Origin of the sequence: Streptosporangium sp. NPDC049046 (genome assembly GCF_040649155.1) — a bacterium.
In the GTDB taxonomy this organism is placed as follows: Bacteria; Actinomycetota; Actinomycetes; order Streptosporangiales; family Streptosporangiaceae; genus Streptosporangium.
In genome coordinates this window covers 1-57,298 of the sequence record NZ_JBEZEZ010000027.1, presented here as the reverse complement: position 1 = coordinate 57,298, position 57,298 = coordinate 1, and the positions used below count along the sequence as shown (strand labels likewise).

General features: G+C 70.8%; 51 protein-coding genes. 36 read left to right on the top strand and 15 right to left on the bottom strand.

Translation table 11 applies throughout. From position 1 onward, the window contains the following. Nucleotides 1-20 precede the first annotated feature (20 nt). The 16 genes from AB0B96_RS31320 (at nt 21) to AB0B96_RS31245 (ending at nt 18,313) form a co-directional block, all read left to right on the top strand. A complete protein-coding gene (locus AB0B96_RS31320; protein ID WP_362904474.1) occupies nt 21-1,775 on the top strand; it encodes an ABC transporter ATP-binding protein in 1,755 nt (584 codons plus the stop codon). Then, nucleotides 1,768-3,546, top strand: a complete 1,779-nt coding sequence (locus AB0B96_RS31315; RefSeq protein ID WP_362904472.1) for an ABC transporter ATP-binding protein — start codon at nt 1,768-1,770, stop codon at nt 3,544-3,546. Before AB0B96_RS31320 ends, AB0B96_RS31315 begins: the two co-directional genes overlap by 8 nt. After that, entirely contained in the window at nt 3,543-4,076 is a 534-nt protein-coding gene (locus AB0B96_RS31310) for an NUDIX domain-containing protein (RefSeq protein WP_350949630.1), read from the top strand. The genes AB0B96_RS31315 and AB0B96_RS31310 overlap by 4 nt, the downstream gene beginning before the upstream one ends. 4 nt (nt 4,077-4,080) lie before the next feature. Then, the gene (gene hisG, locus AB0B96_RS31305) at nt 4,081-4,968 is read left to right on the top strand and encodes an ATP phosphoribosyltransferase (RefSeq protein WP_362904469.1); all 888 of its coding nucleotides are present in this window, start codon (nt 4,081-4,083) and stop codon (nt 4,966-4,968) included. A gap of 14 nt (nt 4,969-4,982) precedes the next feature. Then, a complete protein-coding gene (locus AB0B96_RS31300; RefSeq protein ID WP_362904467.1) occupies nt 4,983-5,837 on the top strand; it encodes an HAD family hydrolase in 855 nt (284 codons plus the stop codon). A gap of 53 nt (nt 5,838-5,890) precedes the next feature. Continuing rightward, nucleotides 5,891-6,940 (top strand): BMP family ABC transporter substrate-binding protein, encoded by a 1,050-nt coding sequence (locus tag AB0B96_RS31295; protein ID WP_362904465.1) that lies wholly within the window; start codon nt 5,891-5,893, stop codon nt 6,938-6,940. Beyond that, nucleotides 6,937-8,448, top strand: coding sequence for an ABC transporter ATP-binding protein (locus AB0B96_RS31290; protein WP_362904463.1), 1,512 nt, complete (start codon nt 6,937-6,939; stop codon nt 8,446-8,448). Before AB0B96_RS31295 ends, AB0B96_RS31290 begins: the two co-directional genes overlap by 4 nt. Continuing rightward, the gene (locus tag AB0B96_RS31285; protein WP_362904461.1) at nt 8,445-9,581 is read left to right on the top strand and encodes an ABC transporter permease; all 1,137 of its coding nucleotides are present in this window, start codon (nt 8,445-8,447) and stop codon (nt 9,579-9,581) included. Before AB0B96_RS31290 ends, AB0B96_RS31285 begins: the two co-directional genes overlap by 4 nt. Further along, on the top strand, nt 9,578-10,795 hold the full coding sequence (locus tag AB0B96_RS31280) for an ABC transporter permease (RefSeq protein ID WP_362904459.1): 1,218 nt from the start codon (nt 9,578-9,580) through the stop codon (nt 10,793-10,795). Before AB0B96_RS31285 ends, AB0B96_RS31280 begins: the two co-directional genes overlap by 4 nt. An 11-nt stretch (nt 10,796-10,806) precedes the next feature. After that, nucleotides 10,807-12,927 (top strand): N,N-dimethylformamidase beta subunit family domain-containing protein, encoded by a 2,121-nt coding sequence (locus tag AB0B96_RS31275; protein WP_362904457.1) that lies wholly within the window; start codon nt 10,807-10,809, stop codon nt 12,925-12,927. Beyond that, the gene (locus AB0B96_RS31270) at nt 12,924-13,835 is read left to right on the top strand and encodes a hypothetical protein (protein WP_362904455.1); all 912 of its coding nucleotides are present in this window, start codon (nt 12,924-12,926) and stop codon (nt 13,833-13,835) included. The genes AB0B96_RS31275 and AB0B96_RS31270 overlap by 4 nt, the downstream gene beginning before the upstream one ends. A 61-nt stretch (nt 13,836-13,896) precedes the next feature. After that, entirely contained in the window at nt 13,897-14,829 is a 933-nt protein-coding gene (locus tag AB0B96_RS31265; protein WP_362904453.1) for a PfkB family carbohydrate kinase, read from the top strand. Next, nucleotides 14,826-15,551: a GntR family transcriptional regulator gene (locus tag AB0B96_RS31260; protein WP_350949620.1), complete on the top strand. Its 726-nt coding sequence runs from the start codon at nt 14,826-14,828 to the stop codon at nt 15,549-15,551. The genes AB0B96_RS31265 and AB0B96_RS31260 overlap by 4 nt, the downstream gene beginning before the upstream one ends. Then, nucleotides 15,544-16,530: a nucleoside hydrolase gene (locus tag AB0B96_RS31255; protein WP_362904450.1), complete on the top strand. Its 987-nt coding sequence runs from the start codon at nt 15,544-15,546 to the stop codon at nt 16,528-16,530. The genes AB0B96_RS31260 and AB0B96_RS31255 overlap by 8 nt, the downstream gene beginning before the upstream one ends. 25 nt (nt 16,531-16,555) lie before the next feature. After that, nucleotides 16,556-17,296 (top strand): LuxR C-terminal-related transcriptional regulator, encoded by a 741-nt coding sequence (locus AB0B96_RS31250; RefSeq protein WP_362904448.1) that lies wholly within the window; start codon nt 16,556-16,558, stop codon nt 17,294-17,296. Between the two features lie 75 nt (nt 17,297-17,371). Continuing rightward, entirely contained in the window at nt 17,372-18,313 is a 942-nt protein-coding gene (locus tag AB0B96_RS31245) for a hypothetical protein (RefSeq protein WP_350949617.1), read from the top strand. Nucleotides 18,314-18,460: 147 nt separating this feature from the next. On the opposite strand, the gene AB0B96_RS31240 is transcribed toward AB0B96_RS31245, so the two are convergent. After that, the gene (locus AB0B96_RS31240) at nt 18,461-19,114 is read right to left on the bottom strand and encodes a TetR/AcrR family transcriptional regulator (RefSeq protein ID WP_362904446.1); all 654 of its coding nucleotides are present in this window, start codon (nt 19,112-19,114) and stop codon (nt 18,461-18,463) included. A 103-nt stretch (nt 19,115-19,217) separates the two neighbouring features. Here AB0B96_RS31240 and AB0B96_RS31235 point away from each other — a divergent pair, with 103 nt between their 5' ends. Beyond that, the gene (locus AB0B96_RS31235) at nt 19,218-20,780 is read left to right on the top strand and encodes an FAD-dependent oxidoreductase (RefSeq protein ID WP_362904444.1); all 1,563 of its coding nucleotides are present in this window, start codon (nt 19,218-19,220) and stop codon (nt 20,778-20,780) included. Between the two features lie 236 nt (nt 20,781-21,016). Here AB0B96_RS31235 and AB0B96_RS31230 read toward each other — a convergent pair whose 3' ends face one another. Beyond that, on the bottom strand, nt 21,017-22,138 hold the full coding sequence (locus tag AB0B96_RS31230) for an epoxide hydrolase family protein (RefSeq protein ID WP_362904442.1): 1,122 nt from the start codon (nt 22,136-22,138) through the stop codon (nt 21,017-21,019). A gap of 259 nt (nt 22,139-22,397) precedes the next feature. On the opposite strand from AB0B96_RS31230, the gene AB0B96_RS31225 reads away from it, so the two are divergent. Both AB0B96_RS31225 and AB0B96_RS31220 read left to right on the top strand, forming a co-directional pair. After that, the gene (locus AB0B96_RS31225; protein ID WP_362904440.1) at nt 22,398-22,838 is read left to right on the top strand and encodes a MarR family transcriptional regulator; all 441 of its coding nucleotides are present in this window, start codon (nt 22,398-22,400) and stop codon (nt 22,836-22,838) included. A 117-nt stretch (nt 22,839-22,955) separates the two neighbouring features. Beyond that, entirely contained in the window at nt 22,956-23,687 is a 732-nt protein-coding gene (locus AB0B96_RS31220) for a sulfite exporter TauE/SafE family protein (protein ID WP_362904438.1), read from the top strand. A gap of 134 nt (nt 23,688-23,821) precedes the next feature. Here the strand turns inward: AB0B96_RS31220 and AB0B96_RS31215 are convergent, their stop codons facing one another. Then, complete coding sequence (locus AB0B96_RS31215) at nt 23,822-24,478, bottom strand: DUF998 domain-containing protein (protein WP_362904436.1); 657 nt, start codon at nt 24,476-24,478, stop codon at nt 23,822-23,824. A gap of 320 nt (nt 24,479-24,798) precedes the next feature. On the opposite strand from AB0B96_RS31215, the gene AB0B96_RS31210 reads away from it, so the two are divergent. After that, entirely contained in the window at nt 24,799-25,389 is a 591-nt protein-coding gene (locus tag AB0B96_RS31210) for a helix-turn-helix domain-containing protein (protein WP_362904434.1), read from the top strand. A 170-nt stretch (nt 25,390-25,559) separates the two neighbouring features. On the opposite strand, the gene AB0B96_RS31205 is transcribed toward AB0B96_RS31210, so the two are convergent. From AB0B96_RS31205 to AB0B96_RS31195, 3 genes are all read right to left on the bottom strand, one after another. Further along, entirely contained in the window at nt 25,560-27,029 is a 1,470-nt protein-coding gene (locus tag AB0B96_RS31205) for a long-chain fatty acid--CoA ligase (protein WP_362904432.1), read from the bottom strand. A gap of 37 nt (nt 27,030-27,066) precedes the next feature. After that, nucleotides 27,067-28,398: an MFS transporter gene (locus AB0B96_RS31200; protein ID WP_362904430.1), complete on the bottom strand. Its 1,332-nt coding sequence runs from the start codon at nt 28,396-28,398 to the stop codon at nt 27,067-27,069. A 91-nt stretch (nt 28,399-28,489) separates the two neighbouring features. Beyond that, a complete protein-coding gene (locus AB0B96_RS31195; RefSeq protein WP_350949607.1) occupies nt 28,490-29,356 on the bottom strand; it encodes an amidohydrolase family protein in 867 nt (288 codons plus the stop codon). Nucleotides 29,357-29,428: 72 nt separating this feature from the next. On the opposite strand from AB0B96_RS31195, the gene AB0B96_RS31190 reads away from it, so the two are divergent. After that, nucleotides 29,429-30,262, top strand: a complete 834-nt coding sequence (locus AB0B96_RS31190) for a PaaX family transcriptional regulator C-terminal domain-containing protein (RefSeq protein WP_350949606.1) — start codon at nt 29,429-29,431, stop codon at nt 30,260-30,262. On the opposite strand, the gene AB0B96_RS31185 is transcribed toward AB0B96_RS31190, so the two are convergent. Beyond that, nucleotides 30,252-30,758, bottom strand: coding sequence for a cellulose-binding domain-containing protein (locus AB0B96_RS31185; RefSeq protein WP_362904427.1), 507 nt, complete (start codon nt 30,756-30,758; stop codon nt 30,252-30,254). The genes AB0B96_RS31190 and AB0B96_RS31185 overlap by 11 nt on opposite strands. A gap of 256 nt (nt 30,759-31,014) precedes the next feature. On the opposite strand from AB0B96_RS31185, the gene AB0B96_RS31180 reads away from it, so the two are divergent. From AB0B96_RS31180 to AB0B96_RS31170, 3 genes are read left to right on the top strand one after another with little or no spacing between them, the layout of a single operon-like run. After that, entirely contained in the window at nt 31,015-31,530 is a 516-nt protein-coding gene (locus AB0B96_RS31180) for a MarR family transcriptional regulator (RefSeq protein WP_350949604.1), read from the top strand. A 57-nt stretch (nt 31,531-31,587) separates the two neighbouring features. Further along, nucleotides 31,588-32,256, top strand: coding sequence for a HEAT repeat domain-containing protein (locus AB0B96_RS31175; protein WP_362904425.1), 669 nt, complete (start codon nt 31,588-31,590; stop codon nt 32,254-32,256). Nucleotides 32,257-32,263: 7 nt separating this feature from the next. Next, on the top strand, nt 32,264-33,271 hold the full coding sequence (locus AB0B96_RS31170) for a HEAT repeat domain-containing protein (protein ID WP_362904423.1): 1,008 nt from the start codon (nt 32,264-32,266) through the stop codon (nt 33,269-33,271). Nucleotides 33,272-33,420: 149 nt separating this feature from the next. Here AB0B96_RS31170 and ligA read toward each other — a convergent pair whose 3' ends face one another. Then, the gene (gene ligA / locus AB0B96_RS31165) at nt 33,421-35,523 is read right to left on the bottom strand and encodes an NAD-dependent DNA ligase LigA (RefSeq protein WP_362904421.1); all 2,103 of its coding nucleotides are present in this window, start codon (nt 35,521-35,523) and stop codon (nt 33,421-33,423) included. Between the two features lie 299 nt (nt 35,524-35,822). Between ligA and AB0B96_RS31160 the strand changes: the two genes are divergently transcribed. Together AB0B96_RS31160 and AB0B96_RS31155 are read left to right on the top strand one after the other, a co-directional pair. After that, nucleotides 35,823-36,335, top strand: a complete 513-nt coding sequence (locus AB0B96_RS31160; protein WP_362904419.1) for an RNA polymerase sigma factor — start codon at nt 35,823-35,825, stop codon at nt 36,333-36,335. Next, nucleotides 36,332-37,408 carry a CU044_5270 family protein gene (locus tag AB0B96_RS31155; protein WP_362904417.1) on the top strand — a complete coding sequence of 359 codons (1,077 nt, stop codon included), beginning with the start codon at nt 36,332-36,334 and terminating at the stop codon, nt 37,406-37,408. The genes AB0B96_RS31160 and AB0B96_RS31155 overlap by 4 nt, the downstream gene beginning before the upstream one ends. A gap of 46 nt (nt 37,409-37,454) precedes the next feature. Here the strand turns inward: AB0B96_RS31155 and AB0B96_RS31150 are convergent, their stop codons facing one another. After that, nucleotides 37,455-37,724, bottom strand: coding sequence for a MarR family transcriptional regulator (locus AB0B96_RS31150; RefSeq protein ID WP_362904415.1), 270 nt, complete (start codon nt 37,722-37,724; stop codon nt 37,455-37,457). A 121-nt stretch (nt 37,725-37,845) separates the two neighbouring features. Here AB0B96_RS31150 and AB0B96_RS31145 point away from each other — a divergent pair, with 121 nt between their 5' ends. Continuing rightward, complete coding sequence (locus AB0B96_RS31145) at nt 37,846-38,052, top strand: hypothetical protein (RefSeq protein ID WP_362904413.1); 207 nt, start codon at nt 37,846-37,848, stop codon at nt 38,050-38,052. 476 nt (nt 38,053-38,528) lie between these two features. Continuing rightward, complete coding sequence (locus AB0B96_RS31140; RefSeq protein ID WP_362904411.1) at nt 38,529-39,545, top strand: LacI family DNA-binding transcriptional regulator; 1,017 nt, start codon at nt 38,529-38,531, stop codon at nt 39,543-39,545. 107 nt (nt 39,546-39,652) lie between these two features. On the opposite strand, the gene AB0B96_RS31135 is transcribed toward AB0B96_RS31140, so the two are convergent. Next, nucleotides 39,653-40,126: a MarR family transcriptional regulator gene (locus AB0B96_RS31135; protein ID WP_362904409.1), complete on the bottom strand. Its 474-nt coding sequence runs from the start codon at nt 40,124-40,126 to the stop codon at nt 39,653-39,655. Nucleotides 40,127-40,183: 57 nt separating this feature from the next. Here AB0B96_RS31135 and AB0B96_RS31130 point away from each other — a divergent pair, with 57 nt between their 5' ends. Next, nucleotides 40,184-40,960: an alpha/beta hydrolase gene (locus AB0B96_RS31130; protein WP_362904407.1), complete on the top strand. Its 777-nt coding sequence runs from the start codon at nt 40,184-40,186 to the stop codon at nt 40,958-40,960. A gap of 60 nt (nt 40,961-41,020) precedes the next feature. Here the strand turns inward: AB0B96_RS31130 and AB0B96_RS31125 are convergent, their stop codons facing one another. From AB0B96_RS31125 to AB0B96_RS31110, 4 genes are all read right to left on the bottom strand, one after another. Then, on the bottom strand, nt 41,021-42,778 hold the full coding sequence (locus tag AB0B96_RS31125) for a trehalase family glycosidase (RefSeq protein ID WP_362904405.1): 1,758 nt from the start codon (nt 42,776-42,778) through the stop codon (nt 41,021-41,023). Between the two features lie 105 nt (nt 42,779-42,883). After that, entirely contained in the window at nt 42,884-43,702 is an 819-nt protein-coding gene (locus tag AB0B96_RS31120) for a carbohydrate ABC transporter permease (RefSeq protein WP_362904403.1), read from the bottom strand. Continuing rightward, complete coding sequence (locus AB0B96_RS31115; protein ID WP_362904401.1) at nt 43,699-44,676, bottom strand: sugar ABC transporter permease; 978 nt, start codon at nt 44,674-44,676, stop codon at nt 43,699-43,701. Before AB0B96_RS31115 ends, AB0B96_RS31120 begins: the two co-directional genes overlap by 4 nt. A gap of 28 nt (nt 44,677-44,704) precedes the next feature. After that, nucleotides 44,705-45,970, bottom strand: coding sequence for an extracellular solute-binding protein (locus AB0B96_RS31110; protein WP_362904399.1), 1,266 nt, complete (start codon nt 45,968-45,970; stop codon nt 44,705-44,707). A gap of 291 nt (nt 45,971-46,261) precedes the next feature. Here AB0B96_RS31110 and AB0B96_RS31105 point away from each other — a divergent pair, with 291 nt between their 5' ends. The 3 genes from AB0B96_RS31105 (at nt 46,262) to AB0B96_RS31095 (ending at nt 50,293) form a co-directional block, all read left to right on the top strand. Further along, complete coding sequence (locus tag AB0B96_RS31105) at nt 46,262-47,296, top strand: LacI family DNA-binding transcriptional regulator (protein WP_362904397.1); 1,035 nt, start codon at nt 46,262-46,264, stop codon at nt 47,294-47,296. 522 nt (nt 47,297-47,818) lie between these two features. Continuing rightward, the gene (gene rox, locus AB0B96_RS31100; protein ID WP_362904395.1) at nt 47,819-49,243 is read left to right on the top strand and encodes a rifampin monooxygenase; all 1,425 of its coding nucleotides are present in this window, start codon (nt 47,819-47,821) and stop codon (nt 49,241-49,243) included. A gap of 291 nt (nt 49,244-49,534) precedes the next feature. Then, nucleotides 49,535-50,293 carry an AfsR/SARP family transcriptional regulator gene (locus AB0B96_RS31095; RefSeq protein WP_350950117.1) on the top strand — a complete coding sequence of 253 codons (759 nt, stop codon included), beginning with the start codon at nt 49,535-49,537 and terminating at the stop codon, nt 50,291-50,293. 51 nt (nt 50,294-50,344) lie between these two features. Here AB0B96_RS31095 and AB0B96_RS31090 read toward each other — a convergent pair whose 3' ends face one another. Then, nucleotides 50,345-51,769: an MFS transporter gene (locus AB0B96_RS31090; protein WP_362904392.1), complete on the bottom strand. Its 1,425-nt coding sequence runs from the start codon at nt 51,767-51,769 to the stop codon at nt 50,345-50,347. Nucleotides 51,770-51,905: 136 nt separating this feature from the next. On the opposite strand from AB0B96_RS31090, the gene AB0B96_RS31085 reads away from it, so the two are divergent. The 4 genes from AB0B96_RS31085 (at nt 51,906) to AB0B96_RS31070 (ending at nt 57,187) form a co-directional block, all read left to right on the top strand. Next, on the top strand, nt 51,906-52,502 hold the full coding sequence (locus tag AB0B96_RS31085) for a TetR/AcrR family transcriptional regulator (protein WP_362904390.1): 597 nt from the start codon (nt 51,906-51,908) through the stop codon (nt 52,500-52,502). 249 nt (nt 52,503-52,751) lie between these two features. Continuing rightward, nucleotides 52,752-55,535, top strand: a complete 2,784-nt coding sequence (locus AB0B96_RS31080; protein ID WP_362904388.1) for a LuxR C-terminal-related transcriptional regulator — start codon at nt 52,752-52,754, stop codon at nt 55,533-55,535. 87 nt (nt 55,536-55,622) lie between these two features. Continuing rightward, entirely contained in the window at nt 55,623-56,171 is a 549-nt protein-coding gene (locus AB0B96_RS31075; protein ID WP_350950121.1) for a hypothetical protein, read from the top strand. Between the two features lie 17 nt (nt 56,172-56,188). Continuing rightward, complete coding sequence (locus AB0B96_RS31070) at nt 56,189-57,187, top strand: aldo/keto reductase (RefSeq protein WP_362904385.1); 999 nt, start codon at nt 56,189-56,191, stop codon at nt 57,185-57,187. Nucleotides 57,188-57,298 lie beyond the last annotated feature (111 nt).

Below are 57,298 nucleotides of genomic sequence, written 5' to 3'. Positions count from 1 at the left end.
CGTTGACCAGGGAGGGGGCCATGGACCGGACGCGACCGGCGGGCCGGGCCGGGCGAGCACGGCAGGTCGCGTCGCCGGCCGTGCTCGGGTGGATCGCCACCCGGCTGCGCGTGCACCGGCCGCTGCTGGTGGTGTTCACCGTGGCGGCGGTGGCGGCGAACGTGTGCACGACGCTGGTGCCGGTCCAGATCGGCACGGCGTTCGCCGAGGCGACCGGCGAGCGTGCCGACCCCGGCGTGCTGGCCGCCGCGGCGGTCGCCACCGCGCTGCTGGCGGCCGGCCGGTTCGCCGCCGACCTGCTCTCGCACGGCTCGATGGAGGTTCTCGCCCAGCGGGTCAAACGCGACGTGCGCGACGAGCTGTACCGCAGTCTGCTGGCCAAGCGCATGTCCTTTCACGACCAGCAGCGCATCGGCGACATCCTGGCCCGCGCCATCAACGACGCGCGGCTCGTCGACTACATGTTCAGCCCAGGGGTGTCCACCGCGTTCAACGCGCTGCTCGCCCTGGTGGTGCCGATCGTGTTCATCGCCTCGCTGAATCCCCAGCTCCTGCTCGCCCCCGGCGCGCTGGTCGTGGTGTTCGCGGTCGCGCTGCGCCGGCACCTGCGGCGGCTGCAACCGCTGACGATGCGCATCCGGGAGACGTTCGCCGACCTGAACGAGCGTTTCTCCACCACGTTGACCGGCATCGCCACCGTGAAGGCGGCCACCCAGGAGGAGCACGAGCGGCTCGCGTTCCGGCGGGCCGCCGCCGCCTACCGGGACGCCTTCGTGCGGCGCGGCCGGGCGCAGGCCGTCTACCTGCCCGCGCTCAGCTTCGCCGTCGCGATGGCCGTCGGCGCCCTGCACTCCCTGTACCTGTACGGCCAGGGCGAGCTGGCGCTCGCGCAGGTCGTCACCTACCTGGGCTGGCTGGTGGCGCTGGCGCAGCCGGTCACGTTGTCGGAGCAGGCCGTGCCGGTCGTCCAGGAGGGGCTGGCCGCCGCCGCCCGGATGCGGCAGATCATCGACGGGCCCGGCGACCTCGAGGAGACCACCGGCGTCACGACGGCCGTCGAGGGTGCGATCACCTTCGACCGGGTGACCCTGCGCCACGACGGCAAGGACGTCCTGAGCGAGGTGTCCTTCCACCTGCCCGCCGGGCGCACGCTCGCCGTCGTCGGCCCCACCGGCAGCGGCAAGAGCATGCTGCTGAAACTCGTCGCGCGCATGTACGACGCCGACGAGGGGCGGGTGCTGATCGACGGCCGGGACGTACGCGACTGGGAGCCGGGCGCGCTGCGCCGTCAGATCGGCCACGTGGACCAGGAGATCTTCCTGTTCTCCAAGAGCGTGCTGGACAACGTCGCCTTCGGCGCACCCGCGGGGGCCGCGGAAGAGGACGTCAAGCGCGTCGCCAAACTGGCCTGCGCCGACGACTTCGTCCAGGAGATGGAGCACGGCTACGCCACCGTCCTGAACGAGGGCGGCACGACGCTGTCCGGTGGTCAGCGGCAAAGGCTGGCCATCGCCCGGGCGCTGCTCACCGACCCGCGTGTCCTCACCCTGGACGACGCGACGAGCGCGATCGACGCGCGTACGGAGGCGACCATCACCGAGGCGATCGAGCGGGCGACCGCCGGCCGCACCACCGTGCTGGTCTCGCACCGTCCGGGCCAGATCCGGCGCGCGGACCTCATCGTGCTGCTGGACGCCGGGCGCGTCGTCGACCTCGGCGGGCACGACGAGCTGATGGCACGCTGCGCGCTCTACCGGGAGACCTACAGTGACTGACCTGTTCGCGGGCCTGCACGCCGACACCTACGACCGCGTGTACGGCAACCGCCGGCTCCTGGTGCGTATCCTGGCCTATCTGCGCGCCCGGCGCGGCACGATGCTGGGCTGCGCGGTCCTTGTCGTGGGGTCGGCCCTGCTGACCGCCTCGGTGCCCGTCGTCATCGCGCGGCTGATCGACGAGGTCGGCGGCGGGGCGGGGCTGGGCCTGTGGCTGGGCCTGTTCGTCGTCGCCGCCGCGGTGCTGGCGTGGGCGATGAACTGGGCGCGCCAGGCCGTCACCGCCCGGCTGGTCGGCGACGTGGTCTACCGGCTGCAGTGCGAGGCCGCCGACGCCGCGCTGGACAAGGACGTCGTCTTCCACGACGACAACTCCGTCGGGCGGGTGCTCAGCCGGGTCACCGGCGACACCGAGGGCTTCGGCTCGGTGATGACCCTCACCTTGAACCTGCTCAGCCAGTCGCTGCTGGTCCTGCTGCTCGGCGGCGTGGTGTTCTGGACCGACCCGGGCCTGGGTCTGATCATCGTGGCCGCGTTGCCGTTCCTGCTGGGGGCGGCGCTGGCCTTCCGCCGGATCGCCCGCACGGCGGCGGCCGCCACCCGGCGGGTGATGGCGAAGGTCAACGCCAACGTCCACGAGTCGATGATGGGCATCGCCGTCGCCAAGAGCTTCGGCCGCGAACAGACCGTCTACGACGACTTCGACGACGTCAACCGGCTGTCGTACCGGGTGTACGTGCGCCAGGGGCTCATCTACGCGGTCATCCTGCCGGTGCTGACCCTGCTGGCGGGACTGGCGACGGCCGTCGTGCTCTACCAGGGCGGGCGTTTCGCGATGCTCGGCCGGCTCTCGCCCGGCGAGTGGTACTTCGCGCTGCAGGCGCTCGGCATGCTGTGGCAGCCGGTCACCCAGGCGGCGGCGTTCTGGAGCCTGTTCCAGCAGGGGCTGGCCGCCGCGGAACGGGTGTTCGCGCTGATCGACGAGCGGGGATCGGTCGTGCGGGGAGGGAGCGAGCCGGTGTCGCGCCTGAACGGTGAGATCGAGGCGCGCGGCCTGCGTTTCGGCTACGGCTCCGGCGGCCCCGTCTTCGACGGGCTGGACCTGCGGATCGCCGCGCGCGAGACGGTGGCGATCGTCGGGCGCACCGGGGGCGGCAAGTCCACCCTCGTCAAGATCATCGCCCGTGCGTACGACTTCCAGGGCGGCGAGCTGCTCGTCGACGGCCGCGACGTCCGCGCCCTGGACCTGACGGCCTACCGGCGGCGCGTCGGCGTCGTCCCGCAGCACCCGTTCGTGTTCGCCGGCACGCTGGCGGAGAACATCGCCTACGGCCGTCCCGGAGCCGGTCCGGCCGACGTCGAGCGCGCCGTCGACCGGATCGGGCGCCGGGTGTGGAGGCGCAGCATGCCGATGGCGCCGCACGAGCGGCTCGCCGACGGCGGCCGGGGGGTGTCGGTCGGGCAGCGGCAGCTCATCGCCGTGGCGCGGATGTTCGTGCGCGAGCCCGACATCGTGCTCCTGGACGAGCCGACCGCCAGTGTCGACCCCCTCACCGAGAGGGACATCCAGAACGCGCTGGCGCGGCTGTTCGCCGGCCGGACCGTCCTGGTCATCGCGCACCGGCTGTCGACCATCCGGCGGGCCGACCGGATCCTCGTCCTGGACGAGGGCAGGATCGTCGAGGACGGCTCCTTCGACGAGCTGCTGCGCCGTGACGGGCCGTTCGCCGCCTTGTACGCCACCTACTACGCCCACCAGGAGACGGCATGAGCAGCCCGCCGCCGGAGCGCTGCGCGCCGCACCCGCGGGAGTTCGACACGATCCAGCGGCGGGCCTCGGCCGAGGGCGTGCGCTGTGTGGTGGGAGCCGTCCTGGTCAACCCGCGCGGCGAGGTGTTCCTGCAGCGCCGCGCCCCGCATGTGCGGCTGTTCCCCGGCTGCTGGGACATCGTCGGCGGGCACGTGGAGGCCGGCGAGACGCTGTGCGCGGCGCTCGCCCGCGAGATCGCCGAGGAGACCGGCTGGCATCTTGAGCGGGTCGGCGACCTGGTCAAGGTGTTCGACTGGGAGGGCGGCGACGGCACCCGGCGGCGCGAGATCGACGTGCTCGCCACCGTCACCGGAGACCTGGAACGGCCCCGCGTCGAACACGACAAATTCGTCGAGGCCGGCTGGCTGGACGCGGCGCGGCTGCGCGTCCTGGCCGCCGGCGGCGAGGAGACCGGCATGGTCGATCTGGCTCTGCGCGCCCTCGCCATGCGCTCCCCCGCCGGCAACACCCCGCCTACCTGGAGACGCTGATCACATGATCTCGCTCGCGCTGCCCAAGGGGTCCGCTCTGGAGCGGCCGGTCCTGGACCTGTTCACCGCGGCCGGGCTCGGCGTGCGCCGGACGTCTGGACGCAGCTATCGGGCGAGCATCGAGTACGGCGGCCCGATCCAGGTCGTCTTCTTCAAGCCGCGGGAGATCCCGCTGGTCCTGCAGGACGGAGCCTTCGACGTCGGCGTCACCGGCACCGACTGGATCGAGGAGACCGGCGCCAAGGTCGAGGTCGTCGAGGCGGTGGCGGCGGGCCGTCCGTGGCGCATGGTGCTGGCCGTACCGGCCGAGGGGCCCGCGGGCCTGTCCCCCGGCGCCCGGGTGGCCACCGAGTTCCCCGGCATCGGCCGGCGCTATCTGCGCGGCCGGGGGTCGGCGGCCGAGGTGGTGCACTCCTACGGCGCCAGCCAGGCCAAGATCCCCGAGCTCGCGGACGCCGTCATCGAGGTGCTCGAACCGGGCGCGTCCCTCGCGCCGGGCCTGCGGGTCCTCGACACGGTGCGCACCTGCGCGCCGCGGCTCATCGCCGGGCCGCACGCGTGGCGGGACGCCGGCAAACGCGCCCGGATCGAGAAGGTGGCGCTGCTGCTGGCCTCGGTGCGGGCGGGGGCGGCGCACGTGCTGCTGACGGTGCGCACGTCGGCGCGCGAGTTGCCGCGCGTCGCGCCCGCGCTGCCGCCGCGCTCATGGCGCGTCGGTGACCTGTCCGAGGAGGGGGCGGTGGTGGTGCAGGGGCTGGCGGCACGGCGTGGCGTGGCCGAGACCATCGACGCCATCCTGGCCGCGGGCGCGGCCGACGTCGTGGTGTCCGCGGTCGGCCGGGTCGTGACCCATCGGCAGCGGTCTTCGTCGCGGGAGCCGTGCCGGCCGTGAGCAGCGTGCCGCCCGTGGAACGCCGAATGATCGTCTGTGACCTGGACGGCACGCTGCTCGACTCGCGCGGCGAGCTGTCCGAGCGCACCCGGGCGGCCGTGCGCCGCGTCCGGGCGGCCGGGCATGTGTTCGTCATCGCGACGGCGCGACCGGTCCGAGACACCCGGCACGTGGCCGCGGCCCTCAACGACACCGGCAACGCAGGCAACGCAGGCAACGCAGGCAACGCAGGCAACGCAGGCGACGCAGCCGACGCGAACAGCGCGGTCTGCGGCAACGGCTCCGTCGTCTACGACTTCGCCCGGGACGAGGTGGTCGATCACCACCCGTTCGCCGAGGCGGACGTGGTGAGGGCGCTGACGGCGCTGCGCGACCGCTTTCCCGGCATCCGGCTGGGCGCCGAGTGTCATCTGGAGCTGTTGCTGGAGGACGCCTTCGAGCTGGCCCCCGCGCTGGCCCGCGACGCCCGCCGGGTGGCGAGGCTGGAGGAGGCGATCGACTGGCACGGCGTCGGCAAGATCGTGGTCCAGCTGGAGGGGGCGGCCCGCGGATACTACGAGAGCGTGGGCACGCTGCTGCCCGGGTGCGAGGTCACCGTGTCGGCGGACGTGTTCTGCGAGGTGACCCGCGCCGGAGTGACGAAGGCGGCCGCCCTGGAGGCGATGGCCGACCGGCTCGGCTTCGGCCGCGCGGGGGTGATCGCCTTTGGCGACATGCCCAACGACCTGCCGATGCTGACCTGGTCGGGGACGGCGGTCGCGGTCGCCAACGCCCATCCGGCGGTGCTCGCCGCGGCCCATGAGATGACCGCGTCCAACGACGAGGACGGCGTCGCCGTATGGCTGGAGCAGTTATCAGAGAAGCATTGACACTTGTCTGATGAGTACTCATTCTGGTCAAAGCCCCGGTTTGGGAGGTACTTGTGTCCCGCCTGTTCACCCGGTCGTCAATCGCCCTTTGCTTCCTGTTCGCCCTCGTCGCCTGCGGAGGCTCGCAGGGCACCGCCCAGAACGCGGGGGCGAACGAGGCCGCCTCGGCTGCAGGTGCCGCCGGTCTGCGTGTGGGGGTCGCCTACAGCCGAGGCGGGCGCGGCGACAAGTCCTTCAACGACTCCGCAGGGGCGGGCGTCGATCAGGCCAAGGCCTCGTTGGGCATCGAGGTCAAGGAGCTGAGCCCGAACGCGGCCGGCTCCGACCTGGAGGAGATCCTGCGCCTCCTCGCCGAGACGGGCCACAACCCCGTCCTGGCCGTCGGCTTCTTCTACGCCCAGCCGCTCACGAAGGTCGCGCCCGCCTACCCGGGAACGCACTTCGTCATCATCGACGACGCGACGGTGAAGCTGCCCAACGTCACCAACGTGGTGTTCCGCGAGGAGCAGGCCAGCTACCTGGTCGGGGCCGCGGCGGCGCTGAAGTCCGCCACCGGGCGGATCGGTTTCGTCGGCGGCGTGCAGACGCCGCCCCAGGAGAAGTTCCTGGCCGGGTACGCGGCCGGCGCCCGCGCGATCGACCCGAAGATCCGGCTGTCGAGCGTCTTCATGACGCAGCCGCCCGACTTCAGCGGATTCTCCTCCCCCGACAAGGCGCGGGAGGCCGCCCGCGGCATGTACGACGGCGGCGCCGACATCGTCTACCACGCGGCCGGCGCCTCAGGGCTCGGCGTCTTCCAGGCGGCCAAGGCGGCACACAAGTGGGCCATCGGCGTCGACGTCGACCAGCGCCGCACCGTCGCCCCCGACCTGTCGGAGGTGATCCTCACCAGCGCCACCAAGCAGATCGACGTCGCGGTGCGGCGCGTCATCGAGGAGCAGGCGGCGGGCAAGGCGGTCTACGGGCTGCGCGAGTTCGGCCTGGACGAGGACGGTGTCGGCTACGCCACCACCGGCTCCGACCTCGCCGACATCCGCCCCCGGCTGGACGAGATCAGAAAGCGGATCATCGCCGGCGAGATCGACGTGCCGGTCACCCCGTGAGGCGGCCTTCGACGACCTCCCCGGGGGTGCCGCTCGTCGAGCTTCGCCGCATCACCAAGCGCTACCCCGGCGTCACCGCCAACCGCGACATGAACCTCCTGGTGCGGCCGGGCCAGGTGCACGCCGTGGTCGGCGAGAACGGCGCCGGCAAGTCGACCCTCATGCGCGTCCTGTACGGCGAGGAGCGCCCCGACTCCGGCGACCTGCTGCTCGACGGTGTCCCCGTGCGGTTCCGGTCGCCCGCCGACGCCATCGCGGCCGGCATCGGCATGGTGCACCAGCACTTCCTGCTCGCCGAGAACCTGACCGTGCTGGAGAACGTGATCCTGGGCGCCGAGACCTCGCGCCGCGGGCTGCTCGACCGCCGCACGAGCGCCCGCGCGCTGCGCGACCTCGGCGAGCGCTACGGCCTGGCCGTTGACCCCGGCGCCCGGATCGAGCACCTGGGCCTGGGCGAACGGCAGCGGGTGGAGATCCTCAAGGCCCTGTACCGGGGCGCGCGCCTCCTCATCCTTGACGAGCCCACCACGGTGCTGGCGCCCGGCGAGGTGGGGCGCCTGTTCACCAGCCTCGCCGAACTGCGCGCCCAGGGCCTGGCCGTGCTGTTCATCTCGCACAAGCTCGACGAGGTGCTCAGCGTCTCCGATCACATCACCGTCATCCGCGCCGGAACCGCGGTGGGCGAGTTCGCCGCCGGCGACGCCGACCCGGGCGTCCTCACCCGGCTCATCGCCGGCGGCGACCTGCCGCCCACCGTCCGCGGCGGGCGCACGGAAAAGGGCCCCGTCGTGCTGCGTCTGGACGGCGTGCGCACCGACGCCGTCCAGGCGGCCACCCTGGAGCTGGCCGAGGGCGAGATCCTGGGCATCGCCGGCGTCCAGGGCAACGGGCAGTCCGAGCTGATCGACGCGCTGGTGGGCACCCGCCAGATCACGGCCGGCACCGTGCGCCTCGGCGACCGTGACGTCACCCGGCTGGGCGTGCGCGGGCGCCGCCGCCTGGGACTGGCGTGCATCCCCGAGGACCGCCACCGCCACGCGCTGGCGCTGCCCGCCACGCTGTGGGAGAACGTCATGCTGGGCAGCGAGGACCTGCGCCGCCGCAGCCGGTGGCGCCTGGACCGCGCGGCCGCCCGGGAGGCCGCCGGGCAGATCGGCGCCCGCCTCGGCGTCGGCGCACCCTCCCCCGACGTCCCCGCCGCCGCGCTGTCGGGCGGCAACCAGCAAAAACTCGTCGTCGGCCGGGTGCTGCGCGGCCGTCCCCAGGTGCTGCTCGCCGCCCACCCCACCCTCGGCGTGGACGTCGGCGCCCAGGCCGTCATCTGGGATCTGCTGCGCGAGGCCCGCGACGCCGGCCTGGCCGTCCTGCTGGTCAGCGCCGACCTCGACGAGGTGCTCGGCCTGAGCGACCGCGTACAGGTGATGTTGCGCGGCCGGCTGACGCCCGCCCTGCCGGTCGCGGAACTCACCCGGCCGCGCCTGGTCCGGCTGATGACGGGCACCGGATGAACGCGATCATCACCCGGGCCGGGAAGGTGCCGCGCGTGCTCGCCGCGCCGGCGCTCGCGCTGCTGCTGGCCCTCGTCGTGGCCACGGCACTGCTGACCGCGGCGGGCGCGTCGCCGGGCAGGACATATGTGACGATGCTGGAGTTCGGCGCGCGGCCGGACTCGCTCGTCTCGGCCGTGAACCGCTCGGTCGTCTACTTCCTCGCGGGCCTCGCGGTGGCCGTCACGTTCCGCATGAACCTGTTCAACATCGGCGTGGAGGGCCAGTACCGCCTCGCCGCGCTGCTGGCCGCGGCCACCGGCGCGCACCTGGACCTGCCGGCGCCCCTGCACGTGGCCGTCATGTGCGCGGTCGCCATGCTCGCCGGGGCCGCGTGGGCCGCGCTCGCCGCGCTGCTCAAGGTCTGGCGCGGTGTGTCGGAGGTGTTGTCGACGCTGCTGCTGAACTATGTCGCCACCGGGGTCGTGGCGTACCTGCTGGCCGAGGTGTTCGCCGCCGGCAGCACGACGGGGTCGACCGCGGACCTGCCGCCCTCGGCCCGCCTGCCCGAGCTGAACGGCCTGCTCGCCGCGGCCGGGGTAACGCTCCCGGGCGGTGCGAGCCTGGGCGGGGCCGTGCTCGGTGCCGCGCTCCTGGGGGTGGCCCTGCACCTGCTGCTCACCCGGACGCTGTTCGGGCACGACCTGCGGATGAGCGGGCTGAACGCCGCGGCGACCCGCGTCCACGGCGTCGACCCCCGCCGCATGATCATCGTGACGATGCTCGTCTCGGGCGCGATCGCCGGACTGGCCGGGCTGCCCCACCTGCTGGGCACCGCCTACCACTTCGGCCTGGACTTTCCCGCCGGGGCGGGCTTCACCGGCATCGCGGTGGCCCTGCTCGGCCGCAACAGCCCGCTCGGCATCGCGCTCGCCGCCCTGCTCTTCGGCTTCCTGGAGCGCTCGGCGCTCATCCTCGACATCGAGGGCGTGCCCAAGGAGATCGTCACGATCATGCAGGGCGTCATCGTGATCAGTGTCGTGGTCGCGCACGAGGTGGTGCGTCGTGCCGAACGCCGGCGCGCCGCACGGCTGGTGCGGGAACGCACCGAGCCCGAGGCCACCCCGGCCCCGGCGCCGGGCGGGGTCTCGTGAACGCGCTGACGCGGCGGCCGCTGCTGATCGTCCTGCTCGTGCTGCTCGCGGTGGCGGGCGTCCGCGCCCTCACCGGCGAGGCGCTCACCGACTCCGGCATGGTCGGCGCCGCACTGCGCCTCGCGGTGCCGATCGGGCTGGCCGCCCTGAGCGGACTGTGGAGCGAACGCGCGGGCGTCGCCAACCTCGGCATCGAGGGCATGATGATCATCGGGACGGTGTGCGGGGCGTGGGCGGGCCACTTCCACGGCGTCTGGGCCGGGGTGGTGGCCGGAGTGCTGGGCGGCGCCGCCGCCGGACTGCTGCACGCCGTCGTCACCGTCACCTTCGGCGTCGACCAGGTGGTGTGCGGCATCGCCGTCAACATCCTGGCGGCGGGGGTGGCGCGTTTTCTGTGCGTCGTCGTGTTCGCCGGCCTGCCCGGCGCCGGGGCCACCCAGTCGCCCCCCGTCACGGGCGAGGTCGGCACCGTGAGCGTGCCGCTGCTGGCGGGCGGCGCGGGCGGCGGCGACCTGCTGGGCGACCTGGAACGCGGCGGCGTCTTCCTCCTCGCGGACGCCGCCGGCCTGCTGCGAGGGCTGCTGCACGAGGTGTCGTGGCTCACCGTGGCCGCCGTCGTGCTCGTCCCGGTCAGCGTCGTGCTCCTGTGGCACACCGCGTTCGGGCTGCGGCTGCGCTCGGCCGGGGAGCACCCGGCCGCGGCCGACTCGCTCGGCGTGCCGGTCCAGCGGATGCGCTACTGCGGCGTGCTGGTCTCCGGCGCTCTGGCCGGTCTGTCCGGCGCCTACCTCGTCACCGTCTCCTCCGGCCTCTACCAGGAGGGCCAGACCGGCGGGCGCGGCTTCATCGGCCTCGCCGCAATGATCTTCGGTAACTGGCGGCCGGTCGGCACGGCGGGCGGGGCGCTGCTGTTCGGCTACGCCGACGCCGTGCAGCTGCGCCAGGCGAGCGCGGTGCACACCCTGCTGCTTTTGGGCGCGATGCTGGCGTGGGCGACGGCGATCGTCGTCGCGCGACGGCGGCCCCGCCTGGCGGCGGGCGCGGCCCTGCTCGGCGCGGCCGCCTTCGCGCTCTTCCAGAGCACCGGCTCGGTGCCCACCCAGCTCATCTACGTCACGCCGTACCTGACCACGCTGCTGGTGCTGGCCACGGTCGCCCAGCGGCTGCGCATGCCCGCCTACGTCGGCCTGCCCTACCGGCGGGGAGATGCCTGACCATGACACACGTGCCGCGACCCCGGATGCTGGCCTACCTGGACCGCTGGTCCGCCTCCCCCGGACAGCGCGTGAACGTGCACGCGAGCGGGCCCGCCGGAGCCGCGCGGGTCGAGGTGGTCGACCTGGTGAGCCAGACCGTGCTCGGCCAGGCGATGCCGGTCGTCGTCGAGCCGCGGCGCCTGCTGACCGGCTCCCACCTGGAGGCCACCGGCGTGCCGGCCCCCGCCCGGGGCAGCGTCGCGCTGTGGCTGCGCCCGCACGGGGCCGTCGCCCGGCAGGTCGTGGCGGAGCTGGACACCGGCGACCGGCGGCTGCTGATCACCCTGGACGAGGCCGGACGTCCCGAGACCGTCATCGAGACCGGATCCGGCGTCCTGCGCGCGGGAGCGGGTTCGGCCCTCCCGCAGGGGGCGTGGTCGTTGCTGGTGGCCGCCTGGACGGCGGAGCCGTCCGGCACCCGGCTGCGTCTCACCGTCCGAGGGGCGATGCGCGACGACGCCACCGCGCACCGGGCGGACCTGCCGCTGGAGCCGGCGACCGCGACCCTGCGCTTCGGCGCGGGCTCCGGCCACCGCGACCCGTACGCCGGGCGCCTGGCGCTGCCCCTGCTGACCGGCGACGCGCTCACCTCCGGCGACTGCGACACCATGACGGGCCTGACCGGCGGCCCGGCCCTGGCCGGGCACCTGGGCGCCGGCCTTCTCGCCCTGTGGGACCCGGCCGCCGATCCGGGCGGCCCCGTCGTCCTCGACATCAGCGGAAACGCCCGGCACGCCCGCGCCGTCAACCGGCCGCTCGCCGGGCTCGTCGGCCCCGGCGAGGACGGCACCCGCACCGCCCTGCAGCTCAGCCCCGAAGACCTGGACGACGCCCGCTGGCCGCGAACCTGCTCGGTGACCGTACCCGTCGACGCCGGCTCGACCGTGCTCGGCGTGCGAGTGCGCGCCGGCGGTGACTCCCATGGTGACTGCCACGTTGTCCCGCTCGTCGTCCCCCCGGCCGGCCCGGCGCGCCCGATCGCGGTCGTCCTGCCGACGTTCACCTACCTGGCCTACGCCAACCACCGCCAGTCCAGCGAGGCCGAGTACTTCGGCGACTACTCGCACGTGACCGACCGGCGCATCGAGCTGTCGGACACCGACGTCCACCTCAACGCCCACCGCGACCTGGGCCTGTCCCTGTACGACCAGCGACGCGAGGGCGGCCCCGTCTACCACTCCTGCGGTCGGCGCCCGGTGCTCAACCACACGCCGGACTACCGGTGGTGGATGACCGGGGCGCCCCGGCACTTCGCCGCCGACCTGCTGCTGCTGCGCTGGCTGCACGCCGAGGGCTTCGCCTTCGACGTCCTGGCCGACGAGGACGTGCACACCGGCGGGGCCGCCCTGCTGGCGCGCTACCGCGTCGTGCTGACCGGCAGCCACCCCGAGTACGTCAGCGCACCGGAGCGCGAGGCCGTCGCGGCGTACGTGTCCGGCGGCGGACGGCTCATGTACCTGGGCGGCAACGGCTTCTACTGGGTGACCGGCGTCGATTCGCGCCACCCGAACGCGATCGAGGTGCGCCGCGGCCACACCGGCGCCTGGTGGGACAACGAGCCTGGAGAGGACGTCCTCACCTCGACCGGGGAGCCCGGCGGACTGTGGCGCGAGCGCGGCCTGGCGCCCCAGGAGTTGCTGGGCGTCGGCTTCACCGCCCAGGGCTGGGGCCCGGCGCCCGGCTTCACCCGCCTGCCCGACGGTTACCGTGCCGAGGCGGCCTGGGTGTTCGCCGGGATCTCCGATCCGGTCATCGGCCGCCACGGGCTCGCTCTCGGCGGCGCCGCCGGAGACGAGATCGACCGCGCCGACCCCGGCCTCGGCACCCCGCCGGGCACCTTGTTGCTCGCCACGTCCGCGGGCGGGCACAGCGGCCACTACCAGAACGCGCCGGAGGAGGCCCGTCTCGGCGCGGACGCCGTCCGCGCCGACATGACGCTGCGCCTGACCGGGGCGGGCGGCGCCGTCTTCGCCACCGGATCCGTCAACTGGGTGGCCAGCCTCGCCTGCTGCGACGGCGACGTCCGGCGCGTCACTCGAAACGTCCTGTCCCGGTTCCTTATCCCGAAACCCTTCAAAGGAGTGACGTGACCTTCGTCAGGACAAAGGCGCACGCCTACCCCTATCCCCGCACCTCCGGCGAGCTCACCGAGGAGCACCTGAGTATGCCCACCGCGACGCTCACGGCGATCGCGCGGCACCCGGTGACCGTGTATCCCGACACAGGCGCCCTCTACCACCGGCTGGCCCGTGAGATGGCCGACGAGCTGCGCGACAACAACCTGCGTGGCGAGCCCACCCGCTGGATCCTGCCCGTGGGCCCCAAGGCGCATTATCCGCTGCTGGCGCGCATCTGCAACCAGGAGCGCATCAGCTGGGCCGAGGTGCACGCCTTCCACATGGACGAGTTCCTCGACTGGCAGGGCCGCCCCGTCGAGCCGTCACACCCGTTCAGCTTCCGCGGCTACTGCGACCGCAACCTCTACCAGCTGCTGGACCCCGCGCTGCGCCCTCACCCCGGCAACGTCGTCTACCCCGACGTCCTCGATCCCGACGCCTACGGCGCCCGCCTGCGCGAGGTCGGCGGGGCCGACACGTGTTTCGCGGGCTTCGGCTACCGGGGGCACCTCGCCTTCAACGAGCCGCCCTCGAGCCGCTGGCACCGGTACACCGTCGAGGAGTTCGCCGCCTCCACCACGCGGATCGTCACCCTGCTCGACGACACGCTCGTGGCCCTTTCGCACCGGCTGACCGGCGGCTACACCCAGCCCATCCCGCCGATGGCCATCACGCTGGGCATGGCGGAGATCCTTTCCGCCCGGCGGCTGCACCTCATCACCGACGGCGGCGCGTGGAAGCGGTACATCGTCCGCGTGCTGCTGCTGACGACCGAACCGGAGGTGTCGCTCCCGGTCACGCTGGCGTACCGGCACCCCGACGTGCGCGTCTCGGTGGACGCCGACAGCATCGCCCCGTGCGCGGTGGGGCTGGGCGCATGACCCCGCCTTTGGCCCGCTCCCCTCACCAAGCACCGGCGCCCCCGAGAAAGGCGGTGCCCCGGTGACCGTGCTCGCGCTCGGCGCCTACACCCTGGACCTCTACATGTTCGGCGGCCGCCTGCCGTCCGCCGGCGAGAGCGTCAACGCCGCCGAGTACGCCACCGCGCACGGCGGCAAGGCGGCGAACGTGGCGGTCGCGGCGGCCAGGCTCGGCGCGCCCGCGCGTTTCGCCGGCTGCCTGGGCGAGGACGCCGACCGTTCGGCGGCGCTGGCGGCGTTGCGGGCCGACGGCGTCGAGGTGGGCGACTGCGCGATCGCCAAGGGCGTGGCCACCGGGCGCAGCTTCGTCTACGTCGACGACCAGGGGCGGCAGATCGTGATGACCTGGCCGGGGGCGGCCGGCCTTCTGGCCCCGGAGCGGGCGGCCGCGGCGGCCGCGCGTCTGCCGGCCGGGTCGGTTCTCGTCCTGCAGGGCGAGATCCCGGTGGCCACCTCGTGCGCGGCCGCGGCGGCCGTCTCGCCGGGAGTGCGCCTCCTGGTCAACCCCAGCCCGGCCGAGGCGTTCCTGGGGGCCGACGGGGCGGACCTGCTGAGCAGGGCCGACGTGGTGGTGCTCAACGAGGCAGAACTGAGCGTGCTGACCGGTGGCCGCACCGCGGACTCCTCGCGGTCTCTAGGCCTTCGTACCAAAGGAGGGGCCGTGGTCGTCACCCGGGGCGAGCGGGGGGCCGAGGTGAGCGACGATCACGGCACTATGCTGGTCGACGCACCCCGCGTGGACGCTGTCGACACGACCGGAGCGGGCGACGCCTTCACCGGTACGCTGGCCGCCACCCTGCGCGCCGGGCTGAGCCTGGCGGCCGGGGTCCGACTCGCCTGCAGGGTGGCCGCAGTCTCGGTCACGCGCCGTTTCTGCGTGCCCAGTTACCCGTCCGCCGGAGAGCTCGGTCTCGCCCCTCTCCACGGTCCACCGGCGCAGGAGATATCCGCATGACACCACGACCGCACACCCTGGCCGTCAGGATCCGCGACCGGCTCCGCCTCCTCATCGTCGAGCAGGGCCTGCGCCCGGGCGACAAGCTGCCGTCGGAGAACGAGCTGATGAACCTCTTCGACGCGGGCCGCACCAGCATCCGCGAGGCGTTCAAGCTCCTGGAGCAGGAGGGCGTCATCCAGGCGCGCCACGGTGACGGCCGCTACCTCACCGCGCAGCCGAGCCTGGATCGTCCGCTCACCCGCCTCGAAGGCGTGACGGAGATGCTCGCCAGCCGCGGTTTCACCGCCGATGACACCGTCTTGGACGTCGCCTCGGTCGAGCCGGACCGCCACCAGCGCGAGGTGTTGCGGCTGGCGCCCGGTGAGACGATCGTGCGCCTGGAGCGGCTGCGCCGGCACCGGGACGACGCGCTGCTCTACTCGATCGACCTGTTCCCGCGCCGGCTCGTCCGTCTCCCGCTGGACGAGGTCGACTGGTCCGGGTCGCTGTTTCAGCTCCTCACCGAGCACGGTCACACGATCGCGTACGCGGTCACCCAGGTCCGTGCCGTCACCCTGGATTCGGCGCAGGCCGAGCGCATCGGCGGCGCCGAGGCCGGCGGCGCGTGGCTGCTGCTCATCCAGACCCACCACGACAGCGCGGGGCGGCCCCTGCTGTTCTCGCAGGACTACCACCGCGGCACCGACTTCTCCTTCCACCTGGTGAGGCGCCGTGACTGACCCCCCGACAACCGGCACCGCGACCGGCACCGCCCCCGGTGCGCGCCGCCGCCACGTCGTGTTCGACCACGACGGCGCGCCCGACGACCTGCTGGCGCTGCTGCTGCTGACCCGCTACGAGAACGTCGATCTGCGCGGTGTCGCCGTCACCCCGGCCGACTGCCTGCCCGCGCCCGGCCTGTCGGCCACCCGCAAGATCCTCGCCTTGGTGGGCCGGGACGTACCGACGGCGCTGGGCGTGCTGCCCGGCCGCAACCCTTTTCCGCTCGCCTGGCGGATCGACGCCCTGCGGGCGGACGCGCTGCCCGTGCTCAACCAGCGCGGCCGCACCGTCCCCGCCGCTCAGGCGCCCCCGGCGCACGAGCAGCTCGCCACCTGGCTGGCGCAGGCGCCGGGACCGGTCACCGTGCTGGCCACCGGCCCGCTGACCAACATCGCCTGGTGCCTGAAGCACCATCCTCGGCTCGCGGCACGCATCGAGGAGATCGTGTTCATGGGCGGCGCCCTGGATGTGGCGGGCAACGTCCACCAGCCGGGCCACGACGGCACCGGCGAGTGGAACGTCTACTGGGATCCCGACGCCGTCAAGTGCGTGTTCGACTCCGATGTGCCGATCACCATGTTCCCGCTGGATGTGACCAACCGGGTGCCGGTGACCGCCGACTTCGTGGAGATCTTCGGCCGTGCGTACGGCGAGCACGTGAGCGACCTGGCCGGGTCGCTGCTCGCGCTCACCTTCGGCACGCTGGAGACCACCGGGCTGCCCTACTGCTGCTGGGACAGCCTCACCACCTCCTACCTCGCCGACCAGGACATCTGCACCTTCGAGACGGTGCGCTGCGATGTCGTGACCCGGAGCGCGAGCCAGGGACGAATCGTGCGAAGTGCCGGCGGGCGCGCGGTCCGCTGTGCCCGGTCGGTCGACGCCGACCGGTTCTACCGGCACTTCGTCACCACCCTCGCCCCGCGCGGGCGATGACCTCAACGACAGAAAGGATCATGCGATGAGCACGAGAACGATGGATGCGGGCGAGCGGATCGCCGCGCCTCTTTTCGGCCGCCGCCGGATCCTGTCCGTCTTCTGGCTGGCCGAGGACGAGATCTCCTTCTACGGGCTGCCGCTGCTGCTGTGCCGGGTACCGCACGTGGTCAGGGCGACGGTCGGCCGAAGCGTGGCGGAGGCCGGCCAGGCGCTGGGCGGAGGGGATTTCGACGTGGTGGTGCTGCCGGTCGCGACGGTGCCGCAGGTGGTGGCCGCCGCCGGTACGCCCTGTGGCCGCACCAGGGTGCTGGCACTGATGCGAACCGAGGAGGCGCGCCACCTGTCCCCTGTCGCCGGCGATCACGGTGTCGACGGCTGCCTGCTGTGGGACGTGGTCAACGTCGCCGGATTGTCCGACGCCTTCGCGCACCTGCTCAGCGGCGACCTGCCCACCCTGCCGGTCGCGCCGTCCGTGTCACCGTCCGTGTCGCCGGCCGCGGCCTCCCCCCAAAGCGCCGGCGCCGAGCTGACCGACCGGCTGACCGAGCGCGAGCACACGGCGCTCGCCCTGCTGCTGCGCGGAATGAGCAACAACCAGATCGCCCGCGCCATGGGCATCTCGATCCACGGCGTCAAACGGCACGTCTCGAACCTGCTGGTGAAATTCGACTGCTCCAACCGGACGGAGGTGGCGCTGGTCGCGCAGCGGCTGGGACTCAGCTCCGCCACCGGCGGCCCCCGCGTCAACCCGGCGGTCAGGTGAAGGGCGGCACCGCCGCCCTTCACGGATTCGCATATCGCCCGCACCCCGTAGTGACCGAAGAGAAGTGGAGCGACAATGGACGTCCCCCCCATGGAACTCAGTGGTCGCGTTCCCCTCGTGCGCGCCGACGATCTCGACGCCGACATGGAGAAGGCGACGCAAGCCATCAGGACCCAGCTGACCGACTGGGGCTTCATGGCCGCCGAGGTCCCCGGCATCGGCGCACGCGTCCGCACCATGATGGAGGAGTTCGCCTCGGCGTGCCGATCGCCGGAGCCGCGGCTGGCCGACTACGCGCAGTCGTCGGTGCCCCAGCTGTCGGTCGGCGGCACGCACGGGTTCTTCCCCTACAACTCCGAGATCCCGCGCCTGGCCAACGGCGTGCCCGACCCCAAGGAGTTCATTCACATCAGCGGGGCGCTGCTGGCCGACCAGCCGCCCGGCGCCGGTGACGTGCTGCGCGCCTTCCCGGCGTTCGGGGCGGCGGCGGCCGGTGTGTTCGACACTGCGTTCCGGCTGATCTCCCTGTTCGGAGAGGTCGTCCGCGGCATGATGGCGCCCGGCACACCCGAGCTGGACCTGTCGCGGGAGGCCACGAACCTGCGGGTGATCCGCTACCGGGACGTGGGCGATCGCGAGGTGCTGGCGCACGAGCACTCGGGCATCCAGATGCTCGGCCTGCAGTTGCCGCCTTCCGACCAGGGGCTGCAGTACGTGCTGCACGACGGCACCTGGGTGGAGCCGGTGATCGCCGGCACCGACGTGGTCCTGTGCAACATCGGCCGGATGCTCACAAGCGCCTCCGACGGGCGTTTCCGGCCGTCGACGCACCGGGTGCACACCAAACCCATGCCGCCCGGCTACGAACGCCTGTCGTCGGTACTGTTCGCCTACCCGCCGCACAAGGCGCCCCAGTGGAAGATGGTCGACGGTGAGATGGTGACGCTCGACGCGACCTGGGGCGACTTCATCGAGAGCCGGTTCCAGGGCCTGGGTGAGCGGCAGCCGGAGTCCTGACGAAGAGGGGGCCTTTCGGCCAGGTGCGGATCGCGTTCCGCGCCTGCGGCCCGAAAGGCCCCCTCCTGCCGGTGGTGTTCGGCCGCCTCCCACGCCGGCGACGATTCAGCGGCAGATACCGGGGCGCCGTTTCCTTCGGCAGGCGGTTCACTGACGCCGGTGGCGGAGTGCTCGTTGCTCGGCGGCGTCGAGTGCGGGTGCGAGGGGCGCGAGCGCGGCGCGAAGGAGGTCCGGTAGCGAGCCGGACGGCACGACGAGCCCGCCGGCCGTGGCGGACGAGACGGTCGCCTGCAGCCATTGCTCGAGCGCCACGCGAACCGCGGCGGCCACGCTCGCCGCGAGCACCCGTGCGGTGTGCGGGTCGCCGTCGCCGAGACGTCCGGCGATCGCATCGGTGAGGGGGTGCTCGATCGCGGTGGTGGTTTCGACGAACGCCTCACGCAGCGCCGGGCGGGTGACGATCAGCAGTAGCGCGTCCCGGGCGGATTCGTCCGGGGCGGTGTACTGATCCACGATCGCCTCGATGACGGCGTCGGCGAGGCCGACGCCGCGGGGCCGGTCGGCCACCGCCGCCGCGACCCGCGCCTCCCGTTCGCCGGCGACGGCGGCGACGATCGCCTGTTCGCGGCTGGAGAAGTAGTTGTTGTACGTCCTGGGTGAGACGCCGGCGGCCTCGGCGATGTCGTCGACGCGCACGTTGTCGGGTCCACGCTCAAGAGCCAGCCGCAGGGCCGCCGTGCGCAGGGCCTCTCGGGTGGCCTGCTTCTTCTGCTCGCGCAGCCCTGCCGGTCTCGTCGTCACCGTCTCAGCCTCCCAGATTCAATGCGCGTACGCAAACTTGCCTACACGCAACTTTTTTCCTAGCCTGGGCGTCCTCTCACCTCAGGCGAACAAGGGAACGCACATGATCACAGATGTCGTCATCGTCGGCGGCGGCCCGAACGGGCTGATGCTGGCCTGCGAGCTGAGCCTGGCGGGGGTCCGGCCACTCGTGCTGGAGCGGCTGCCGGAGCCGAGCGAGGAACCGAAGGCGAACGGGCTGCTCGGCCAGGTCGTCAAGCTGCTCGACCGCCGGGGGCTGCACGAACGTCTCAGTGGCAGCCCGGAGCCGCCGCGGCCGAACTCCGCCTACTTCATGTTCGGCGCGATGGGCCTGGACCTGAGTCTGCTGGACGACAGCCCCGTCTACGCCCTGCCGGTGCCGCAGCGGCGCATCGTGCAGGTTCTGCAGGAGCGCGCCGTCGAACTGGGCGTGGAGATCCGGCGCGGACATGAGGTCGTGGGCCTGTCGCAGGACGACGAGGCGGTCACCGTCGACGTCGCGAGCCCGGGCGGGGCCTACCACCTGCAGGCCCGGTACCTTGTCGGCGCCGATGGAGCCCACAGCGTCACTCGCAAACTCTCCGGCATCGGATTCCCCGGAGTCACCTACGACCGGATGACCGTGCGCTCGGCGCATGTGACGGTCCCGGCGGACCGGGTCGATCCTGCGACCGGTGCGCTGAACGTGCCCGGCTACGGTGCCGTTTCGCCGTTCCTGCCCCACCGCACCGAGCACGGGGGGTTCTCCTACGCGCCGATGCCCGGCCACCCGCCGCTGGTCAGCACCACGGAGTGGGACCAGCCCGCGACCGACGCGGTGATGAGCCTGGAGGAGTTACGGGCGAGCGTCCGCCGCGTGCTCGGCGTCGAGGTGCCGATCGGCCCGCCCGACGGCCAGGGACCGCACGTGCTGCGCCGGCTGAGTGGCGGTAACACCCGGGTCGCCGAACGGTTCGCCGACGGCCGGGTGTTCCTGATCGGTGACGCCGCTCATGTGTACGCCGCCACGGGGGGCGGTCCAGGGCTCAACCTCGGCCTGCAGGACGCGGTCAATCTCGGCTGGAAACTCGCCGCCGAGATCCGGGCAGGAGCCCCGTCCGGGCTGCTGGACACCTACGAGACGGAGCGGCGGTCGGCCGCCCGGCGCATGGTGCTGAACGCGCAGGCACAGGCGGCCCTGATCGCCCCCGGCGACGATGTCACCGGACTGCGCGAGGTGTTCGCCGAACTGCTCCGCGACCCCGGCACCGTGCGGCGCCTGGCCGAGCTCACCGCGGGCGCCGACGTCCGCTACGACATGGGTGCGGGCGAGGCGCATCCGCTGACCGGCCGGTTCGCCCCGGACCTGGACCTGCGCACCCCGGCCGGTCCGGTCCGGCTGGCCGAGCTGACCAGGACCGCACGTCCTTTGCTGCTCGACCTGACCGAGGAGGCGTCACTGGCGAAGACCCTCGCCCTGCGGCACGACCAGGTCGATGTCGTCACGGCGCGCTCCCAGGCCGCCGCGCCCACCGCCCTGCTCCTTCGACCGGACTGCTACGTGGCCTGGGCGTCTTCGTCACCCCGGCCCGATCCAACGGAGATCGCGGCACTCCAGGCGGCCTTGCGGCGGTGGTTCGGAGTCATCACGCCCGCTCGCACCTGAGGTCGCCGGTACCGGTCCGGCATCGGTGACCGCGATCGGACGGATCGCGGAGGCGCACGCGTGCGCCGAGTGCGGACACCCGCGAGGCGAGCTCGTGGCCCGCGTCCGAGCCTGTCGTTCCCCCGTTCGGGGCCTCCCGCCGTGGCCGCGGGAGGCCCGCCCCCTCCGATCACCGCGCCCGGAGCGATCCGGCCACCTTTCCGCTCGCGAAATGACGCGATCGCGACCCGGAACATTCAAGGGGTGTGACGCCGGACTCGGCTCGTCGGCCCCTCCTGCTCGATATGAGGGAGGAAGAAGTCCCGGACGTCCCCGGCGAGCAGCTCCGGCACCTCCATCGCGGCGAAGTGGCCGCCGCGCTCGAACTCCGACCAGTGCCTGATGTCGTACAGCCGCTCGGCCAGCGGCCGCACCGACTGCGTGATGTCGTGCGCGAACACCGCCACGCCGACCGGTACCGGGCACGGCTCGACCCGCCGCGGAGCCTCACGTGCCAGCCGCGCCGAGGAGGCCGCGGTGGCGGTCAGCCAGTACAGCGAGATGTCGGTGAGCATCCGCTCGTCGTCGATCTGCGAGCGCGGGTCCGTCCACTGCGCGAAGCGCTCGGCGATCCAGGCCAGCTGGCCGACCGGCGAGTCGGTGAGCGCGTATCCGAGGGTCTGCGGGGTGGTGGCCTGCAGAGCCTGGTACGGCGGGCGGTTCGCCATCAGCCGCCTGACCTTCTCCAGCCGGGCCTCGTCGGTTTGTGACAGCTCGAGGCCGGCGTCGGGGTCCGGCCGGGTCGGCAGGTAGTTGACGTGCACCCCGGCGACCTGCGCGGGGGCCACCGCGCCGAGTGCCAACGAGATGCCCGAGCCGAAGTCGCCGCCGTGCGCGCCGTAGCGCTCATACCCCAGGCGGCGCATCAGCTCGGCCCAGGCCCGGGCGACCCGGACGATGTCCCAGCCGCGCTCGTGGGTCGGCCCGGAAAAACCGAAGCCCGGGATGGAGGGGATCACCAGGTGGAAGTCGCGCGACAGGGGCTCGATCACGTCGAGGAACTCCAGGAACGACCCTGGCCAGCCGTGGGTGAGGACGAGCGCGAGTGCGTCCGGTCTTGGAGAGCGGACGTGGACGAAGTGGATGTTCTGCCCGTCGATCTCGGTGGTGAAGTGCGCGAGCTCGTTCAGCCTGGTCTCGTGCGCCCGCCAGTCGTAGCCGGTGCGCCAGTGTTCGGCGAGTTCCTTCAGCCGCGCCAGCGGGAAGCCGTAGTCCCATCCGGCGCCGGTGATCTCGTTGGGCCAGCGGGTGCGCGAGAGCCGGTCGGTGAGGTCGTCGAGGTCCGCCTGGGGGATGTCGATGCGAAACGGCTTGATCATGGTCTTGGCTCCAGGGGATTCGTCCGGCGCCCGGATGTTCGGACGGGCCGGTGTCGATGAGGTCGGTGCGAACGGCGACGGGGCAGCGGGTGCCGGATTCGAACCACGCTCGCGCGGGTGTCCGCGGCATTCCGGAAAGCGAGCGGTTCTCGCATGTTCAGGCGGTCGAGGCCCGCATCGTTTTGTTGGCCTAACCAACGTTGGCGTCGCCCACTATATACAGATTTATTGGTCATACCAACGATGTATGGTGGCTGGTGTGGAAAAAACACCCGCACGTCTGACCGCGAAGCCGAGTTGGCTGCTCACCCAGCTGGCGGTGCACGCCCACCGCCTGGCCTCCGACGGCTTCGGGCAGGTGGGGGCGCGTGGATACCACTACCGGATCCTGGCCGCACTGGAGGAGTTCGGGGTGGCCAGTCAGGCCGAGCTCGGCCGCCGGTGCAACATGGACCGCAGTGACGTCGTGGCGGCGATCAACGAGCTGGCCGGGCAGGGCCTGGTCGAGCGGACGCCGGACCCCGAGGACCGAAGGCGCAACCTGGTGGCCCTCACCCCGGCCGGTGATCGGCAGCTGCGGCGCCTGGACCGGGCGCTCGACAAGGCACAGGAGGACCTGCTCGAACCGCTCACGGCCGAGGACCGCCAGGCCCTGACCCGCCTGCTCACCGAACTGCTCGCACACCACCGGCGGGGGTGAGCGGGGCACGGATCGCGCCGAGGCCGGCGGGGACGGAGAAAAGCTGTTGATCACCCTCGCCGCGCGAGGGAAGGCTGTGGCGAATCACCGGTGAAAAGCATCCGCGAGGAGCCGTCCGTGGCGAGTGAGTGGGGGATCGTCCTCGTGCTGGGCGTGATCATGGTGGCGGGAGCCTCGGTGCAGCGGCTGGCGGGAATCGGGTTCGCGCTCGTGTCGGTGCCCGCCCTGGTGCTGCTGCTGGGCCCGGCCGAGGGCGTGGTGCTCGCCAACTGCGCGGCCGGCGCCATCAGCGCGGTCGGCCTCGCCGTCACCTGGCGCCAGGTGCGCCTGGCCGCGATGGTCCCGCTGGTCGCCGCGGCCGCCTGCACGGTACCGGCCGGGGCCTGGGTGGCCGCCCGCCTGCCCGAGCCGGTGCTGCTGGCCGGTATGGGGGTGCTGGTGAGCGTGGCCGTGGCGCTGGTGATGTGGGGTGCTCGGGTGCCGGCCCTGCGCGGCGTCAAAGGCGCGGTGGCCGCCGGGGCCGCCAGCGGGTTCATGAACTCCTCCGCCGGGGTGGGCGGCCCCGCGGTCTCCCTGTACGCGGTGAACGCGGGCTGGACGGTACGGGAGTTCGTGCCGAACGCCCAGTTCTACGGGGTGGTGGTGAACGTCTTCTCCGTGACGGCCAAGGGCGTGCCGCAGCTGCCCGCGCCGGTCTGGCTGCTGGTCGCGGCCTCCATCGCGGCGGGCTCGGCGATCGGCGCGGCACTGGCGCGGCGGGTTCCGGAAAGGCCGGCCCGGCTGGTGGTGCTGCTGCTCGCGCTGGCCGGCGGACTCACCGCGCTGGGCAAAGGGCTGTGGAACCTGTGATCGAGGGATTTTCCGGGGTCGATCTGCCGGTGAGCATCTTGCACACCGTGCGAGGCCGGCCTCGACGACGCCGCCGGCCTCGCACGGGCCCGAGCGGAGGGCCTGGCGGCTGGTGGTGATCGCGGGGTTCTGCGTCACCCGGCCTTGACCTCGGCGGCGGGGTGCGCGTCCGGCATGTCGAGGGTTCGGCGACTCCAGACCGATGCTCCCGCGCAGAGAAGCCCGATCAGGAACGGATGGGTGGCACCGCGTTCGACGAGGCCGATGACGCCGCTCGCGGAGTCGCCGGCGGAAGAGATGATCATCAGGAGGTAGGCCGTCGTCGAGAGCAGGCCGACCACTCCGGTCGTGACCAGCGCCCTCCCGATTCCGGGCGAGAACCCGACACGCCGGCGCATCCTCCCGAGCACGACCGCGAGTATGTTCGCGCCGATAAAGCCCGCGAAGGCTCCCATGCTGTGGTAAGCGCCGGTGCCGTCTTCCAAAGCCTTGCCGGATCCCGGGAACAAGCCGAGCAGAACACCGCCGACGGCCAGCAGTGTCGCGGGCACGAGCGTCGTCCAGCGGCGCCAGCCCGACAGGCCACGCAGCAGCGCGATACCGGCGAGGATCGTGATCCCGAACAGGATGAAACCGGTGTTCATCACCCAGGCAAGAGGTGAGTACATGTACTGCCCGAACAGGGTCGAAGGTCCGTGGACTCCGAGATTGCTGATGAAGTGGTACGTGTAGCTGTAGGGCGGATCCGTCCACGCTGCGGCAGCGACGAACTCCGCGAGCAGGAAGATCACAGGGCCGGCGATGAGCAACGCTCCCGCGGCTCGTCGCCGCGAAAGCCGAAGCACATCGGGGCCGGGCGTGTCAGGTCGCGAGTCGTTCCCGGGCTTTTCTTGCTCGATGCCGGAACGCGAGTGGGTGTACCCGGTCATGGCTGTAGTCCTTTCAGGCGTTGCTGCGGCGCTGACACCAGGGCCGGTGGAGGTTCTCACGGGTTCGGTCCTGCCGCCCGCATCGTCTTCCGCCGCCGACCTTACTTCACTCACACACTAAGTACATCGAGATTACTTTTATTGTCAATATACTTAGAGGCCGATACCAGTAAGATCGAGCCATGGTGAATGGAACGGCCGTGGGGCGACGAGAGCGCAAGAAGGCTGCGACGCGGGCGGCGATCCTGGACGCGGCGACGACGCTCTTCCTCCAACGTGGCTTCGATGCGGTCACTGTTCGCGAGATCGCGGACAAGGCGGACGTGTCACCCAAGACGGTCTTCACGCACTTCCCCCACAAGGAGGCACTCGTCTTCAGCGACGAGGACGACCGACATGAACACCTCTTGGCCGCGGTCAGCACCCGGGCGCCCGGCACCACGATCTCCGACGCGCTGAAAGCCCACTACCTCCTCGAAATCGCCGCACTCACATCCGAACCCCAGCGCCAGATCCTCGCCCTCATGGAGCAGACCCCGGCCCTCGTGGACTACGCGGAGAAAATGTGGTTCCGCCACGAAGACGCCCTCGTCGCCACGATCACCGAGGAGTTCGGGCTCTCCGAGCCGAGCGACGAGATCCGCTTCTACGTCCGGTTCGCCCTGCACATCCAGCTCAGCGCCACCCGCGAGGCCGATCCGGAACGGACCATCGACGCAGGATTCCGACTCCTGGATGCGGGCTGGACGCGCTACCTCGAGGCCGGAGGTTAGAGCGCAGCCGTGCAGGCTCGCGGAGCAACGTCATCGCTTCGGCTCGACGCCGATCGCATACACGTCGCGGCGGCGCAGCGCCGACCACAGCGCCTCTTGTCGTTGCGGCCCGCCCGCGACGGCGGCTTCATCGCCGTCAGCACGTCGAACAGCAACAGCGCGTCATCGGCTCATTCGGGCAGGGGGCGGTCGCGGAGCTCGGATTTGCGGATCTTGCCCGAGCCCGTCTTCGGCAGCGCGCCGACGATCTCGAAACGGACGGGGATCTTGTACTTGGCGAGCCGGGAACGCAGGAAGTCCGCCAGTTCGCCGGGGGCGACGCCGGCGCCGGGACGAAGCACGACGAAAGCGCGGCCCACCTCGCCCCACCGACGGTCGGCCATCCCCACCACGGCGGCCTCCGCCACGGCCGGATGCGCGAAGAGCGCCTCCTCGACCTCCGCCGGGTAGACGTTCTCCCCGCCGGAGATGTACATGTCCTTGATGCGGTCGACGACGCTCAGATGACCCTCCTCATCCATGATCGCGATGTCGCCGGAGCGGAACCAGCCGTCCTCGGTCAGCGCTGCGGCACTGGCCTGCGGGTCCCGCCAGTAGCCGGGGGTGACGTTCGGTCCCTGGATGAGCACCTCGCCCGGCTCCCCGGCCGGTGCCGTCGTGAGGTCGGAGCGCGCCACCCGCACCCTGGAGAAGAAGACCGGCACCCCGGCCGAGCCCACCTTGCGCACGCTCTCGCCCGCCTCCAGGAAGGTCGCGCCGGGGGCGGTCTCGGTCAGTCCGTAGCCCTGGCAGAAGACCAGGCCTCTTTCCTGGTAGGTGCGGATCAGCGCCACGGGGATGGCCGCGCCGCCGGCCATGAGGGTACGCAGCGACGACAGGTCGGCCTCGGCCCAGCGCGGCGACCTGGCGAAGTCGGCGAACATCGTGGTGACGCCGAACATCCACGTCACCCGGTGTTCCTCGATGAGGTCGTAGCACACCTCCGCGTCCCAGGACGGCATGATCACCGAGGTGCCGCCCTTGAGGAAGGTCGGCAGCAGCGTCTGGTTCAGCGCCGCGACGTGGAAGAGCGGCGCGCTGATCAGCGTCACCTCCGAACTCGTCACATCCACGCCGACCATCATGTTGAAGCAGTTCCACACCAGGTTGGCGTGGCTGAGCATCGCCCCCTTGGGAGCGCCGGTCGTGCCGGAGGTGTAGAGGATGAGGGCGAGGTCGTCGAGCGCCACCGGCACGTCGATGGGGCCGGGATCGCCCCGCGCCACCCAGGTCTCGAAGTCGTGCTCCCCCGGCGCGGGCGATTCCAGGGCCACGAGCGTGTACTGTCCGGACAGGGCGTGTACGGTCTGCGCGCAGCCAGGGTCGTACACCAGCAGTGCGGCGCCCGAGTGGCCAAGCATGTAGCCGATCTCGGGCGCGGTCAGCCGGAAGTTCAGCGGGACGAAGACGGCCCCCAGCATGTGGGTGGCGAACATGGTCTCGGCGAAGGCGACGTGGTTGGGGCCGAGGTAGGCGACCCGCTCCCCCGCCCCGATCCCCGCCTGGCGCATCCGTGAGGCCAGGCGGGTCGCCCGCTCGCAGACGTCGGCGTAGCTGACCGATCGGCCCGCGAAGACGAACGCGGTGCGCTGAGGACTCATCTGGGCTCGGCGGGCGGGCCAGCCGCCGAGCCCGGCGTTACGCATCGGTGGCGGCACGGATCGCCGGGGCGCCGGAGGTGAGGTCGTCGCCGCTGGTCTCCCGCAGGGCCAGCACGCAGACCACGGTCAGCAGGCAGCAGACAGCGATGATCACCGAGATCGTCGTCGTGCTGCCGCCCCCGGAGGAGGCGTCCAGCTGGGCGAACAGCAGCGGGCCCAGGCCGGCGCCGAGTCCGGCGAGCTGGTAGCCGAGCGAGGCGCCGGTGTAGCGGTTCCTGGTGGGGAACAACTCGGCGTACAGCGCCCCCAGCGGGCCGTACATCATCGGGTGGATGAGCGCCTGGCCCAGCACCAGCGCGATGACGAGCAGCGCGACGCTGCCGGCGTTCACCATCGGGAACAGCGCGAAGCCGAACCCGGCCATGAGCAGCGCGCCCGCCAGCACGATCGGGCGGCGTCCGACCCGGTCCGAGAGCGCCGACCAGGCGATGATGCTCACCACGGCGAGCGCGGAGGAGAGCGTGAGGCCGTTCAGCACGGCCTGGCGGGTGAAACCGGTCCGGACGCCGTAGGCGATGAGATAGGTGGTCAGCGTGCCCTGGGCCACGAACGCCGACAGGCCGACCCCCACCCCCAGAAGCAGGGTCCTGGGGTGGTTGCGCAACACCTCCAGCAGCGGCATCCGGGTGGCGCGGCCGCCGGCGCCGGCCGCCTCGAACACCGGCGTCTCCTCCACCCGCAGCCGGACGAACAGGCCGACTCCCAGCAGGAGGATGCTGAGCAGGAACGGCACCCGCCAGCCCCAGCTCAGGAAGGCCTGCTCGCCCACGACGGCCGCGGTGCCGCTGAGCACGCCGGTGGACAGCACCATGCCGAACGGGGCGCCGGCGTTGGTGAAGCTCGCCCACAGGCCTCGGCGGCTGCTGGCGTGTTCCGCCGACATCAGTACGGCGCCTCCCCATTCGCCGCCGATGGCCACGCCCTGCAGGACGCGAAGGAGGACCAGGGTGATGGGGGCCAGGGCGCCGATCTGCTCGTAGGTGGGCAGCACGCCGATGAGGAAGCTGGCGACACCCATCAGGGTCATGGTCAAGACCAGCATGCGCTTGCGTCCGAGCCGGTCGCCGAAGTGGCCGAAGATCACTCCGCCGAGCGGCCTGGCGAGGTACCCCGTGGCGAAGGTGCCGAAACTGGCGACCGTGGCCGTGAGCGGGTCGAGCGAGGAGAAGAAGATCTTGCTGAAGACCACCGCCGAGGCCGTGGCGTACAGCAGGAAGTCGTAGTACTCGATCACGCTGCCCAGGAAGCTGGAGGCCACCGCGCGGCGTAGCTGAACCTGGTTGGGGGGAAAGACCGACGGGTTCGTCATGACTGAGCTCCTCAGTCCGAGAGCGAGCTACTGCGCTTGCTTGCCCGGAGGTTAGGCATTTTTGTGACGGACGTCAATCCTTTGCCCAGCATTAAACGGTGCCGAGCCCGAGCAGGCGCACGGCGTTGTCCTTGAGGATCTTCGGGCGGACCTCGGGCTTGATGTCGAGGGCGTCGAAGTCGGCGAGCCACCGATCCGGCGTGATCATCGGGTAGTCGGATCCGAAGAGCACCTTGTCCTTCAGCAGCGTGTTGGCGTACCGGACGAGCTGCGGCGGAAAGTACTTCGGCGACCACCCCGACAGGTCGATGTAGACCTGCGGCTTGTGCGTGGCCACCGCCAGAGCCTCGTCCTGCCAGGGAAAGGACGGATGGGCCAGGATGATCCGCAACTCGGGGAAGTCCACGGCGACGTCGTCGACCAGCATGGGGTTGGAGTACTTCAGCCGGATCCCGCCCCCGCCGGGCAGACCGGCACCGATACCGGTCTGCCCGGTGTGAAACAGCGCCGGCACCCCCATCTCCTCGATCGCCTCGTAAAGCGGGTAGGCCACCCGGTCGTCGGGCGCGATGCCCTGGACACTCGGATGGAACTTGAAGCCGCGCACCCCGTGCTCGGCCACCAGCCGGCGCGCCTCGCGGACCCCGGCCCTGCCCTTCCACGGATCGACGCTGGCGAAGGGGATCAGCACGTCGGCGTGGGCGGCGCAACTCGCCGCGACCTCCTCGTTCGAGATGCGCCGATGCCCGGTGGCGTGCTCGGCGTCGACGGTGAACACCACCGCCGCCATCCTGCGCTCACGGTAGTAGGCGGCCATCTCGGCGACGGTGGGCCGAGAGCGCCCCTTGAAGTACTTCGCCGAGGCTGCGGCCAGCTCGTCGCCGAGCGAGGCGTGCCCGTCCGCGGAGACCTCCGCGTGCGTGTGCACGTCGATGGCGACCAGTTCGTCGACGTTCATGAACTCTCCTTGTGCACATATTTGACTTCCGTCAATTATGTGCCTGACATCTGGCCCGTCTACGCTTTCGGTGTGAGCATCGGCGGCGAAGACGAACCGGCGGCGCCGTCCGCGCGCCCGCAGTCCCTGATTTTCAGCTTCCTCGGCATCCACGCCCTGGACCGCGGCACCGCCATCTCCACGGGCAGCATCATCGAGGTGTTCGCCCGCCTCGGCGTCTCGGAGGAGGCCGTCCGCTCCACGCTCGCCCGCATGGTCAAACGCGACCTGCTGACCCGCCACCGGGTGGGGCGCAGGGTCTATGTCGGGCTCACCCCGCACGCCGAGGCGGTGCTGCGCGACGGCCGCCGGCGGATCTGGGAGACCGGCGCGGTGAACCGCGACTGGGACGGCACCTGGACGGTCGTCGGGTTCTCCCTGCCCGACAGCCGCCGCAGCACCCGCCACGACCTGCGCTCCCGGCTCATCTGGGCCGGATTCGGCCCGCTGCAGAGCGGACTGTGGATCGCTCCCGGCGCGAGGGAGGTCTGCGGGGTGCTGGAGTCGCTGGAGGTCGACGATCACGTCACGGTGCTGACCGCGAGGGCGTTCAAACCCACCGAGGCCGCCGACCTGGTGGCCAAGGCCTTCGACATCGAGCAGATCGCCCGGCGCTATCGGGCCTTCCTCACCAGGTGGGACCTCACCCGGCCGCTGCCCGACGCGCCGGACGACCTCGTACGGCAACTGGTGCTGCACACCGACTGGCTGCAACTCGTCCGCCAGGACCCTCACCTGCCGGCCGAGCACCTGCCCGGCGACTGGCCGGCGATCCGGGCCGAGCAGGTCTTCCGCGCGCGGGCCGAACAGTACGAACGGCCCGCGCTGAAGGTGGCCGGCGGCCTGCTGGACGAACTCACCCTATGACGCAGGCGGTCCCGTTCAGCGCGAACGCCGCCGGAGCCGAGTTCGTGCCGCTGTAGGTGCCCTGGAACCCGAAACTGCTGCGGGCCTGCGGGGCGATGGTGGCGTTGTAGGAGACGTTACGCGCGCTGACCTGGGAGCCCGACTGGGTCACCGTGGCGTTCCAGGCACTGGTGACCTGCTGGTTACCCGGCCACGTCCAGGTCACGGTCCAGCCGTTGACGGGGGCCGACCCGGTGTTGGTCACGGTGACATCGGCGGTGAAGCCGTTGTTCCAGGTGTTGGGAAGGTAGGTGACCCTGCACCCGCCCCCCGGGCCGGGGGTCGGAGTCGGCGACGGGGTGGGAGTGGGAGTGGGAGACGGTGAGGGGGTCGGGGTCGGGGTCGGCGACGGGCCCGGCCCGCCGGTGAGGCCGAAGAACTGGATCGCGGCGGCGGCCATCCCGCTCGACGGCAGGCTGTGACCGGCCCCCTGGATGGTGTAGGCCTCGACCTGCACCGTTCCGGAGGCGTCGGCGTAGCGGCGGCGGTTCCAGTTCGCCTGCGGGGTGTCGGAACTGGTGGGCGTCAGCGCCGCCGACTCGCCCTGACATCAGCCGGTATAGGGGCGCGTCGCCAGCCGGTCGAGCTTCCCCCGTACCGGATCATGGTCCACAAACGATGAAAAAGCTGCTTGCGCTGGTTATCAAGCGATTTGTTATCAAGTAGCTTGATATTTGAGGCGCGAAACTTACATCGCCCGTTATCGTCATCCGGTGACCTCACGCCGCGACCCCACAGCCGACCAACCGCCCAAACCGGCACCTCACCTGAGCTACCTGGTCTACCGGCTGGAGCGTCGCATCCGCGCCCGACTCGACGAGGCACTCGTGCACTACGGCGTCACCACGACCGAATACATGGCACTCAGCGAACTGCGCATGCGCACCGGACTGTCCTCGGCCGAACTCGCCCGCATCGCCTTCGTCACCCCACAGGCCATGAACCTGGTCGTACGCGACCTGGAACAACGCGGCCTGATCCACCGCGACGCACACCCCGACGGCGGCCGGGTGCTTCGCACCCACCTCACCCGCGAAGGACAGGCCGCCCTACGACACTGCGACCGCGCACTCGACCGCATCGAAAAAGACATGCTCGCCGACGTCGACGACCACACCCGCACCACACTGATGGAGGGCCTCACCCTCTGCACCCGAGCCCTGCGTCCCCCTGAGCCCACCAATGCCGGACTCCGGCGGACGAAGACCCCTGACGACCTCACGGCATGATCCAGCTTGACCTTGACACAGTGACAAGGTCTTCACTGAGGGCCAGGAGGTGGCCCCATGACCATGCCGAAACAGGACACCAACCCGATCCCAGCCCTCCAAGCACTGCAAGACGACGACCCGTCGGTGCGGCTACGAGCGGCGCTGGCGCTCGGCACGAACCCCGACCCGCACTTCATCGACAAGCTCATCGAACGATGCGCGATCGAAGGCGAATTCCCGGTACGCGACACGCTCACCTGGGCACTCACCCGCCACCCCGCGTCGATGACACTCCCCAGACTCCTCGACGAGGTCCACTCACCACGCGCCCAGGCACGAAGCCAGGCGCTGCACACCCTGTCCAAGATCGGGGATCGGCGGGCGTGGCCCGCGATCACCCAAGCTCTGCTGGCCGACACCGACGACGAGGTCGCCCGCAGCGCCTGGCGGGCGGCCGTCGTGCTCGTACCCGAAGGCGAGAAACCCGAACTCGCCGCTGCACTGTCGACACAACTCGGTCGCGGCGAACGTGAGACCCAACTCAGCCTCAGCCGGGCGCTCATCGCGCTCGGCGAAGTGATCTCGCCGATCCTGCACGCCGCCCAGACACGAGCAGACCCCCGCGTACGCGCGCACGCGATCGCCACCGAGCGACTGTTGCGCGACCCAGAAGCCGGATTCGAGTTCGCGATCGAGCAGGCCAAGCGCGTCGTGGCCCTCGGCGAAACCGAAAGGCAGGGATGATGAGACGGTGTTGATCGGTGAGGTGGCACGACGCTCCGGAGTCAGCGCCCGCATGCTCAGGCACTACGACGCACTCGGCCTGGTGCGGCCAACGGGCCGCACCGACGCCGGCTACCGCGAATACTCCGCGGAAGACATCCAGCGGATCTTCCACATCGAGAGCCTGCGGTCGCTCGGACTGTCACTGCACGACGTCGGGCGCGCCCTCGAAGACCCCGCCTTCACCCCGGCACAACTCGTCGAACACCTCATCGACCAAACCCAGGAACGCATCGCGCGGCAGACCGAACTACTCACGCGACTTCGCCGCATCGGCGCCGCGCAACCCACCGACTGGAAGGAGGTCCTCCACACCGTCGAACTCCTGCAGGCACTGGGATCAAAGAACGCCGGCAAGCGCCAGCACGCGGCCCTGTCCTGGACCGAAGATGTCTCGATGCCGGTGGAAGCACTGGTCGAGGCGGCACTCAGCGAAAAGGACCCGAACGTCGCCGGAGCCCTTCGATGGGCCCTGGCGCGATCGGGCGACAGCGAATCGGCCCTACTGCTGGCCAAAGGCCTCGGCTCACCCGTGGCCGAAGTGCGCGAACGTGCCGCCCAATCCATCGCCGAAATCCCGGACGCCCAGGCGACCGAACTGCTGCGCGACGCCCTCGCCCACCCCGACCTCGTCGTCCGCAGATACGCGGCCCTGGCACTGGGGGCACGCGGCGCGACCGAGGCGATCCCGACCCTCATCGACATGGTCGTCGAGGGAACGAACGACGTCGACGCGGCCGACGCGCTGAGCACCCTGGCGAGCACCCCCGCCCTGGCCGACCAGATCGCCACCGGCCTCGTCGACCGCCTCGCCCCCGGCACCACCGAACCACCGGCACGCCGACGCCTCGCGCAGGCACTCGCGGACATCCCGGCAACCATCGCCTCCCGCGCCCTCGCCGATCTATCACACGACGAAGATCGCGCCGTCGCGCTCACCGCGGCCTACGTCCTCAAAATGCGCGACGCCCGATAGCCGACCCTTCGCCCGGCACACCAAGTCCTGCACCGAAAAACACGACACCGAACAACTCGTGACCGCGGCCGCACAGATCAGGAGAGGACGGTGAACCAGGAGATCGCCCGCGATCGCATGACGACGTCACCACCCCGTTCCGATCCCGATCAAAGGAACGGGCCGACGAGACCGGCGAACTCCTCGGGGCCGACGATCCGCACCCCCAAACTCTCGGCCTTGGCCCGCTTGGAACCCGCCTTCTCCCCGGCCACCAACAAGGACGTCTTCGCCGAGACACCAGAAGAGGACCTGCCCCCGGCACGCTCGATCAGCTCGTTCATCTGGTTACGGGTCAAGGACTCCAAAGCCCCGCTCATCGAACCGGTCACCACGACCGACATCCCGGCCAGCGGCAACCCGGACGCGTCACCCGGCTGCGCGGGGGCCTCGCCCCCGTCGCCCCCGGTGACGACGGGGGCGGCAGGAGGCGTCCAGCCGGGCTCAGTCATGGTGACCCCGGCCGCCACCAGCTTGTCGATCAACGGCGCGAGCTCGGCGAGCTCGGCCACCACCGCCGGCGACTTCTTCGGGCCGATGCCCTCGACCGCCTCGATCGCCCCGGCGTCGGCCGCACGAATGGCGTCCATACTGCCGAAATGCCGGGCGATGCGACGACTCATGGACCGGCCGGTGCCACGCACACCCAGCGCGCAGAACACCCTGCTGAGCGGCTGTGCCTTGGCCCGCTCGATCGCGGCCAGCAGATTGTCGGTGCTCGTCTCCCCCATCCGCTCCAGACCCAGCACCTGCTCACGGGTCAAAAAGAACAGATCGGCGAAGTCGGCGATCAACCCCGCGTCCAGCAACTGCAGAATGCGGCTCTCCGCCAGCCCCTCGATGTCGAGCTGGTCACGGCCCACGGCATAGCCGATGGAGGCGATCATCCGGCAGGCGCGACCACGCACGCACCTCCACCGCTCCTGAGAGGCGTCGATCGCATCACCGCAGGTAGGACAGACCTTCGGGATCTCGATCGGCCGCTCATCACCGGTGCGCAGATGCACCACCGGCGCCTCCACCCGGGGAATCACATCACCCGCCTTGTAGACGGTCACACTGTCACCCAGCATCAAACCCCGACGCGCAATGTCGGAGGCGTTGTGAAGCGTGGCATAGGTGACGACACTGCCGTCGAGCTCGACCGGCTCCAACACCGCGCGCGGGGCGATGACTCCGGTACGGCCGGTGTTCCACTCCACACCGACCAACTTGGTGATCTTCTCGGTCGCGGGCAGCTTGTAGGCGACGGCCCACCGCGGAGCACGCGAACTGAAACCGGCCTGCGCCTGGTCACCGGCGAGATCACACTTGATCACGATCCCGTCGATACCGAACGGCAACTCCGGCCGCACCGCGGCGATCTCCTCGACCCGCTCCCGCACCCCCTCCAACGTCTCAGCGACGATCCCGGCCACCGAGGTGGCCGCGCTGGTCTGCACCCCCTGCCCGGCAACCCACGCCATGACCTCGCTGTGCGGCAGCCCACGCAACCACTCAGCCGTCTCGGAGACGTCATCGGGATACGGCAGCGCCCCATAGCCGAAGAAGGTCAACTCGCACACATACGGCCGGTCCTGGGCCCGCAGTGTGCCGGCGGCGGCGCTGCGCGGGTTGGCGAAGGTGGTGCCGTCATGCGCCCGCCGCTTGCCACACGCCTCCTCGAACTGCGACGCCGTCATGAGCACCTCACCGCGCAACTCAACGGTCACCGGCTCGGCCAACCTGGAAGGCAGCCCCACAACGGTGCCGATCGCGTGGGAGACGTCCTCACCGGCGGCGCCGTCGCCACGGGTCACAAGCCGCACCAGACGGCCGTGACGATAACGGGCCGAAATGGCCAGCCCGTCGAGCTTGGGCTCGACGCTCCACGCCGCGACCGGGCGCCCAAGCCTGCGCTCCAGCGAGGCGGCCCAGTCGGCCAGCTGCCCGGCACCGAAGACGTTGTCCAAACTGAGCATCGGCACCGCGTGCGGCACATCACCGACCACCGCACCCCCGGCCACCTTGCCCGTCGGCGAAGTCGGCAACACCTCCTCGGGATGCTCGTCCTCATAAGCCTCGATGCCCCGGACCAACCGGTCGTAGGCGTCGTCGTCCAACCTGGAGGTGCCGTCACCGTAGTAGGCCGCGGCGGCGTCCAAAGCGAGCTGAACGGCTTCGGCGTAGGCGGTCTGATCAGCGAGAAGAATGCTGGGGGGCGCGTCGGTCATGATCCCATCATCTCTCCCGGCACCGACATTTTCCGGCCGCCGAACGCGCCCCCAGCCCCAATGCCCCACCCGGGCGAGACCACCGGCTCACACTGCGAACCTCCCCGCCGACGATCCCGGCCAGCGCGACGGAGTCGTAGTCGAAACGGGCGATCACCGACACCGGCGACGCGGCCCGCAACGAACCGGCCGGATCAGACGATCTGGCCCCTAACGCAAACTGCCCAAGGCGCACTGTCACATTCCAAAAGGTGCCGGACATTAACCAGGTGTCCGGCACCTTTCGGCGAGGAGACTTCGTGACAGACCGAGATCGCTTCGAAGCGATCTATGACGCGTACTACCCCGTGATACATCAGTACGCCACCCGCCGTACCAGCTCCTCCGACGACACGGCCGACGTCATCTCCGAGACGTTCCTCACCGCGTGGCGGCGCATCGACGACGTGCCCGAAGGAGAGGAGGCGCTGCTGTGGCTGTACGGGGTGGCCCGCCGCGTGCTGGCCAACCAGCACCGAGGCGAGGTCCGCAGGGCGGTACTCGCCGAACGGCTGCGTGCGGAACTGGCTGCCGACCGGCCGGTCAAGCCGGTCGACCTGGATCACGTCCGCCTCGCCTTCGACGGATTACCCGAACGTGACCGCGAGGTGTTGGCACTGGCCTGCTGGGAGGATCTGACCAGCGATCGAATCGCCAAAGTCGTGGGATGTACGGCCATCGCAGCCCGGACCCGGCTACGTCGGGCGCGCAAGCGGCTGACGGCGGCGCTGGAACGACAGGCGTCCTTGACAATCGCGATGGAGGAAGCATGAGTGACATCGACAACCTGATCAAGGCCATCGACCCCACACCGCACGCGCCGGATCAGGGGCCTGGCGCACGCGAACTGCGTGAGGCGATCATGGCAACCCAGACCATGACACCCCGGACAGGAACACGCCCGCACCACCCAGTCCGGCGGCACCTGCCATGGCTGGCCAGCGCCGCCGGACTGGGTGGTGCAAGCGTGGTCGCGGCGACATTCCTCCTCGGCCAGGTCACCCCCAGCGCGACGCCCTCTCCCACAGCCACATCCAGCGGCACCACCCTGTCAAGCGCCTCGATCCTGCTGGCCGCCGCCGCCAAGGCAGAAGCCGCCCCACACGGGGCCTACTGGCACCTCAAGGAGCTGTACACCCATCAGCCGCTCTGGCCCTACAGCGAGAACAACATCACCTACCGCCTGGAAACCTCCACACTCTCGGAGAGATGGGTGGCAAAGGACGGCCGCACCTGGATCGGCCACAGGCAACTGCCCACACGCCCCCTGGACACGAAGGCATGGCGCCGGGACGGCTCGCCGACCGAATGGCCGATAGGAAGGGACGGCGGCGCCTACTCCACCTCGCCCGGCAAGCCCATGTTCTTCCAGAACAAGAAAAAGCACAGACTCTACTGGAGCGCCACGCCCATGACCTTGAAGGAGATCGAGGCGCTACCCGCCGCCCCTGAAGCACTGAAGAAGCGGGCCGCCAAGGCGATCCGCAGAGATCGAGACTTCACCGGTTCGGTGGAGGCCGGCCTACCGGACACCCTTGCCTCGCTCCTGTACGAACTACCCGCCTCCCCCCAGGTTCGCAGCGCCGCCTACCAGGCGCTGGCGACGCTACCCGCGGTACGGGTCGAAGGCCCGACCACCGACCCGCAGGGGCGGCCGGGCATCGCCGTGACCTTCCCGATACAGGCGGGTCAACCCGCCCAGACCAGGCTTATCATCGACCCCGACACCTCCAAGGTGCTGACCGTCGCCACCATCGGCATGCCGAAGGAGAAAGGCGACGGGGGCAGGGTGGTGCTGGAGTCCGGCTGGACCGACACCAGGCCGTCCCCGCCCTCGACCAAGTGAAGCCCGCCGGAGCCGACCGGCCCAACGCCGACATCCGATCTTCCCTCTAACCGTGCCGACCCACCTGCAGGGCCTGGTCGTGACGGGCGAAGATGTCCAGCAACACACCGATGGGCACATCAGCCTCGGTGGGATAGCGGAAATGCCGGTCGGGATTGATCGTGTAGTGGTTGCGGCGGCCCACCTTGGAGCGGGTCAGATAGCCCGCATTGTGCAGATCGGTCACAATGCCCTGTGCCGCGCGCTCGGTGATACCGATGACGGCCGCGATGTCACGCAGCCGCACCTGCGGGTCGCGGGCGATCTCCAGCAGCACCCGAGCGTGATGGGTCAGGAAAGTCCACGAGGACGAAGGCTGATCGGGACTGTTCTCGGCCATCCGGCATACGCCGCCTACTCGGCCTGCTGAACCGGACGGACGTCCTCGACAAGTGCGCATGACGACCCCCAACCGCCCCAGCCCGACGGCCTGCCGCCCTGCGTGGCCGACCTCCCCCGACGACCTGAACCCACCCGGCCATCCGAAGACGACCGTGACCGTCGAGGACCCCCGGTGGCGGGCGGCGGCAGGCAGTGGTGTCATCTTCCGGAAGCAGGGCGACGCGATACGCGTGGTGAACCTGGCGGCCGTCCTTCAATCATGAGAGGTATCGACGACTGAGCCGGGGGTGAAACCCGCCGCGCCGCGCTCCTTCCTAGCTGGGATGGATTTTTGATCTTGAAGTGATTTTCAACAAACTCACGCCCTTTACAATGTAGATTTATAATCGTCTCGGAAGCCGTCATCGTCACGACAGGAGTTGACGCCCGCCGACTCCGAGGGCAAGTCCTCTGTCGACCGGCTCGAGAAATCGATCCAGGTGGGCATCTGCCCCCTCCGGGAGGTGGCACCCCAAGGCCGGATGACCGACCGGCCAATGGCGAGACGCGTTTGACGGAGAGCCCAGGTCGCCGACGACGCACTACCCCACTCCCCCTCCCTCCCAGAGGCGGCACATCCTCGCCGCAGCACGCTGAGCTGCTTTGACACCCCCCTTCTAGGCCCATAGCCTCGCATCGAATCGATTCGAACCAGGTGTCACAAGGCGCGGGCTCGATCCGGTGCCACGGGGAGGCCACAGTGAACATCGGGGAGATCGCCAGGCGCGCCGGCGTGTCACGTAGCACGGTCTCGTACGCGCTGAGCGGCAAGCGGGCGGTGTCCGAGGCGACCCGTCGGCGGATCGAGCAAGTGATCGCGGAGGCGCGCTACCGTCCCAACGCCAGCGCCCGGGCACTGGCGGAGGGGCGCACTCGTACGCTCGGGCTGGTGGTCCCGCCCGCCGGCCGGAACCTCACCTTCATGCAGTTGGGCTTCGTCGCGAGCGTGGTGGAGGCCGCGGGCCGTCACGGACTCGACGTGCTGCTCTCACCCAGTGGTGACGAGCACGACAGGTCGTTCGAACGGATGGTGAGCAGCCGCCGGGTCGACGGTGTCGTCTTGATGGAGGTCCGGCTGGAGGATCCGCGAGCGCACCGGCTACGCCGGTCCGGCCTGCCGTTCGTGACGATCGGCCATACCGCGGACTCCCAGGCCGACTGCTGGGTGGACGTGGACTACGAGGCGTTGACCTCCCGCTGTGTCCATCACCTGGCCGACCTCGGACACCGCACCGTCGCGCTCCTCAACCGGCCGCAGGAGTTGCTGGCCGCCGGTTATGGTCCCGCCCGCCGGGCTCTTGACGGTTTCACCGCGGCAGCGACCGAACGCGGCCTGAGCGCCACCGCGGTGTGCTGCCCGGACGAGGCGACGACCGGCGAGGAACGCGTCGAGGACCTTCTTCGCCTGAATCCGGCCGTCAGCGCCGTCGTCACGCTCAACGAAGCCGCCCTGCCAGGTGTGGATCGGGCTCTGCGAGGCAGGCGACTCGCGGTGCCCGACGACTTCTCGATCACCGGCGTGGTGGCCCGGCAATGGGCGGAGGACTTCCACCCGCCGCTGACCTCAGCCGACGTGCCTGTCGCGACCATGGCCACCCAGGCCGTGGAGCTTCTCGTGGAACGGATCTCGTCACCGGACGCTCCCCCGCGCCAGGTTCTGCTGCAGCCGTCGATCTCGCTGCGGGCCAGCACCGGCCCCGCTCCGGTACGCCCTTAGACGCGACGGGCACCGTGCGGACGGAAAATCGAGTGCTTCGAACCGGCCGCCGAAGTGACCGGCACCTTCGATCGGACGGCTTCGACGCGACCGCATCTCGTACAGGCTTAGTCCACCTCGACGTGGTCGAGGAAGCGGAGGAGGTGTGAGAGCACCCGGATGCAGGCGGCGACCTCGGCATCGCTCAGATCTCCGCCCGCCCGGCGGAGAAGCGCGCGCTCGCGGTCGATCAGGGCGGTGACGGCGACCCGCCCCTCCTCGGTCAGCCGGATGAGAGAGGACCTCTTGTGCGCCGGGTTGGGGACGGACTCAACCAGGTTCCGGGCGGCGGCCTCGTTGATCATGCGCTGTACGAACTGGCGGCTCAGCGCCTGAGCCCGGCCCATCTGGGGGACGGTCATCGGCCCGTGCTCGCAGAGCATGGTGAGCACCGCCCGCACTCCGACGGACAACCCCTCGATGGGCGCGTCCTGCTCCACCTTTCGATGGGCGCGCCGGTACAACGGCCCCACCAGGTCGAACACCTCGGCGAGCCGGTCGGCCCGTTCATCGGACGCGGGGGTGCGGTCTTTTTCCTTCACCCCACCATCATGACACCTAGGTTGTCATTATTGACCAATAATGACAACCTAGGTGTCATGAGTGACCTGTTCTGGCTCGACACCGGCACCGGCCGGCCCCTCGTCCTGCTGCACGGCGGCTTCCTGGACCACGGCATGTGGGAGGAGCAGATTCCGTTCCTCGCCTCTCGCTACCGCGTCATCGCACCCGATGCCCGCGGTCACGGCCGGTCCGCCAACGCCACCGAACCGTTCCGGCCCACCGACGACCTGGCCGGCCTGCTGCGCCGTCTGGGCACCGGCCCCGCGATCCTGGTGGGGGTCTCCATGGGGGCGGGCATCGCGGTCGACACAGCGCTTGAGCACCCGGAACTGGTCAGCGCCGTGGTCGTCAGCGGCGCCGGAACCAGCGAGCCGTACTTCACCGACCCCTGGACCCTCCAGACCATGACCGCGTGGCACTCGGCGATGGCGGCCGGCGACCTGGACGCCTCGATCGAGGCGTTCACGCTCTTCGCCGCCGGTCCGTACCGCACCCTCGACGACCTCGACTCCGATGTCGTCGCCCGTCTGCGCCGGATGACCGGGGACACCATGTCCAAGCACACCGCCGACGAGCCCAACCTGCTCGTCCAGGTACGCGACACCTGGGAGCGCGCCGCCACGATCGACGTTCCCCTGCTGGCGGTGAACGGCACCGTCGACTCACCCGACCACATCGGCATGGCCGAACGCCTCGCCCACACCGTCGCCAACGGCCGGGTGATCCCGGTCGAAGGGACCGCCCACTACCCCAACATGGAGCGCCCCGACGTCTTCAACGAGATCCTCGAAGGCTTCCTGCGTGCCCTGTGACCCCAGCGACCGTCCGTGGGCAGCCGGAGTGGGACTGCGGGAACACGAACCGCCCCAGGGCTACCCGACGGCCGGGGGCACGTCCGGGAGCAGAGCGCCGGACCGGCGTCGTTCGTGTGCGGCGGCCAGGATCAGGTAGCCGCTCGCCGTCCAGGTGTAGGCACGGTCGCGCAGCCCGGCACCGCTTCGGGCGTCGAAGTTCTCCGCGAAGCCGGACTTCTCGCACAGTGCGCGGAACCGCGTGCTGATCTTGTCGGCCAGTTCGGCGAAACCGGCGCGGCGCAGGCCGTCCTCGATCAGGACGGTCGAGGGCGCCCAGATCGGTCCCCGCCAGTAGCCGTCGTCTCGATAGTGCTCGGAGGTCGGCAGCTCGGTGGCGGGCCCGTAAGCGGTGAGGTGCGTCTCGATCCTCCTGGCCAGCGTGGTGCGCACCGGCTCCGGCAGCTCCGCTCCCAGTACGATCGGCATCAGGTCCAGCAGGCTGTCGCTGGACCAGGTCCGCCTGGAGTGCGCGCCACGCGAGACGAACCGGTCGCCGGCCCAGAGCTCTTCGAGGAGCGCCTCACGGATCCGGTCGGCGGCCTGGGACCACGTGGCGGACTTCTCGGCGAGCCCGAGTTCTCCCGCGAGGTGGGCGAGTTCCCGCATCTGGAGCACGAGGAAGGCCGCCAGGTCGGCGGTCTCGACGACCCGCTCCGGGTCGAAGGTGGTCGCGTTGTCCCAGCCGCTGTCGTTGCCGTGCTGGTAGTGCGGCAACTCCTGCCCGGGAACACGGCGCGCGGTCAGCCAGAACCCGGTCCAGCTCTCCAGCTTCCGATACGTCTCGGCCAGCTCGGCCGCGGGCAGCCGGGGCATGCGCTCTCGCAGGTGGCGCAGCGCCCAGCCGTGGATGGGCGGCTTGACGAAGTTGTAGAGCACCTCGGAGTGGGTGATGGAGTCGGGCAGCGCACCGCCCTCGTCCTGATGGTCGAAAACGAGCCGGAACTGGTCCCACGCCAGGTCGGGCACCCCTTCGGCCAGCGCGATCGCGTTGAAGCAGTGGTCCCAGCTCCAGACCTTGTCCATCCAGTGCTTGGACATCAACACCGCGGGACGGGTGATGAACCCGGTCGGCCGCACCGTGGCCGACCACAGCACGTAGGCCGCCAGATCCGCGGCGGGCGTCTCGGCGCCGCGCCACGGCGCGAGCGCCTCGGCGAAGGACTCGAAATCGGCCCTCGCCGACTTGACCGCCTGCTCGAAGGTGCCCGCCGACAGGTACGGCGGACGGGAGGTCCCGTACTCCTCGATCGCGATCTCCCACGGCTCGCCGTCACCGGACAGCACGACGCCGCGCTCCCCCGAGCCCAGCGCCTGCACCCCCGGGCAGTCGGTCATGTCACCGCGCAACACGGTGACCCGGTAGCGCCGCCCGGTCTCGTAGGCCGTGAAGACATGGGCCCCGTCGACCGGATCCCGGTAGAGGTACGGCCCGCTGAACGGGGTCAGGTCGGCATTCGCCGCGATGAGACGCAGACCGAGCCCTCGCCCGCGCAGCCGCGCCGTGTCCGGCCGCTCGTAGGCGAGTTCCATCTGCCCGCTGTCATGGGTCCAGGTGAGCCGGTGCGGTGTGGCCACGACGGTCGTCGCGGCGCGCACTCCCCCGGCGGTGGGTATCAGCCGCAGGATCGGGTGCAGTCCCGTCTGGTGCGACACGAGATGCACGTCATCCGCGTAGGTCTTCTCCGCTATCACGGGTGAGAAGTTGAACCAGGACCCTCGGAAGCTGAAGGGGATCTCCTGGACGGAGAACTCCGGGCCTGGTGCGGCGACGGTCATGAACTCAGCTCTCTTTCTCGATGTGGGTTCCGCGTGGCGGCGACGCCTGCGGCCCGTGTCGGTCGGCCGGGTCTGGTGGTCCCTGCGGGAAAGGGCGAGGAGTGGTCAGTCCTTCACCGCTCCGGCGGTGATGCCCGCGGCGACATAGCGTTGCGCGATGATCAGCAGCACCGTGGCCGGAAGGGAGGCCACGACCGCGGTCGCCATGATGGCGTTCCACTGCTGGTTGTTGTTACCGATGTAGTGGTAGATCCCCAGGGTGATCGGGCGCAGGGTGCCACCGCCGTCGAGCGTGCCGGCGAACACGAAGTCCGACCACGCCCAGAGGAAGGCGAACAGGGAGACCGTGACGACGGCGTTGCGGCTGACCGGCAGGACGATCGACCAGAAGACACGCACCGGCCCCGCCCCGTCGGCCGTGGCCGCCTGGAGCATCTCCTGGGGTATTCCGGACATGAACGCGGTGAAGACCAGCACGGCGAACGGGACGGCGATCGTGGTGTCGGCGACGATGAGGCCGGGCAGCGAGTTGAGAACCCCCAGGTTCAGATAGATCGCGTAGAAACCCATCGCCATGATGATTCCGGGGATCATCTGCGCGATCAGCAACGCGAAGCTCAGCGCGCCGCCGCCCCTGGGACGCAGCTTCGCCAGCGAGTAGCCCGCGGGCGCGGCGATGGCCACGGTCAGCACCACCGTGGCCAGGCCCACGATCAGGCTGGTCGCCAGGTAGGGCATCTGCTGGTCGAGGACCGCCCGGTAGCCGTCCAGCGTGCCGTCGAACGGGAACCAGGGCGGCGGGCTCTTGCGCATGTCCCGGTCTTGGGTGAAGGAGACATTGACCATCCAGTAGACCGGGAACAGCATCAGCCCGGTGAGGACCACTCCCAGGACGCTCTTCCACCACACCCTCTTGCCGGTCATGATTGCGACTGCCTTCGCTGTACGCGGATGTAGATCAGGCCGAAGACGAGGGCCATCAGGATGAGCAGGTTGCCCACCGCCGCGCCCGGCCCGAAGGCGGGCAGCAGGTTGCCGAACCCCAGCCGGTAGGACCAGGTGGCGAAGGTCGTCGAGGAGTCCGCCGGGCCACCCTTGGTCATGATCCAGATGATGTCGAAAACCTTCAGCGTGTAGACCAGGCCGAGCAGCAGCGTGATCGCCGACACCGGCCGCAGCAGAGGGAAGGTCACCCGCCAGAACTTCTGCCAGCCGCCCGCTCCGTCCAGTTCGGCGGCCTCGTGGACGTCGCGCGAGATCGCCTGCAGGCCGCTGTAGAGCACGACCAGGTTGAAGGGGATACCGATCCAGATGTTCGCGATGGTCACCGAGACCAGCGACCAGTCGGGGGAGGTGAGCCAGTTGACCGGTCCCAGGCCCACGTAGCCCAGGGCCGCGTTCACGATGCCCGAGTCGCTGTTGAGCATCCACGACCAGGTCGAGGCGGACACGATCAGGGGCAGCAGCCACGGCACCAGGAACAGCGCGCGCAGTGTGGCCGAGAGCTTGAAGTTCTGGCTGAAGAACACCGCCAGGGCCAGGCCGATGGCGAACTGGAAGGCCAGCGACACCAGGGTGAACACCACGGTGTGGGTGAGTGCGGGCCCGAAGGTCGGGTCGTCGAGCACTTCGCGCAGGTTGTCCAGGCCGCTGAACTCCGCCCCGCCCTGCACGAACGAGCGGACCGTGTAGTCGCGCAGGCTGAGGTCGATGTTGCGGTAGAGCGGATAGAGGTAGAAGGCGATCAGGTAGGTGGTCACCGGGGCCAGGAACGCCCAGGCCGCCCACTGGGTGGAGCGTGGCCGCCGGTCACGCGAGCGTGGCGGGGCGGCGACGCGCGCCGCCCCGCCACGCTCGGGCACAGAGCGGGAGGCCGCGGTCTGTGTGGGGTTGTTCATGACGTCCTTCGCCGACTCTCCGACGCGGTCAGTTCGTGGCGGCGGACGCTGCCTTCTGGGCCTCCGCGAACGCCTCCTGCGGGGTCTTCGAACCGCTGAGGGCGCTCTGCACCCCGGTCCACATCGGCTGCGAGATCTTGGGGTACTTGGTGCCGAGGTCGTCGCTCGTGCGGCCCTTCGCCGCCTTCACCGCCTCGACCCACACCTTCAGGTCGGCCGTCGCGGCCACCTGCTTGGCCTGAACCTCCGCCGTGGGGGCGATGTAGGACAGCGTGGTGGTCGTGGTGAGCGAGTTGTCGGCGCTGGTCAGACAGCTCACCAGCTTCTGGGAGACGGCGTAGCGACCGGGGTCCTTCTGCACCGGCACGCTGACGAACTCGCCACCGGTCGGTGCGGGCGCGGTGGCGCCGTCGGCGGCCGGGATCGGGATGATGCCGTACTCGAAGCCGGCCTCCTTGGCGTTGGCCAGCTGCCAGGTGCCGTTCTCGGCGAAGGCGTAGTCCCCGGTCGCGAACTCCTGCCAGCTGGTGGTCTGGGTGTTGTTGATGACCGAGTTGGGGGCGTAGCCCTTCTTCAGCCAGTCGGTCCACAGCGCCAGGGCGGAGACGGCCTGCGGGGAGTCGAGCTGGGTGAGGTTCGCGCCGGAGCCCCAGAACCAGGGCAGGAACTGGAAGCTGCCCTCCTCGGTGCCGATGGCGGAGAAGGTGATGCCCTTCTTGCCGGCGTCCTTCACCTTGTCCAGCGCGGCGGTGAGCGAGGCCCAGTCCTTCACGGTGGCGATGTCGACGTCGGCCTCTTTCAGCACCGCCTTGTTGTAGTAGAGCGCGAGGGTGTTCGCCCCGATGGGGATCCCGTAGGTCTTGCCGCCGCTCTGGCCCGCCGCGAGGAGGTTGGGGTCGATCGCCGAGGTGTCGATCTTCGCCTCCTCGGTCGTGCTGAGCACTCCGGCCTCGGCCAGCGTCGAGACCACCGGGTTGTCCACGATCAGCACGTCCGGGGAGTTGCCCTGCTGGGCGGCGAGGAGGGCCTTGTTCGTCAGGTCGCTGGTGTCGTAACCGGTCCTGGTGACCGAGACTCCCGCGTCGGTGCCGCACTTGGTGAGCAGTTTCACCCACTCGGAGGTGCCGTCGAACTGCGGATACGGATCCCAGATCGTGTAGGTGCCACCGGAGGCGTCGGCGGAGGTTCCGCCGGAAGGGGCGTCGGAGGACGAACACGCGGCCAGACCGCTCGTGAGCACGAAGATCACCAGGCTCATTCCGGCGCCGCGCCGCCCCCATTCCGCTGATCTCATCGGGTCTTCCTTCCGCCAACGGACTTTTCCGGATTGTTTCGATCTCGTGTCGAATCGATTTGTCGAACCGATTCGATGAACATAGGCCCCGCCGGGACGAAGGTCAATGGGGTGCCTGGACCGACATGCATGGCCCCCGAGGGTTTCTGCGCGCCTCCGCCCGCCCCTCAGGGCGGGACCTCGGAGGCCCGTACGCCACGTCGTTCACATGGCGTGTCCGGCCGCTTTCCCCGGGTGAACCGATTCGACCTATCATGTGTCTGTGTCGACCCGGATTTTTGAGGAGTCTCGATGAACATCGGGGAGATCGCCCGGCGGGCAGGGGTATCGCGGAGCACGGTGTCCTACGCGCTCAGCGGCAAACGCTCGCTGTCGGAACAGACCCGGCGACGCATCCAGGACGTCATCGACGAGCTCGGTTACCGGCCCAACGCCAGCGCCCGGGCGCTGAAGGAGGGCCGCACCCGCACGCTGGGCCTGGTCATCCCGCCGGCCAGCCAGCGGCTCACCGACATGCAGCTGGGATTCGTGGCCAGCGTGGTCGACGCCGCGGCCCGGGCCGACCTCGACGTCCTGCTCTCGCCGTCCGGCGGCGAGCACGACCGCTCCTTCGAGCGGGTCGTCACCGGCAGCCGGGTGGACGGGATCATCCTGATGGAGATCCGGTTGCGGGACGACAGGGTCACCCGGCTCCAGCAGACCGGCCTGCCGTTCGTCGGCATCGGCCGTACCGCCGAGCCCGAGGACATGTGCTGGGTGGACGTCGACTACGAGACGCTGATCTCCCGATGCGTGCAGCATCTGGCCGATCTCGGGCACCGGCACATCGCGCTGGTCAACCGCTCCGCCGAACTCGTCGCCGCCGGTTACGGGCCGGGCCACCGCGCCCAGGCGGGCTTCGCCAGGACCATCGCCGAACGTGGCCTGACAGGCGTCGAACTGTGCTGTGCCGACGACGCCTCAGCGGGGCACACGTGCGTGGAGCGGCTTTTGGCCGACCACCCCGAGGTGACCGCTCTGGCCACCATCAACGAGGCCGCGCTCCCCGGCGTCTACCGGGCCCTGCGTCACGCCGGTCTGGAGATCCCCCGGGACTTCTCCATCACCGGCGTCGCGGCCCAGCACTGGGCCGAGAACCTCCACCCGCCCCTCACCGCGGCCGACGTCCCCGCCGACCAGCTCGGCGCCCACGCCGTCGACCTGCTCATCCAGCGCATCGCCAACCCCGAAACCCCGGTCCGGCACCTTCTCCTCGCTCCCCCGATCTCCCTGCGCTTCACGACCGCCCCCGCCCCGCGCCGCTCCGCCGACGGGGCCGCCCCCTGAGAAGGACTCTCCGACGACACCGCCGTGAATCTCGCGGCGCCCGGTTCGGCGCCCGGCCGGATCGGCGGGTTGCGGCAACGGGCGGGAGACGAGGTCGGAGGACGATGGCGTCAACGACCTGGGCGAACGGGCTCGGCTGGACGGGCGTCGTACGCGACGCGTCATCGCTTCGGGAGAAGACCGCGCGGCCGCGACGAACGGCGACCGGTGAAATCGACAAACGGCGAAGTTCGGGAAATCACCCACTACCTGCCACTCTCAACGTATAGCGCACCGGGGGGCTTGCGGCAAGACCCGGGTCTTGCCGCAGAATCATGGCCCGAGGCCGGAACCTGGGGAGATCAGGGGTCCGCGAAGTACGCGTTCTTCGCCGATCGACGTACGGGTCATGCGAGACGCCGGACCACCGGTGGAACTCGCGGTGCGGTCGCGGGCACCCGGCGCGAGGACGCGGGTGTGCGCGCCGCCGGACCACGCGGAGCAGCCGGCCGGAAAGCGAACTCTGTCGAATGGGGGATCTTCATGATCGACGTGATCATCGTCGGCGGCGGGCCGACCGGCCTGATGCTCGCCGCCGAGTTGCGGCTGCACGGGGTGCGCGTGCTCGTGCTGGAGAAGGAGGCGGAGCCGGCCGGGTATGTCCGCGCGCTCGGCCTGCACGTGCGCAGCATCGAGGTGATGGACCAGCGTGGCCTGCTGGAGAGGTTTCTCGCGAACGGCAGGAAGCACCCGCTCGGCGGTTTCTTCGCAGGCCTCGCCAAGCCCGCGCCCGACCGGCTGGACACCACGCATCCCTACGTCCTCGGCATCCCGCAGCCCGTCACCGATCGTCTGCTGGCCGAGCGTGCCACCGAGCTCGGCACGGAGATCCGGCGCGGCCACGAGCTGGTCGGGCTGAGCCAGGACGAGGACGGGGTGACCGCCGAGCTGGCCGACGGCACGCGGCTGCGCTCGCGCTACCTCGTCGGCTGCGACGGTGGCCGCAGCACGGTGCGCAGGCTGCTCGGTGTCGCCTTCCCCGGCGAGCCCTCCAGGAACGACACGCTGCTGGGCGAGATGGAGGTGGGCGTGCCGCCGGAGACGGTCGCCGCCGTGGTCGCCGAGGTCCGCAAGACCAACCTGCGGTTCGGCCTCGGCCCCTTCGGGGAAGGCGTGTACCGCGTCGTCGTTCCGGCCGAGGGAGTGGTCGAGGACCGCTCGGCCCCGCCGTCGCTGGAGGAGTTCAAGCGACAGCTGCGGGTCTTCTCCGGCACCGACTTCGGCGTGCACTCACCGCGCTGGCTGTCTCGCTTCGGTGACGCCACCCGGCAGGCGGAGCGTTACCGGACCGGCCGGGTGCTGCTGGCCGGTGACGCGGCGCACATCCACCCCCCGGTCGGCGGACAGGGGCTCAACCTCGGCATCCAGGACGCGTTCAACCTCGGCTGGAAGCTGGCCGCCGAGGTCGGCGGCTGGGCACCGGAAGGACTGCTGGACAGCTACCACACCGAACGGCATCCGGTGGCCGCCGACGTGCTGGACAACACCCGCGCCCAGATGGAGCTGTTGTCCACCGAGCCTGGCCCTCGCTCTGTGCGCCGCCTGTTGTCGGAACTGATGGACTTCGAGGAGGTGAACCGGTATCTCATCGAAAAAATCGTCGCGATCGGGGTTCGCTACGACTTCGGCGGGGGGCACGAACTGCTCGGCCGGCGGATGCGGGACGTGGCGCTGAAGAACGGTCGTCTCTACGAGTTGACGCACGAAGGTCGCGGGTTGCTGCTCGACCAGACCGGCCGGCTCTCGGTGGCGGGCTGGGAGGGCCGGGTCGACCACGTCGTCGACGGCGGCGAGGAGCTGGACGTGCCCGCCGTGCTGCTGCGGCCGGACGGCCACGTGGCGTGGGTCGGCGAGGACCAGCAGGAACTGCTCGGCGGGCTGTCCAGGTGGTTCGGCGCCGCCGGCTGAGCGTGCGGTCCCGGCGCCCGGGACAACCGGCTCGGCTCCCGAGTTCCGTTCTCACCGGGAGTCGGCCACGGCGTCGCGGCCGGCTCCCGCCCCGGGTGACCGGTGCGGGAGATCGGCCACCCGGGGCGGGAGCCGGGCGTGTTCCGGCGGGGGCGGTGACTACGCACTCGCCGGTGGGTTCGTACGCACTTCCGCTGATGGCAACCCGCTCATCCGTCGCAAGAATGGCGCTACCCGGCAAAAAAGGGTCGATCACCACTTGATGCCAGGCTCAAGCCACTCGGGAGACAGATGAGATACGAACTGCTCGGGCCGCTGCAACTGGTGGACGAGAGAACGCGCACGGTCAACGCGCCCAAGGTGGAGACCTTGCTGGCCACCCTGCTGATCCGCGCGAACCAGCCGGTCTCGACGGATGAGCTGATCGACGAGTTGTGGGGGAACGAGCCGCCCCGGCGGGCTCGTGCCGCGCTGCACGTCTACATCTCCCACCTGCGCAAGAATTTCGTCCAGCCGGCGGTCGAGGGCGCGACGATCCGGACCCACGCGCAGGGATACCTGCTGGAGGTCGAGAGGTCGTCGGTCGACGTGTTCCTCCTGCGGGCCCTGCACGCCGAGGCGCGGGCCGTACCGGAGAGCGAGCCCGAGCGGGCGCTGGAGGTCTCCGCCGCAGCGGCCGGCCTGTTTCGCGGGCCGGTCCTGGCGGGGATCAACAACGGGCTCATCGTGGGCACCTTCGCCCGGTGGGCGGAGGAGGTGCGACTGGAGTGCCTGGAGACGGTCGCGCGCTGCTCGCTGCGGCTCGGCAGGCACCGGGAGCTGATCGGTGACCTGTCGGCGTGGGTCGAGGAGTACCCGCTGAACGAGAACCTCCGCGAGCACCTCATGCTGGCCCTCTACCGCTCCGGCCGGAGGGCCGAGGCGCTGGAGGTCTTCCAGTCCGCCCGGCAGGCGCTGCGGGAGGAACTCGGCCTCGATCCGCGCAGGACGATGCGCAGGCTGCAGTTCGCGATCCTCGAGGCGGACACCGACTACGCGATCGCGGGCTGATGCCTCCGGCACCGTCCCCCGCGCGGGACGGTGCCGGAGCTCACCTCCCGCTCAGCCCTGGGCCGCCGCGGCCCGGCGCGCCCCGGGACCGAACCAGAAGAGCAGCGCCACCGCCAGTGCCAGCGCTATCGCCGCGCAGGCCCAGACGAACACCGACGAGATGTTCGCCGCGATGTCGGCGCCGCCCGCGGTGAACGGGATCAGCAGGGCCGCCAGGCCCAGTGACCCTCCGACGGTCAGCGCCGTCTGCAGCAGGCCGGCGGTGACGCCCGCGTACTCGGGCGGTGCGGTGGTCAGAATGATCATGTTGAACGGGATGATGGCGACTCCGACGCCGAGTCCCATGACGACGAGCGCCGGGAGCACGCCGGTCAGGTAGGTGCCGTCGGCGTCGAGGCGGGTCAGCCAGGCCACCCCGGCCAGCACCACGACCAGGCCGAGCACCGCTCGGGTCTGCAGGCTCACGCTCGCGATGTGCTTGGTGAGCAGCTGGGTGACGACGAGCAGCGCCAGGCCGAAGGGGAGGATGGCCAGCCCGCTGCGCAGGGCGTCCAGCCCGAGCACACCCTGCAGGTACTGGACCAGATAGATCAGGAAACCGGTGAGCACCGCCGCGAGCAGCAGCAGGCACAGGAGGGCTCCCGCCCTCTGCCTGCCGGCGAAGACCACCAGCGGCAGAAGCGGCTCCTCGGTGCGCCGGTCCCATATCAGCAGCGCCGCCGCCAGCAGGACCGCCGCCGCGAGTGAGCTCAGCGCGCCGGTGTCGCCCCAGCCGCTCTCGGCGGCGCGCACCAGCCCGTAGACGGCGGCGGTGACGGCGGCGGTGCCCAGCAGGGCGCTCGGCAGGCCGAGCGGGCGCGGCCGGGTGGCCTCGTCACGCAGACCCAGCACCTTGACGGAGACGGCGATGATGAGCAGGCCGATGGGCACGTTGACCAGCAGGCTCCAGCGCCAGTCCCCCGCCCAGGTCAGCACACCGCCCAGGACCATGCCGGCGGAGGCCCCCAGGCCGGTGACGGTGGAGTACAGGCCGAAGGCGCGCTGGCGGCGCTCTCCTTCGAAGACGATCGCGAGCAGCGCCAGGCCGGTCGGGCCGGCGATCGCCGCGCCGGCCCCCTGCAGGACCCGGCCGACCAGCAGGACCTCCAGGTTGGGCGCGAGACCGGCGAGCAGCGAGGCCACGACGACCAGCCCGATTCCGGCGAGGAAGACCCGGCGGTGGCCGAGCACGTCGCCGAGCCGGCCCGCCAGCAACAGGAGCCCGCCGAAGGCGAGGAGGAAACCGTTCGGCACCCACGACCCGCCGGTGATCGAGAGTCCCAGGTCGGACTGCAGGGTCGGCAGCGCGACGTTCACGATGGTGCCATCGAGCTGCAACATGAACTCCGCGCCGACGATCGCGGTGAGCGTGAGCGCCCACGGCCGGGCAGGGGCGTCCCTGGCCGGAATCCCCTCGGAGACGCTGTCGGTACTCATGAAACCTCCGATGCCGATCGCCCGGACACATACTGAGGCATCCTCAGGTTAGAGGCCGGAACTATACTGAGGATGTCTCAGCTTGGATGAGAAGAGTCAAGCTGAGGCTGCCTCAGGATGTCAAGCGGGAGGTTCGATGACGACCGGCACGCCCCACATCGCCCAGCGCCCCAAACGCGCCGACGGCCGGCGCAACTACGACGCGATCCTGGCCGCGGCCCGCAAGGCGTTCGAGGCCGACGGCTCCGAGGCGTCCCTGGAGAACATCGCCGCCCAGGCCGGCGTGGCGATCGGCACGCTGTACCGGCACTTCCCCGTCCGCGCCTCCCTGGTGGAGGCCGCCACCAGGGACGGGCTGGCCGATCTCGTCGCCCACGCCGAGCGACTGCTCTCCTCCCCCGACCCGCTGGGGGCCCTGGCGGAGTGGATGGAGCGGGCGGTGCGGCACTTCAGCACCTTCCGAGGACTGGTCGGCATCCTCGCGCAGAGCATGTACGACGAGGGGACCCCCTCGTACGCCATGTGCAACGCGATGCATCACGGCGGCGCGGACCTGCTTCGCGCCGCGCAGGCCGCCGGCCTGGTACGCGCCGATCTGACCCCCGGCGAACTGTTCGACCTGCTCAGCGGTGCCGCCTGGGTGCGCGAGCAGTCCCTGCCGGACAGGGACGACAGCCCTCGCCTCCTGCTCCTCGTCCTGGAGGGGATCACCACACGCGACCACCGGTCCTGAGCGGGCCCGCAACCGGACCACCCATCCCCTCGACGGCGGGCGACCGGCCTCCCGCACGCCCCATCGGCGACAGGTGGTGATAAAAACCAACTAATTAGGTAGGCTAATAGTGGTTATCGCCGGATCAGGGGACCGGCAGCAGAACCTCGCAAACCGTCACCACAGCAAACACCGGCCCGTACGCACCAGGGAGCGCGGCCAGGGCCACCCACCGTCTTTCTTTCACGAACGCCTGGGGTCTTCACAGAGATGAGTTCGCACGAAGAGAGCTTCTCCGACACCGCTTCCGTCGCCGTGGTACGCACCGCCGAACTGGACAGACTGCAGCACCTGACCTGGGAACCAGGAGGCGAGGGGCGTCTCGTCGCCGTGTTCGGCGAACCGGGGGCCGGCAAGACGCACCTGCTCTCCGCGCTCGTGCGGGACCGGCAGTGGACCGTCCTGCCCGCCGCCGTCTACCGCTGCTCGCGCGGCGACCGAGAGGGCACGATGAACAGCGTCAGGAAGATGCTGCGGCGTGCCCGGCTGTCCGCGGAACGCCATCAGCCGCCGGGGGTGGCCGGCCTGTCACGGCACCGGCGGCAGCCGGACCGCGAGCTGGTGGTGATCGAGGACGCCCACCTCGCCGACGAGCGAACCATCCACGAACTGGCCGAGATCGCCGAAGGCGCCTCCCCGCCGCTGGTGGACGTGGTCGTGTCGCTGCGTCCCCGGCAGACGCCCGAGGCCCTGGCCGAGGCCGTCTCCCTCGGCGTGGCCTTCGGCCGCACCGCGCGCATCGAGCTGGCGCCGCTCGGCGACGAGCAGATGCTCGCCATGACGCCCGTCCCCGCTCCGTACGATCTTCGCCGTCGTAGCCGCGGCAACCCGTTCAGCCTCCGCGCCCTGCAGGCCCTCGACCACAGCACGTGGTCCGGAAGCGACACCGCCGTCGCCCCGTTCGAGTTCACCGTGCTCACCGAGGTCCGGGGCCTCACGCTGAACGAGCGCTACGTGCTGAACGCCGCGGCGATCCTGCGCTCGCGGTTCGACGTCGAACTGCTCGCCGAGATCGCCGAACTGGACGCGCTGGTGGTCTCCGCCGCCCTGCGCGGCCTGGTCCGGCGTGACCTGGTGCGGGTCGAGCCGATCGGCACGCTGTTCTCCGTCCGCGACGAGGTCTTCGGCACGCTGCTGCGCAGGACGATCGACCCCTGCTGGGCCACCCGCGCCCACCAGCGCGCCCTGGGCCTGCTCTCCGCCCGTGGCCAGGCCGGCAAGCAGCTCGGCTTCCACCTGGTCAGCTCGCTGTCACGGGTCCGCGCGAGCGAGCTGGCGCGGATCGTGGACGCGTCCTACGAGATCATGGAGACGGACGTCGCCGAGTGCGTCTCCTGGCTCACACCGGTGATCGCCGAGGCACCCGTCTCCAGCGAGATCGGGATGCGCGCCCGGCTGGCACTGAGCACCGCGTTCGGGCGGATCGGGCGGATGACCGAGAGCCGGGACCTGCTCTTCCTGGTGCACGAGTCCGGTGGCTCGGTGGACCCGCTCACGCTGGCCGGGCAGGTCGCCTCCGTGTCGATGGTCGAGGCGGTGCTGAGCCAGGACGCGCAGACCCTCGGCCTGCTCAACGAGTATCTCGCCCGGCAGGACCTGCGACGCTCACCGGTCTGGCCGCGTCTGGTGTTCGCGCGGGGTTTCCGCACGACCATGCTCGGCCGGATACCGGGCAGGGCCGAGCTGGAGCAGGCCCTTCAGGTCGCCCGTACCGGCCGCGACGACCTCACCGCCGCGGGCCTGCTCGGTCTTCGGGCGCTGGAGGCGACCTTCTCCGGTGAGGTGGACCGGGCACTGGCCGACGCGACCGCCGCGGGCGAGACGCTGGACCGCGCCCCGGAGCACCTGGTGGCGTGTCACGTGGAGAGCCTGTTCGTGGTCGTCCTCGCCCATCTCTATCTGGGCCGCTACGTGGAGGCCCAGCGGCAGGTGCGGCGGGGCGTCGACGTCGCCCGCCACCGCCAGCGGATCTTCCTGCTCCCGGCGCTCCTGGTGCTGCTCAGTGAGGCCGAGCGCCACCTCGGGCAGCTCGAACAGGCCCGCGAGGCCGCCAACGCCGCCATCATCGAGTCCGGCCCTGACAACTCCCTGCGGCACACCCAGGCGGTCGCGCTCAAGTCCGCGGCCGAGGTCTGGATGCAGCCGGTGGGCAGCGGGAAGGCCAGGTCCCTCGCCCAGCAGGCACTGGCCAGGCAGTCACCGTCGCAGGCCAACGTCAACGGCAGCGCCTCGATCGCCGCGCTGACCCTCGCCAGATGCGCGTGGCTCGACGACGACCCCGCGCACTGCGTCGCCCTCCTGCTCAACGAGGGCAAGGGGTCCGAGCTGCGGACCATTCCCATGGCCTACCGCAACACCGCCTGGGAGATGCTGTGCGCCGCCGGAATGGACGCCGGCATGCCCCTGGACGGCTGGGTGCACAACAGCCAGGAACACGCCCGGGCCGTTCCGATGCCGCACAACCTCGCCTACGCGGACCTCACCCGAGGGCATCTGCACCGCGTGCGGGGCTCGCTCGCCGAGGCGGCGAGGTGCTACCAGGACGCGGCCGATCGCTTCGCGTCGGCGGGAATGGGAATCGAGCAGTGCTACGCGCTGGGGCAGGCCGCACGCGTGCTCGGCGAGCTGGGACACGCCGAACGGTCGTCCCGGACGGCCAGGCTCGCCGCCGAGATGGCACGCCGGTCAGGGGCGGCGACCATGCTCGACTGGCTCGGCAGGCAGACGAGCGGGCCGTCCGCCGCGGAACTCGAACCCGAGACCGGCCCCGTGGAGATGTTCGGCCGGCTCACGCACCGCGAGCGTGAGATCGCGCTGCTCATCTGCACGGGCATGAAGCGCCGCGAGATCGCCGACCGGCTCACCATCAGCATGCGGACCGTCGACGTTCACCTGACCCGGATCTACCGGAAGACCGGTGTCAGCTCCCGGATGGAACTCGCCCTGGCGACCCGGCGGAAAGCGGCCGGCCGCGACTACGCCACGCGCTTTTAGGACCACTTGAGCCGTTCTTTCTAATGTCGGTTCCTGCGAGCCTCCGCGTTCCGGACGGCGGCTCGGAATTCCGCCCAGGAGGCGACCATGGATTTCCGCGTGCTTTCCGCTCGGATCTCACCGGTGCTCGACACCGTGAACTCCTGGGCCCTGCCACTCGTGGCGGCGCCACCGGAAACCACCTCGGAAAGGGTCGGCGCCCTCGGCCGGCCGGGCCGGTCGCTGATTCTGCGCGATCTCACCGAGAAGGTCGTCGAATACCACTCCAGTAATCCCGACCCCACCGGGACGACGCCCACGGAGAAGGATTTCGCCACCGTGCGGCTTGAGATATTCGGCTCGGACGGCGAGCCGCTCGGCCACACCAGAGGGGCGGGCCGCATGCTCTACCGCCAGGAGCACGACGGCCATTTCATCGCCTACTTCGGGGAGGAGATCCGGCTGAACGACGGCAACGTCATCCGCTCGGGAGGACTGGTCGACGACGCCCGGCTGACCGCCGGCGAGGCCGCCACCTTCCCCGCCGTCGTCGTCGCGGGGCCGCTGCGCGGCGCCATCGGGTTTCGCCAGTTCCGGCCGCTGGTCAAGGACGCCCATGACACCTACGAGTCGTCGATCGTCGTCTACCTGCGGTAACGGGACGGAGAACGCAGATGACCCTGACACGACTTCCCACGCGCAGGATCGGATCCCTCACCGTGGGCGCGCAGGGCCTCGGCTGCCTCGGCATGTCGGAGTTCTACGGCGCCACGGTGGAGGCCGAGTCGATCGCGACCATCCGGCGTGCCCTCGATCTCGGGGCGACACTGCTGGACACCGCCGACGTCTACGGCCACGGCGCCGGTGAGGAGCTCGTCGGCAAGGCCGTCGCCGGGCGGCGGGAGACGGCGATCGTGGCGACCAAGTTCGGCGTGGTGCGCCCCGGACCGGGCGTCGGCGCCGCCGTCCGAGGGGACGCCCGCTACGTCCGGCGAAGCTGTGAGGCCTCGCTGCGGCGGCTCGGCGTCGACCACATCGACCTGTTCTACCTCACCCGCGTCGACACCGAGGTCGGTGTCGAGGAGACCGTCGGCGCGATGGCCGAACTCGCCGCCGCGGGCAAGATCCGCGAGATCGGACTGTGCGAGGCGGGGCCCGAGACCATCCGGCGCGCCCACGCGGTGGCCCCGATCGCCGCGCTGCAGACCGAATGGTCGCTGTGGTCGCGAGACATCGAGCGCCGGATCGTGGCGACGTGCCGGGAGCTGGGCATCGCGCTGGTGCCGTACTCCCCGCTGGGCCGGGGCTTCCTCAGCGGCGCCATCCGTTCCCCCGAGCAGCTGGAGGAGGGCGACTTCCGGCGTTTCGGGCTGCCCCGGTTCGCCCCGGACAACCTGCCGCGCAACCTCGCCCTGGCCGACCGTCTCGTCGAGCTCGCCGCCTCACTGCGGGTCACGGCGGCGCAACTGGCGCTGGCGTGGTTGCACCACCGGGGGCCGGACGTGATCCCCATTCCGGGAACGAGGCGTCGCGCCCATCTGGAGGAGAACGTCGACGCCGCCTTCCTGAGCCTCACCCCGGCCGACCTGGCCGCCGTGGAGGCGGCCGTTCCCTCCGATGAGGTCTACGGGGAGCGCTGGAACGAGCAGAGCATGCGGTTCGTCGACCGCTGAGGGACGGGACCGGTGTGGGGCCGGGGTGCGCCCCGCCGACGGCGACACCCCCCCCCCCCCGCCCCCCACCCCCCCGCACCCCCCCCGGAAAACAGGCGGGCCCCCCCGCGC

What these genes read in the sequence shown, in the direction of transcription:
- AB0B96_RS31260 (WP_350949620.1), top strand. Translation starts at nt 14,826, where the DNA reads ATGACACCACGACCGCACACCCTGGCCGTCAGGATCCGCGACCGGCTC.
- AB0B96_RS31175 (WP_362904425.1), top strand. Translation starts at nt 31,588, where the DNA reads ATGACCATGCCGAAACAGGACACCAACCCGATCCCAGCCCTCCAAGCA.
- AB0B96_RS31110 (WP_362904399.1), bottom strand. Translation starts at nt 45,970, where the DNA reads ATGAGATCAGCGGAATGGGGGCGGCGCGGCGCCGGAATGAGCCTGGTG.
- AB0B96_RS31200 (WP_362904430.1), bottom strand. Translation starts at nt 28,398, where the DNA reads ATGACGAACCCGTCGGTCTTTCCCCCCAACCAGGTTCAGCTACGCCGC.
- AB0B96_RS31320 (WP_362904474.1), top strand. Translation starts at nt 21, where the DNA reads ATGGACCGGACGCGACCGGCGGGCCGGGCCGGGCGAGCACGGCAGGTC.
- AB0B96_RS31205 (WP_362904432.1), bottom strand. Translation starts at nt 27,029, where the DNA reads ATGAGTCCTCAGCGCACCGCGTTCGTCTTCGCGGGCCGATCGGTCAGC.
- hisG (WP_362904469.1), top strand. Translation starts at nt 4,081, where the DNA reads ATGATCTCGCTCGCGCTGCCCAAGGGGTCCGCTCTGGAGCGGCCGGTC.
- rox (WP_362904395.1), top strand. Translation starts at nt 47,819, where the DNA reads ATGATCGACGTGATCATCGTCGGCGGCGGGCCGACCGGCCTGATGCTC.
- AB0B96_RS31105 (WP_362904397.1), top strand. Translation starts at nt 46,262, where the DNA reads ATGAACATCGGGGAGATCGCCCGGCGGGCAGGGGTATCGCGGAGCACG.
- AB0B96_RS31250 (WP_362904448.1), top strand. Translation starts at nt 16,556, where the DNA reads ATGAGCACGAGAACGATGGATGCGGGCGAGCGGATCGCCGCGCCTCTT.
- AB0B96_RS31235 (WP_362904444.1), top strand. Translation starts at nt 19,218, where the DNA reads ATGATCACAGATGTCGTCATCGTCGGCGGCGGCCCGAACGGGCTGATG.
- AB0B96_RS31070 (WP_362904385.1), top strand. Translation starts at nt 56,189, where the DNA reads ATGACCCTGACACGACTTCCCACGCGCAGGATCGGATCCCTCACCGTG.
- AB0B96_RS31245 (WP_350949617.1), top strand. Translation starts at nt 17,372, where the DNA reads ATGGACGTCCCCCCCATGGAACTCAGTGGTCGCGTTCCCCTCGTGCGC.
- AB0B96_RS31080 (WP_362904388.1), top strand. Translation starts at nt 52,752, where the DNA reads ATGAGTTCGCACGAAGAGAGCTTCTCCGACACCGCTTCCGTCGCCGTG.
- AB0B96_RS31310 (WP_350949630.1), top strand. Translation starts at nt 3,543, where the DNA reads ATGAGCAGCCCGCCGCCGGAGCGCTGCGCGCCGCACCCGCGGGAGTTC.
- AB0B96_RS31125 (WP_362904405.1), bottom strand. Translation starts at nt 42,778, where the DNA reads ATGACCGTCGCCGCACCAGGCCCGGAGTTCTCCGTCCAGGAGATCCCC.
- AB0B96_RS31130 (WP_362904407.1), top strand. Translation starts at nt 40,184, where the DNA reads ATGAGTGACCTGTTCTGGCTCGACACCGGCACCGGCCGGCCCCTCGTC.
- AB0B96_RS31195 (WP_350949607.1), bottom strand. Translation starts at nt 29,356, where the DNA reads ATGAACGTCGACGAACTGGTCGCCATCGACGTGCACACGCACGCGGAG.
- AB0B96_RS31085 (WP_362904390.1), top strand. Translation starts at nt 51,906, where the DNA reads ATGACGACCGGCACGCCCCACATCGCCCAGCGCCCCAAACGCGCCGAC.
- AB0B96_RS31090 (WP_362904392.1), bottom strand. Translation starts at nt 51,769, where the DNA reads ATGAGTACCGACAGCGTCTCCGAGGGGATTCCGGCCAGGGACGCCCCT.
- AB0B96_RS31210 (WP_362904434.1), top strand. Translation starts at nt 24,799, where the DNA reads ATGGTGAATGGAACGGCCGTGGGGCGACGAGAGCGCAAGAAGGCTGCG.
- AB0B96_RS31145 (WP_362904413.1), top strand. Translation starts at nt 37,846, where the DNA reads ATGACGACCCCCAACCGCCCCAGCCCGACGGCCTGCCGCCCTGCGTGG.
- AB0B96_RS31075 (WP_350950121.1), top strand. Translation starts at nt 55,623, where the DNA reads ATGGATTTCCGCGTGCTTTCCGCTCGGATCTCACCGGTGCTCGACACC.
- AB0B96_RS31120 (WP_362904403.1), bottom strand. Translation starts at nt 43,702, where the DNA reads ATGACCGGCAAGAGGGTGTGGTGGAAGAGCGTCCTGGGAGTGGTCCTC.
- AB0B96_RS31095 (WP_350950117.1), top strand. Translation starts at nt 49,535, where the DNA reads ATGAGATACGAACTGCTCGGGCCGCTGCAACTGGTGGACGAGAGAACG.
- AB0B96_RS31155 (WP_362904417.1), top strand. Translation starts at nt 36,332, where the DNA reads ATGAGTGACATCGACAACCTGATCAAGGCCATCGACCCCACACCGCAC.
- AB0B96_RS31115 (WP_362904401.1), bottom strand. Translation starts at nt 44,676, where the DNA reads ATGAACAACCCCACACAGACCGCGGCCTCCCGCTCTGTGCCCGAGCGT.
- AB0B96_RS31230 (WP_362904442.1), bottom strand. Translation starts at nt 22,138, where the DNA reads ATGATCAAGCCGTTTCGCATCGACATCCCCCAGGCGGACCTCGACGAC.
- AB0B96_RS31285 (WP_362904461.1), top strand. Translation starts at nt 8,445, where the DNA reads ATGAACGCGATCATCACCCGGGCCGGGAAGGTGCCGCGCGTGCTCGCC.
- ligA (WP_362904421.1), bottom strand. Translation starts at nt 35,523, where the DNA reads ATGACCGACGCGCCCCCCAGCATTCTTCTCGCTGATCAGACCGCCTAC.